Genomic DNA, 56658 nt, shown 5'->3' with positions numbered 1-56658 from the left:
GGCTGGCAACCCGCGCCTCGGTAGCGGTGGCGTGCACACTGATCATCGCCAAAGCCATCGCCTGGTGGCTCAGCGGTTCGGTGAGCATGCTCGCCGGCCTCACCGACTCGGCGCTGGATGGTGTTACTTCGATGCTCAATCTGCTGGCGGTGCATTACGCGCTGCGCCCGGCCGATGACGATCACCGCTATGGTCACGGCAAGGCAGAATCGCTGGCGGGCATGGCGCAGGCGCTGTTCATTGGCGGCAGTGCAGTGTTGATCGCGTTTCAGGCCTATGAACGCATCCAGCAGCCGGAACCGCTTGGCGCGCCATGGATCAGCATTGGCGTGATCATTTTCTCATTGCTGCTGACGGTGGCCTTGCTGATGCTGCAGCATCGAGTGATCAAGCAGACCGGTTCCAACGCCGTGCGTGCCGACTCACTGCATTACCGATCCGATCTGTTACTCAACGGCAGTATTCTGCTGGCGCTGGTGTTGGCCGGGTTCGGCTGGCATCAACTGGATGCCTGGTTCGGACTCGGCATTGCCGCCTACATTCTGTGGAGTGCGATCCAGATCGCCCGGGAGAGTTTTTCGGTGCTGATGGATGAGGAACTGCCAACGGATGTCAGTCAGCACATGCTCGAACTGGCCTGCAGTGTGCCGGGGGTGTTGGGCGCGCATGACCTGCGTACGCGGATCTCCGGTAACCACTGGTTTGTGCAGTTGCACCTGGAATTGCCGGGGGAATTGACCTTGTCAGTGGCGCACGGCATCAGCGACCAAGCCGCCGATGCCATTCACAAGGCCTACCCGCGAGCCGAAGTGCTGGTGCACGCCGACCCGATAAAAGCAGCTACAAGCCGCGAGCCGCAAGCTTCAAGCTTGTAGCTCGCCGCTGCTCTTACTGGACCTGATAACCGCGACTGCTCAGGCAATTGCCCTGCGCCTGGCGGTACGCCTGCACCACTTCAGGCGCAGGCTGGTAGGTTGCGGTGCGCGGGTCGAAACCGCTTTGCTGCACCGCGTACTGATAGCACTGGTAACCGTCCTGCTGTACTTGCTCCGGTGACTGGCCGTTGGCCGGATAGGCTTCGACGTCATAGCCCTGGGATTGCGGCTGCGGCTGCACCGGCGGTTCGACGACCACGTAATCCTGCGTCGCTTCCTGATAGGCGTAGTAGGCACCGGCGGCGAGGAACAACAGCGAACCCCCGATCCAGACTTCACGGGCGTAGTCCGGCAAATACTGGATGCGAATCCCGCGTGGTGGCTGCACGACGATGTAGCGCGGGCCTTGCGGGCGATACCAATAGCCGCCGGAATAGAAGTAATCCTGACCGCGATACGGCACGCGGTAGTCACGATCCGGGAAGCGATCGATCACATGCCCCGGCCGATATTGCGGGCCTGGGCCCCAACCGTTGCCGTGCCCGTCCGGGCGTCCCGGCCAGCGATTGTCGTTGGGCCGATTGTTGGTCTGCCATTGCTGGTTGTGATAACCGTTTTGCGGACGCTCGTCGCGGTAGTAGCCCTGACGGGGTTCCTGAGTCTGACGCACTGCATCGGGCCGTGGCTGGATCGGCAGGCTATTGGCCGGCAATTGTGGCGGCGGTGGCGGCTGGCGTACCGGGTTGGGGTTGTAAGCCGGACGACTCTGATCGTGGTTTTGCCACTGACCATTGTTGTTGTGCGGCTGACCGTTGTGTTCGAACTGGCGGCTGTTGTCGCCACGAATGATTTCGTTGTTCTGCGGACGCGGCTGATTGTTGCCGCCATGGCTCTGATTATTGCCCTGATGGTCCTGGCCGTGGCCACCGCCATCCGGTCCACGATTCTGCGGTTCATCGGCAAGTGTCTGCACACTGACACTGACACACAACAAACCAACACCGGCCAGACGCCAGATGTGCGAATTCATGCTCTTCCTCACTGCGGGGGCCTGTAAATGCAAGACAACTTGTAACTAAGACTGGGAAGATCCACCTCCAGTTCTGCAACAGGTTATCAGTCACGCAACTTATTTATTGAGCGTCCGGCATGAAATCGCAGGCAAGAAAAAAGGGAGACCCGTCGGCCTCCCTTCTAGAGAACTTCGTCCTGGCTCGACGCTTTTGACGTCGGCTCACCTCACGCCGTCTTCTGGACAGTGTGCAGCTCGGGGGCCGGCACAACCCCGGTGGGGGCGGCGACCGCGGCGGGCCTGATAGGGCGGGCCGCTGTGGACTGTGTTACCGAGCAGTGATTCTGGTGATAAGAATAAGCCTGAGCCCGCGACAGAGGATTGCGAAGATTGCTGAAATAAACACCACTTGCGCAATTTTTAACCCTGGATAGATAATCTGCCGCAATAGTTACAACCAAGGACAGATTGATGAGCAAACTCGACCGTTACGACCTGAGTATTTTGGCGGAATTGCAGCGCGACGCCCGCATCTCCAACCAGGAGCTGGCCGAGCGCATCGGTCTGTCGCCCTCCCCTTGCTCGCGCCGGGTCAAGCAACTGGAAGACGACGGGTACATCTCGCGCCAGGTGGCATTGCTCGATCGCAAGATGCTCGGGCTGAGCCTGACCGCGTATGTGCTGATCGGCATGGACCGGCACACGCCGGAGCGTTTCGAGAATTTTGAGGCGGCGATTCGTACGTTGCCGCAGGTGCTGGAGTGCAGTCTGGTGACGGGGGTGGATGCTGACTATCAGTTGAAAGTGGTGGTGCCGGACATGGATCACTATCAGAAGCTGTTGCTGGGGCATTTGACCCGGATTGAAGGCGTGACCAGTGTGCGCTCAAGCTTCGTACTGAATCAGGTGCTCAACAGCACTGAACTGCCCTTGACCCACCTGCGCAACTGATCAAAAGCCCCTCACCCCAGCCCTCTCCCGGAGGGAGAGGGGGCCGATCGAGAGATGCTCTCGAAGTACGCCGACCTGAAAATGCTGCTGTGAATCCATAATCGACTCGATTTTTCAGGTCGATGTATGACGCCAGACGCCTCGGTCAGTCCCCTCTCCCTCTGGGAGAGGGTTAGGGTGAGGGCCAGTCGTCAGATCAGACCCAGATCAATGCCACCCCACACACCTTGGCGTATACTCGCCGCGCCCTTTTAGCCGCGCCCGTGCCGGAGAGTCCCAATGGATCCAGCAGTATTCGAAGAGTGGATGATGACTGGCCTGGTCAGCATCCTGATCATTTTCATGGGTTTCATCGTCTGGGATCTGGCGAAGAAGTCCAAGGCCGGGCGCTTTGGCTCGTTCATTCTGTTCTTCGTGCTGGGCCTGGGCGTGGCCGCGTTCATCATCAAGAGTGTGGTGATCGGCCTGATCGAATCCGGCGCTTTATAAGCGCGCAGGCACTTCCTTCCACTGGCCCTGATCGAGCCCTTCAAGCGTCCAGTCGCCAATCCTGACCCGCACCAGGCGCAACGTCGGCAACCCGACCGCCGCGGTCATGCGCCGTACCTGACGGTTGCGCCCTTCTCGAATCACCAGTTCCAGCCATGAAGTCGGTATGGTCGCACGAAAGCGTACCGGCGGATTGCGCGGCCACAACTGGGGTTCATCCAGTTGCCGCGCTTCGGCGGGCAAAGTCATGCCGTCATTCAAATCGACGCCATCACGCAGACGTTGCAACTGCTCGGCCGTCGGCACGCCTTCGACCTGCACCCAATAGGTCTTCGCCAGTTTGTGTTTCGGATCGGCGATACGCGCCTGCAACTGGCCGTCGTTGGTCAGCAACAACAAACCTTCACTGTCGCGATCCAGGCGTCCGGCCGGATAGATGCCCGGCACATCGATGAAATCCTTGAGCGTCGCCCGCCCTTCTCCGTCGCTGAATTGCGTCAGCACATCGAACGGTTTGTTGAACAGGATCAGCTTCGGCTCGGCCGGTGGTGCCTTGGCAACACGGCGTGGGGAAGAAGACTGCGGCTTCACGCCTGGGCGGCGGGAAGGGGGACGCGGGGGACGGGACATGGCGAAAAGAACATCTAACGGTCGGGGCTGACAATGCTAGTGCCCCGACCGCCAAATGACCACGACTAAGCGTTAACGGAACGGCGGTTCGTCGAAACTGCGCAGTTTGCGCGAGTGCAGCGAGTTGAGTTCGGTGCGCAGCAGATCCACCGCTTCGATGCCGATCTTCAAGTGCTGGCTGACCGCCCGCTCATAGAAGGCATTGGCCGAACCCGGCAGTTTGATTTCGCTGTGCAGCGGTTTATCCGAAACGCAAAGCAACGTGCCGTACGGCACCCGCAGACGATAACCCTGTGCGGCAATCGTGCCGCTTTCCATGTCTACCGCGACAGCGCGGGACAGGTTGATCAACGGCCGCTCCTGCGCCCAACGCAATTCCCAGTTACGGTCGTCGTAGGTCAGTACGGTGCCGGTGCGCAGGCGTTTTTTCAGGTCATCGCCCTTCTCGCCGGTGACATTCGCCGCGGCTTGCTGCAACGCCATTTGCACTTCGGCCAGGGCCGGGATCGGAATGTTTGGCGGCACCACGCGATCGAGAATGCCGTCGCGACGCATGTAAGCGTGAGCCAGCACGTAGTCGCCGATGGTCTGCGACTGACGCAGGCCGCCGCAGTGGCCGATCATCAGCCAGCAATGCGGGCGCAGCACCGCCAAGTGGTCGGTGATGTTCTTGGCATTGGACGGGCCGACGCCGATGTTGACCAGCGTCACGCCGTGGCCATCGCTGGCGATCAGGTGATAGGCCGGCATCTGGTAGCGGTGCCAGACCACACCGGCAGCAATCGCCGAGGCTTCGCCATGATCCATGCCCTTCTCGATGATCACGTTGCCCGGCAAGACCATGCGCACGAAACGCGGGTCTTTGCGCAACTGCTCCAGGCCATGGACGATGAACTGGTCGACGTAGCGGTGATAGTTGGTCAGCAGAATCCACGGCTGCACATGGCGCCAGTCGCTGCCGGTGTAATGCACCAGACGGCGCAGCGAGAAATCCACGCGCGCCGCATCGAACAGCGCCAGCGGCAGCGGATCGGTGTTTTCCCAGTCGTAGAGGCCGTCGGCGATGCCATCGGTTGCGGCGGACAGATCGGTACTCGGGAACACCCGCGCCAGCACGGCAGCGGTGACACCGGAACCGGCCAGTTCATCGCCCTGCTCGACCACATACGGATACGGAATGTTTTGCTGGCTGACGCCGACTTCCACGGTCACGGTGAAGTCGTGCATCAACGGGGTCAGTTGTTCGAGCAGGTATTTGCGGAACGCCGCCGGGTGGGTGACGGTGACGCTGTACGTGCCCGGCAGTTGCACCTTGGCGTAAGCGCGGGTGGTCTGCGGGACTTCGCCCTGGCAGTGATAGGTCAGACGCAGTTCGGGATAACGAAACAGAGCACGCTGCGCAGCGTCGGGTTCGACGCGATCCTTGAGGTAACGCTTGAGCGCCGAGTTCAGCGCAGTGGTGGCCCGCTCATGCAGCTCGGCCAGACGGTCCACGGCTTGTTCGGCGGTTTGAACGACAATAAACGCTTCGGTCACGATCAGCTTCCTGTGTTCTGACTTGCAGAGCTTCATCTTGCCTGCATCGTGGCGTCACGGGAACAGTGGCGTTGTAGCTACAGCCAAATCTTTCAGACAACTCGAATCCCTGTGAGAGCTGGCTTGCCAGCGATGAGGCCGTCACATTCAACATCGATGTTGAATGACTGACCGCCATCGCTGGCAAGCCAGCTCCCACAGGGTTTTGTGGCGTTGGGGATTTTGTGTGATTAGAAGCCTTGTGGGGTCGAGCGGGCGACGAGGGCTTCGACGTCCAGCCCACGCGGCAATGCGCCGTAGACTCGGCCGCCACCGCTCAGACGGCTCGCAATGAACGCATCACTGACGGCTGAATTCCCCGCCTCCAACAGAAGCTTGGCCTGCAAACCGAGCGCAATGTCTTCGGTCAGTTGCCGCGCCCGATACTGAATATCACTGGTGTCCTTGAATTGCGCCTGCAACTGCTGAATATGCGCGGCCAGGCGTTGGTCGCCATGCCCGTCACCGAGTTCGCTGAACAACACGTCCAGCACGCCCGGCTCTTTCGACAACGCCCGCAGCACGTCGAGGCACTGCACATTCCCCGAACCTTCCCACGTCGAATTCACCGGTGCCTCGCGATACAAGCGCGGCAGAATGCTGTCCTCGACATATCCGGCGCCGCCCATGCATTCCGCCGCTTCGTTGATCATCCCCGGCGCACGCTTGCAGATCCAGTATTTGCCCACCGCCGTCACCAACCGCGCAAATTGCGCTTCGTGGCGATCATCCAGATGATCCAGCGCCTTGCCCATGCGCAAACTCAGCGCCAGCGCGGCTTCGCTTTCCAGGGCCAGATCGGCCAGTACGTTTTGCATCAGCGGCTGCTCGCTGAGCAGTTTGCCGCCGACCTTACGGTGTGCGCAGTGGTGGCTGGCCTGGGTCAGCGCCTGACGCATCAGCGCACTGGAGCCGACCATGCAATCAAAACGGGTCATCGCCACCATCTCGATAATGGTCGGCACGCCTCGCCCTTCTTCACCGACCATCCACGCCAGCGCACCACGGAACTCCACTTCGCTGGAGGCGTTGGATTGGTTGCCGAGTTTGTTTTTCAGGCGCTGGATGTAGAACTGATTGCGCGTGTCATCCGGGCGATGGCGTGGCAGCAGGAAGCAGCTCAAGCCCTTGTCGGTCTGCGCCAGCGTAAGGAAGGCATCGCACATCGGTGCCGAGCAGAACCACTTGTGCCCGACCAGTTCATACGCCTCGCCCGGGCCACTGGCGCCGACCGGGTAAGCCTTGGTGGTGTTGGCGCGCACGTCGGTGCCACCCTGTTTTTCGGTCATGGCCATACCGATGGTCACGCCGGCCTTGTGCGCCATGCCGACATTGCGCGGGTCGTATTCGCTGGCGAGGACTTTCGGTAGCCATTGCTCAGCGATATTCGCCTGCAAACGCAGAGCCGGCACACTGGCGAAGGTCATGGTCAACGGACAACCGCTGCCGGCTTCGGCCTGGCTGTGCAGATAGCTCATCGAGGCTCGCGCGACATGCGCGCCGTCCTGTGGATGAGTCCACGGCATCGACGTCAGACCATGCTCGATCGCCGTGCGCATCAACTGGTGATACGCCGGGTGAAACTCCACCAGATCAATGCGATGGCCGTAGCGATCGTGGCTGGCAAACACCGGTTTGTTTTGATTGGCGAGGAACCCGGCTTCCATCAACGGCCCACCAGCGAGTGCACCGTAGGCATCGATCCGCGACTCCGCCCACCCGGCACCAAAGCGCCGCGACCACTCCTGCAACGGCAGGTCGATGCGGTACAGGTTGGTGCCGTCCAGCGACGGTGGCTGGTTAGTGACTTCGTGGGTTTCGGCGAACTGATGCAGGTTCATGACGGTACTCCTTGGTCATCCAGAAGGTCAGTTAAGCACCGCCCCAGGATCGATCAAAGTGTCATATCCGCCGAACTGGCGGCGCTTTTACCCTATCAGCAGCACAGCACCCGCCGCTCCAGCGCGGACTGCAACTCTTCGAATTTCACCGGTTTGTTCAAGTAATCGACAGGCGCGCCAAGTGTGCAAAGTTCCCGCTCAGCGGTCAGCGCGAGCATAAACACCGGCAAATTCGCGCAGCCCGGCAATGCATGAATCTGGCAGCACAGCGCTGCGCCCTCCTGAGCAGGTAGCTGGCAATCGATGAGCACTGCATCGAAGGTTTCACGCTGCAAACAATCCAGTGCCGCCACGCCACTGTCGGCGGTGCGCACGCGAAAGCCGAGCTTGAGCAACATCCCGCGCATCACCAGTTGGTTGACGCTGTTGTCGTCCACCAGCAGCACTGTGCAGTCCTGCGCCGCACGTACGCAATCGTGCGAAGGCGCGGCGATCGGTGCAGATTCAACCGCCGGCAGTTCAAACTCGACGTCCAGTTGAAAACGGCTGCCACGCCCGGGTTCGGAGCGATGAGTAAGCTTGCCACCAAGCAGCTCGACCAACTGTCGGCAGATCGCCAGCCCCACGCCCAGGCCGCCGTATTCGCGGGTCATCGAACCGTCGAGCTGGAAGAAGCGCTGGTACATCGTCGCCTCGCCCAGATCGGTAAAACCGATGCCGGTGTCGATCACTGCAAATGACAACGCCAGACGATTGTCCGTCGATGGTTTGCCAGTCACGCGCAGCGCCAGCCCACCGACGCGAGTGAACTTGATCGCGTTGTCCAGCAGGCATTCCAGGCATTGCGCCAGTTTGGCGCTGTCGCCGTGCAGGCGATCCGGCAGGGTCGGCAGCACCTCGACCTTGAAGTCCAGCGACTTGCTCGCCGCGTTGCCGTCGAACTGCACTCGCAACGCCTCGACCACCGCACGCAGGCTGAAGCTGCCCGGCGAGGCCTTGAGCTTGCCGGCCTGCAATTCGGTGAGGGTGAGGATGCCGTTGACCATGCGCATCATGTCCCGCGCGGAACCGGCGGCGGTCTGCTGGTATTGCTCGAGTTCCGGATCCAGCTCGACGGTCTGCATCAGTTCCAGCGAACCGATCACACCGTTCATCGGCGTGCGCAGTTCGTGGGTCAGGGTCGCGAGGAATTCATCCTTGAGCTTGTTGCTGTGCGCCAGTTGCTGGTTGAGCACTTCGAGTTTCTGCCCGGCGTCGTACAAGGTCTGCGCCTGTTGCTCACGCATTGCATTGATGCGGTCGGCCAGTGCCAGCGACAGCAGCGCGACTTCGATGGCCGAGCCGATCTGGCTGGCGTACATGGTCAGGAACACGTTCGGCAGCAGGCCGAGCACCATCAGCGTGTTGACGATGCCGCCGAGCAGAAATGCCGACCAGGCAATGATGAAATAACGCGCCACCCGCAAGCCGCGCCACCAGGCCAGAATCCCGGCGGCGAAAATCACCACGGTGAAGGTCAGCGCCAGTATCGTCGCCAGGCGCAGCGACAACGCGTAACTGGTCATCAGCGACAAGCCAACCACCAGCGCGCCGAACGCGATCAGTGCAATCAGCAAGCGATCGAGCCAGCGGCTGTGGTGTTTGGTCTGCAGGAAGCTACGAGCGAACTGACTGCCGAACAAGCCCGCGCAACCGATGAAGAACGGCGTGGCCGCGTTGGCCCACCACGGATTGTCCGGCCAGAAATACTCCACCGCCGCGCCATTCACCGACAACTGATAAAGGCCGAACGAAGCGATATAGAAGATGTAATAGAGGTAACTGGTGTCACGCACGCTCAGGTAGATGAACAGGTTGTAGACCAGCATCCCGAGCAGCACGCCATAAATGATGCCGAGCACATACAGGCGCACCGGCTGATCTTCGAGGTACGCCGTGCTCGACCACAACGTTACCGGTGCCTGAATCGAGCCTTCGCTGGCCAGTCGCAGGTACACGGTTTGCTGTTGATCGGGTTTGAATGAAAGGTCGAACAAATAGTTGTTCTGGCGGATCTCGCGACTGGCGAACGGCAAGGCATCGCCGGTCTGCCGGACGAGACGGTAGTCGCCACTGGCGTCAGGCAGATAGAGGTCGAGATGATCGAGCGGTGGATACGCCAGCTCCAGCAGCCAGGTGCGCTGGGCGGCGGAATTGCTCGGACGGTAATGCAGGTCGATCTTCAGCCAGAACGCCGAGCGCGAGTAACCGGCATTGAGCGTGGCTTTATCGTGGGCTTTGAAATGACCGGCAGCGGCCTGCGCGCGAACATCGGCAATGCTCGCCTGACCGCTCGGGTCTTCGAACACTTGCAGCGACCGGCCCAGAGGGAGGCTCTGGGTAAATTCGTCGAATTCGACGGCGCTCGCCATGAGGGGCAAGCAGAACAACAACATCAGCAAATAGCGCATTGAAGCCCCAGCGTGGCTCGTCCGGTTGTGTCAGGAAGCCCCCCCATTCCCTTTGAGTAGACGTAAAACCGGTATTACCTGTTATTGGTTTGGATCCAGACTAGCATAGCCGTTGATGGCCATTGAGCACCATCGAAATTTTTCCTACAAAGGCTCTAGAACGGGCGTTTCAGAGCAAAGCAGCGGGCTAGAGCTGTTGAGTTGGTCAAGAAGATCAAAAGATCGCAGCCTGCGGCAGCTCCTACATGGAAACGCGATCCTTGCAGAAGCTGGCGCAGGCTGCGATCTTTTGATCTTGCGCTACCGCCCACACCCGAAAATCAGCTTTGGTGGTAAGCTCGCGCACCATGAATATCTACAGCTCCCGCCCCGTTGTCCTCTGTCTCTCCGGCCACGACCCCAGTGGTGGCGCCGGCCTGCAGGCAGATATCGAAGCCTTGCTCGCGCAGGGTTGCCATGCGGCTCCGGCCGTCACCGCCCTGACCGTGCAAGACACCGTCAACGTCACTGACTTCCGCGTCCTCGACCGTGAGTGGGTACTGGCCCAGGCCAATGCCGTGCTCAACGACTCCGAAGTCGCGGCGGTCAAACTGGGCATGCTCGGTTCGCTGGAAATGGTCGACACCGTTGTCGAACTGCTTTCGGCGCACCCGCACTTGCCGGTGGTCTGCGACCCGGTGCTGCGCGCCGGTGGCGGCGGACGCCTGGGCAAGGACGAGGTCGGCTATGCAATGCGCGAGCGCCTGCTGCCGCTGTCGATCATTGCCACCCCCAACCTTCCCGAAGCGCGCATCCTCGCCGAACTGCCGGAAGGCACCGCCGACGAGTGCGCTGAAAAACTCCTGCCGTTCGTCAAGAACCTGCTGATCACCGGCGGCCACGGCGACGAAACTGAAATCCATAATCGCGTGTACAGCCGCGATGGTCTGCGTGAAACCTTTATCTGCCAGCGTCTGCCGGGCAGCTATCACGGCTCCGGCTGCACATTGGCCAGCGCTTTGGCCGGTCGTCTGGCTCAGGGCGAACATCTGGCCAGCGCTGTACGCAGTGCACTGGATTACACTTGGCGAACCCTGCGCGATGCCGAACAACTGGGCAAAGGCCAGTTCGTCCCGCGTCGTCTGCCGCTGGATTTTTGCTCGTAACGTCGTGAGGTCTGCCTGATGAAACTACGTGGCCTGTATGCCATTACCGACAGCACACTGCTGGCGGGCAAGTTTCTGTCGTACGTGGAGGCGGCGCTGGAAGGCGGCGTCACCCTGCTGCAATACCGCGACAAGAGCAGTGACGAGGCCCGTCGTCTGCGCGAGGCCGAAGCGTTGCGCAATTTGTGCGAGCGCTACAAGACGCAGCTGATCATCAACGATGATGCCGAACTGGCCGCGCGCCTCAACGTCGGCGTGCACTTGGGCCAGACCGACGGCCCACTATCGCCGACCCGCGCGCTGCTCGGTTCCAAAGCCATCATCGGTTCGACCTGCCACGCGCAAATCGCGCTGGCCGAACAAGCGGCCAAAGAGGGCGCGAGCTATGTCGCCTTCGGTCGCTTCTTCAACTCCAACACCAAGCCTGGCGCGCCGACCTGCAGCCTCGACCTGCTCGACGAGGCCAAACGTACGCTGCACCTGCCGATCTGCGCGATTGGCGGCATCACCCTCGACAACGCCGCGCCGCTGGTGGCCCGTGGGGTCGACCTGCTCGCTGTGGTTCACGGCCTGTTCGGCGCCGAAAACACCGCTGAAGTGACCCGCCGCGCCCGCGCGTTCAACGAATTACTGAAAATCTGATTTGAGAGCCCGATCATGTCTCGTTCCGAAACGCTGTTTGCCAATGCCCAGAAACACATTCCCGGAGGCGTGAACTCGCCGGTTCGCGCGTTCAAGAGCGTGGGCGGCACGCCGCTGTTCTTCAAGCACGCCGAAGGCGCTTACGTCACTGACGAAGACGACAAGCGTTATGTCGATTACGTCGGCTCGTGGGGGCCGATGATCCTCGGTCACAGCCACCCGGACGTGCTCGACGCGGTGCGCAATCAGCTGCAACACGGCTTGTCGTACGGCGCGCCGACCGCGATGGAAACCGAGATGGCCGATCTGGTCTGCTCGCTGGTGCCGTCGATGGACATGGTGCGCATGGTCAGCTCCGGCACCGAAGCAACCATGAGTGCGATCCGTCTGGCCCGTGGTTACACCGGCCGCGACAGCATCATCAAGTTCGAAGGCTGCTACCACGGTCACTCCGACAGCCTGCTGGTCAAGGCCGGTTCCGGCGCATTGACCCAAGGCGTGCCAAGCTCGGCCGGTGTGCCGGCAGCATTCGCCAAACACACCCTGACCCTGCCGTTCAACGACATCGACGCTGTGGAAAAGATGCTCGCTGAAGTCGGCCAGGAAGTGGCCTGCATCATCGTTGAGCCGGTGGCCGGCAACATGAACTGCGTACCTCCGGCGCCAGGCTTCCTCGAAGGTTTGCGTTCGCTGTGCGACAAGCATGGTGTGGTGCTGATTTTCGACGAAGTGATGACCGGTTTCCGCGTCGCCCTCGGCGGTGCTCAGGCGTACTACGGGGTCAATCCTGACCTGACCACGTTCGGCAAGATCATCGGCGGCGGCATGCCGGTGGGCTGCTTCGGCGGCAAGCGTGAAATCATGCAGCGCATCGCGCCGCTGGGCCCGGTGTATCAGGCCGGCACGCTGTCGGGTAACCCGTTGGCCATGGCCGCCGGTTTGACCACCCTGCGTCTGATCAGCCGTCCGGGTTTCCACGCCGAGCTGACCGACTACACCACGCGTCTGCTCGACGGTCTGCAACAGCGCGCTGATGCGGCTGGCATTCCGTTCGTGACCACTCAGGCAGGCGGCATGTTCGGTCTGTACTTCAGCGGCGCCGATGACATCGTCACCTTTGAAGACGTGATGGCCAGCGACGCGGCCCTGTTCGGTCGTTTCTTCCACCTGATGCTGGAAGGTGGCGTGTACCTGGCACCAAGCGCCTTCGAAGCCGGTTTCACTTCGATTGCCCACGGTGAAGCCGAGTTGCAACTGACCCTGGACGCTGCCGAGCGCGCCTTCGCCGCATTGAAATAATCGTCGCACCGCTGACGTTGGCTATCGCCAGCGTCAGCTTTCACCTACACCCACGCCGTTTTTCCCACCCTGCTGCTAAAAATCTCCCCTAAAGCGGGCGATATATTCCCCGCGCAGCAGAAAAACGAGTAAAGACTTTGTAAGGTTGGCCCTGCTTATTTCATAATGCGCGCTTATTGGATCCCTCGATGGGTCCGCGTGCCCTTCAGAGGTAAGTCGATTCCCATGAACCGCACCGGCCGCACCCTTGCCTTGGGCTGCCTGTTGCTCCTTCAGCCCCTGCTCGCGCATGCACAAGCAGGCGGCAACTCGTTGTTGATCCCGGCGATGGGTCGTTGCACCCTCAATACTCAGCCGCAAGACGTCACGCAGGCACTGGCCGCCTGCCAGAAAGCGGCGGACGAAGGGGATGCACAAGCGCAATACGAGTTGGGTGAGTTCTACTACGACGGCAAGAACGCGCCGCGCGACCTCAATCAAGCCCTGAGCTATTTCGAAAAAGCCTCGCTGCAAGGCCACGCTCAGGCGCAATTCAAACTCGGCACCATGTTCTTCCACGGTGAAGGCGTGCAGGCCAACAATATCCAGGCGTATATCGTGCTGAAGATGGCTGCGGTCAACGGTGCCGAAGATGCACTGGACACGGCCGACGAAGTCGCCGAAAAAATGTCCCGCGAAGATCTCGAAACCGCGACCCAGGTGCTCGGGCAAATTTTCCGTAAATACCTCATGGAACTGCAGAGCGCCGATGGGCGTACGCCGTTCTCGCCTCTTCCCTGATCAGCGATCGTTCCCACGCTCTGCGTGGGAATGATCAGCATCCAGAATCTGCTGTTACTTCTCAGGCATCGGCATCGGAAACGGCATCACATTGCCGACCGCGCCGCGGGCTTCGCTGATTTTCGGCGTGCCCAGACGTTCCACCTCGTCGATGCGCACGATCGAATGCATCGGCACAAAGCTGCGCACCACGCCTTCGAACTGCGCCTTGAGCTTTTCTTCGCTCGGGTCGACGACCACTTGCGTGCGCTCGCCAAAGACGAACTCTTCCACTTCCAGAAAACCCCACAGATCACTTTGATAGATCTGCTTGGCGTACATTTCGAACACCTGGCCCTGGTTGAGGAAAATCACCTTATAGATTGGAGCTTCGCGTTTGGTCATGGCGGGGGGATAACATCGGGGATAAAAATGAGGGCGCAAACTATAGCATAGCCACCGGACGCGCAGCGGTAGGAACCTGAGGGCTTGTTCCCTATAATGCGCGGTTCTTTGAATCACGTGATGACCCTAATCCATGGCCAAGAAGCTTTACATCGAAACCCACGGTTGCCAGATGAACGAGTACGACAGCTCGCGCATGGTCGATCTGCTGGGTGAACATCAGGCCCTGGAAGTCACCGCGCGCGCGGAAGACGCCGACGTGATTCTGCTCAACACCTGCTCGATCCGCGAGCGCGCTCAGGACCGGGTGTACTCGCAACTGGGTCGCTGGCGCGAACTGAAACTGGCCAACCCGGACATGGTGATCGCCGTCGGCGGTTGCGTGGCCAGCCAGGAAGGCGCGGCGATCCGTGATCGCGCACCGTACGTCGACGTGGTCTTCGGTCCGCAGACCCTGCACCGTCTGCCGGAAATGATCGACGCCGCGCGCAGCAGCAAGCTGCCGCAAGTCGACGTGTCGTTCCCGGAAATCGAAAAATTCGACCATTTGCCCGAGCCACGCATCGACGGCCCGAGTGCTTATGTATCGGTGATGGAAGGTTGCAGCAAGTACTGCACGTTCTGCGTAGTGCCTTACACCCGAGGCGAAGAGGTCAGCCGGCCGTTTGACGACGTGATCGCCGAGATCATCCACCTCGCCGAAAACGGCGTGCGTGAAGTGACCCTGCTGGGGCAGAACGTCAACGGTTATCGCGGTACGACCCATGACGGTCGACTGGCCGATCTGGCGGAACTGATCCGCGTAGTCGCCGCCATCGACGGCATCGACCGCATCCGCTACACCACTTCGCACCCGCTGGAGTTCTCCGACAGCCTGATCCAGGCCCATGCCGAAGTGCCGGAGCTGGTGAAACACCTGCACTTGCCGGTGCAATCGGGTTCGGACCGGATTCTGGCGGCGATGAAGCGCAACCACACCGCGCTGGAATACAAGTCCAAGCTGCGCAAACTGCGCGCCGCTGTACCGGGCATCTGCATCAGCTCTGACTTCATCGTCGGCTTCCCCGGCGAGACCGAGAAAGACTTCGAACAGACCATGAAGCTGATTGCCGATGTCGGTTTCGACTTCTCCTATTCCTTCGTTTACAGCCAGCGCCCGGGCACGCCGGCGGCCGATCTGGCCGACGACACCCCGGAAGAGCTGAAGAAAGAACGCCTGAATGCCTTGCAACATCGCCTGAACCAGCAAGGTTTCGAGATCAGCCGACAAATGGTCGGTTCGATCCAGCGCATTCTGGTCACCGATTACTCGAAGAAAGACCCGGGCGAACTGCAAGGGCGCACCGAGAATAATCGTATCGTCAATTTCCGCTGCGATAATCCGACCCTGATTGGCCAGTTCGCCGACGTGCACATCGACGCGGCGCAACCGCACTCGCTGCGCGGCTCGCTGATCCAATAAATGCAAAAGATCGCAGCCTTCGGCAGCTCCTACATGGATTACATTCCCCTGTAGGAGCTGCCGAAGGCTGCGATCTTGACGGTCTCGACGCCAAGAATATTTAAGAGCTTTCGCACCCAAGCCTCTGGCGTTATCCTTGATTTCATCTCAATTGCCCCAGGGCGGCTAAATACGACCTTGAACGCTCCCATAGAACCACATCGTTTTATTCTCGAGCCCTTTGAGGCTCATCGCTTCGCCAATCTGTGCGGGCAATTCGACGAGCATTTGCGCTTGATCGAACAGCGCCTGAGCATCGAGATCCGCAACCGCGGAAACCAGTTCGAGCTGATCGGCGACTCCAAGCACACCACGTCTGCGGAAAATCTGATTCGCCGCCTGTACCGCGAAACCAAGGGTACGGAGTTGTCGCCAGATATGGTTCACCTGTTTCTGCAGGAATCAGCCGTCGTCGAGCTGGATAACCACGCTCCTGCGGAAGCCTCCGTCGCCCTGCGCACCAAAAAAGGCATGATTCGCCCTCGCGGCTTGAATCAGTTGCGCTACGTGAAGGAAATACTCGGTAACGACATCAATTTCGGCATAGGCCCGGCCGGTACCGGCAAGACCTATCTGGCCGTGGCCTGCGCGGTCGATGCACTGGAGCGCGAGCAGATCCGCCGCATCCTGCTGGTGCGCCCGGCGGTTGAGGCGGGTGAAAAGCTCGGTTTCCTGCCCGGCGATCTGTCGCAGAAGATCGACCCGTACCTGCGCCCGCTCTATGACGCACTCTACGAAATGCTCGGCTTCGAATACGTGGCCAAGCTGATCGAACGTCAAGTGATCGAAGTTGCGCCGCTGGCCTACATGCGCGGTCGTACGCTGAACAACAGCTTCATCATTCTCGACGAAAGCCAGAACACCACCGTCGAACAGATGAAAATGTTCCTGACCCGGATCGGCTTCGGTTCCACTGCAGTCATTACCGGCGACATCACCCAGGTCGACCTGCCGCGTGGCACCAAGTCGGGCCTGCACCATGTGATCGAAGTCCTTAAAGACGTGCCGGGCATCAGCTTCACGCACTTCCAGCCTAAAGACGTCGTGCGCCATCCTCTGGTACAGCGGATCGTCGAAGCCTACGAGCGCTTCGAAAACCGTGACGAAGCACCCAAGGAAACCTCGCGCGATGCTTGAGCTGGATCTGCAAATCGCGACCGAAGCGTCTGCGCCGAGTGAAGCCGACTTCCGCCTGTGGTGCGAACTGGCTCTGCGCCAGCGCACCGCTGACTCGGAAATGACCATTCGTCTGGTCGACGAGGAAGAAGGCCGTGAGCTCAATCACACCTGGCGCCAGAAGGATTACGCGACCAACGTCCTGTCGTTCCCGGCTGACGTGCCCGACGAGTTTCTCGATATCCCGCTGCTCGGCGATCTGGTGATCTGCGTGGCCGTGGTTGAGCGCGAAGCGGCCGAACAAGGCAAGGAACTAAAGGCCCACTGGGCACATCTGGTCATTCACGGCTGCTTGCATCTGCTTGGTTACGACCATATAGATGACGAAGAAGCCGAAGAAATGGAAGCACTGGAACGCGAGTTGCTTGGCGAATTGGGTTATCCCGATCCGTACGCGGACGACGAACCCGAAACATCCCCTATCGTTACAACAAAGGATTCAGAGTAATCGCTATGAGCGAAGATCGATCGAGCAACGGGCAGAAGTCATGGCTGGGTAAACTGACCCAGGCTTTTGCCCACGAGCCGAAGAACCGCCAGGAGCTGCTTGAGCTGCTGCGTGATGCACATCAGAACAAACTGCTGGACAGTGAAGCGCTGGCCATCGTCGAAGGCGCCATTCAGGTGGCTGACCTGCAAGTTCGCGACATCATGGTGCCGCGCTCGCAGATGATCAGCATCAAGGCGACCCAGACTCCCCGTGAATTCCTCCCGGCCGTGGTCGACTCGGCCCACTCGCGCTATCCGGTCATCGGCGAAAGTCATGACGACGTGATGGGTGTGCTGCTGGCCAAGGATCTGCTGCCGCTGATCCTCAAAGAGAACGGCGACAGCTTCAACATCAAGGATCTGCTGCGCCCGGCTACCTTCGTGCCGGAGTCCAAGCGTCTGAACGTGTTGCTGCGCGAGTTCCGCGCCAACCACAACCACATGGCCATCGTCATTGACGAATACGGCGGCGTGGCCGGTCTGGTGACCATCGAAGACGTGCTGGAACAGATCGTCGGCGATATCGAAGACGAGCACGACGTCGAAGAAGACAGCTACATCAAGCCGCTGCCCAGCGGTGACTTCCTGATCAAGGCCCTGACGCCGATCGAGAACTTCAACGAGTTCTTCGACAGCGAATTCTCCGACGACGAGTTCGACACGGTCGGCGGCCTGGTGATGAGCGCGTTCGGGCACTTGCCAAAACGCAACGAAATCACTGAAATCGGCGCCTATCGTTTCCGCATTCTGAACGCCGACAGCCGTCGGATTCATTTGCTGCGACTGACGCCAATTGCTCGTTAATTCTAAGGACTGAAATGCGCTGGACAACCCGCCCCGGCTGGCCCGGTAATCTGCTGGCCGTGGCGGCCGGTGCAATCACCACCTTCGCTCTCGCGCCGTTCAACATCTGGCCGCTGGCTCTGCTGGCGGTCGGCTTGTTCTATGCCGGTTTGCGCGAGCTGAGCCCGCGTCAGGCGCTGGGCCGTGGCTGGTGCTTCGGTTTCGGCCTGTTCGGTGCCGGCACCAGCTGGATCTATTACAGCATCCACCATTTCGGTGGTGCCTCGGTGCTGTTGGCCGGTTTCCTGATGTTGTTGTTTACCGCAGCGATCGCGTTTTTCTTCGCCCTGCCCGGGTGGGTCTGGGCGCGCTGGTTGCGCCGCAACGAGGCTCCGCTGGCCGACGCGCTGGCGTTTGCCGCGTTGTGGGTCGGTCAGGAAGCGTTTCGCGGCTGGTTCCTCACTGGCTTTCCGTGGTTGTACTCGGGCTACAGCCAGCTCGACGGCCCGTTGGCCGGACTCGCGCCAGTCGGTGGCATGTGGCTGGTGTCGTTCGTGCTGGCATTGACCGCAGCACTGATCTACAACGCGCCACGCCTGCTGCAAACCGGCCGCAAAGGTTTTGTCGCTGCCGGTCTGGTGCTGTTGGTGGGGCCATGGCTGGCTGGCATTGCGCTCAAGGGCCACGCCTGGACCAGCCCGTCCGGCGCACCACTGAGCGTTGCCGCGATTCAAGGCAACGTCGCGCAAAGCATGAAATGGGACCCGGCCGAACTCAATGCGCAACTGGCGCTGTACCGCGATCTGAGCTTCCGTTCGAAACCGGTGGACCTGCTGATCTGGCCGGAAACCGCCGTGCCAGTGCTCAAGGAGTCCGCCGAAGGCTACCTGAACATGATGGGCACCTTCGCCGCCGAGCGTAAATCGGCGTTGATCACGGGGGTGCCGATCCGCCAGACGGTGCACGGCGAAAGACGCTTCTTCAATGGCATCACCGTGGTCGGCGAAGGCGATGGCACCTACCTGAAGCAGAAACTGGTGCCGTTCGGTGAATACGTGCCGTTGCAGGATGTATTGCGCGGACTGATCGCCTTCTTCGACCTGCCAATGTCCGACTTCGCCCGTGGCCCGGCCGATCAGGCGTTGTTGCAGGCCAAGGGTTATCAGATCGCACCGTTCATCTGCTACGAAGTGGTGTATCCAGAGTTTGCCGCCAGCTTGTCAGCGCGCAGCGATTTGCTGCTGACGATCAGCAACGACACCTGGTTCGGCACCTCGATTGGCCCGCTGCAACATCTGCAGATGGCGCAGATGCGTGCGCTTGAGGCCGGACGCTGGATGATCCGCGCGACTAACAATGGTGTGACCGGACTGATCAACCCGTTCGGGCAGATCACCGAACAGATCCCGCAGTTTGAACAGGGCATTCTGTACGGTGAAGTGGTGCCGATGCACAACCTGACGCCGTACCTGCAATGGCGCTCGTGGCCATTGATCATCCTGTGCGTGCTGTTGTTTGGCTGGGCACTGATGGCTAGCCGGATGTCAAAAACCCTCTAAAGCAAAAGATCGCAGCCTGCGGCAGCTCCTACACAGAATTTGTATTTTCCCTGTAGGAGCTGCCGCAGGCTGCGATCTTTTGATCTTCAGCGGTAAAACAGCGAATACCCCACCTGCCCAACCGCCTCATTCAACAATTGCCCGCTCTGCCAGATCGACTTGAACTCCGGCAGCCAGCCACCAAACGGCCTTGCGTTATCGGTGCCCAGAAACCCGACCGGCGCTGGCACCACCTCAAAACCCGCCTGTTGAAAACTCCACACCGAGCGCGGCATGTGCCAGGCCTGTGTCACGACCACCACGCGCTTGATCCCCTGCGGCAACAAGATATCGGCGGTAAACTTGGCGTTTTCCCACGTGGTACGGCTCTCACCTTCCTGCCAACGCACAGTCACACCGAAATCGTCGCGCAGCGAATCCGCCATCAACTTCGCCTCGGTCGGCGGCGTACCGTAATGCAAGCCACCCGTGGTCAGAATCGGCAAACCGGATGCCTTCGCCAGCCGTGCCGCATACCGCTGACGCTCAAGCCCCACACCGGTCGGCTGATCCTCTCCCCAGGCCAGATCACCGCGCTCGCGACCGGAACCCAGCACTACGATCGCATCGGCCCGTTGCGCCAGCGTCGCCCATTCTTCACGGGCCAGCGGTGGTTCGCGCTCAAGTGCTTTGGCGCCCCACTGCACGACCACCGGCAGGCTCATCAGCCACAGGCCGCCAAAGCCAAGGGCAAAACACACGCCCGCCAGTCGCGGCCGCGAGCGGCGCAGCCACCACGCAGCCAGCAACAGCAGTAAAAGAATGCCGGGCGGCAATAAAAGTTGTTTGATGAAATAACGAAAAGGCATCGAGCATCTCCACAGATGCCCGAAGCCTAAGAGTGTTAATAAAGCGTTACAACCAATAGGTGGGATCCTGTTGAAAAAGATCCGGTTCTTGACCTGCCATGCGCTTACTTGGCCTGCACAGAGCGAACCTTGACGGTGTCTCTGCCGGGTGCCTTGTCCTTGAGCCAGATGACCTTGGCCGAATGTGTTGCATCGAGTTGCTTCACTGCCTGTGACAAGCAACCGTGCGTTTCACGTTCACTGCGATCCAGATAGGCCTTGACCAGTTTGAACTCGGCGGGGCTCAAGCCACGCAATTCCAGTTCCAGGGGGCGCTCGTCGCGCAGCCGGTCAGCGGTTTTTACAGCGTCCAGGGCCACACCCAGACGATCGATCAACCTTTCGTACAACTCGGGTTTCGTCACGTTTTTTTGCCGTTGCTCCACCATCCCTCACCTCATTGAAGATAAGACTCACTCCCCATTAAGAGCTTAGCTTCGCTGTACAAACCGGCTGCACGCCGCGACCAACGGCCCTCGCCACGGATTTGCCGGGGCAAACAGCTGTAATCAGGGTTTCCCTAGGCCGAGCGCGGTCATGTATGCTACGGCGCTTCCTGTAATTCCACTTCCAGCTCGTCCGGGCCAACCCCGGCACCTGCGTTGAAGAGGATTAGGCCACCCCTATCCAGTACAAAAGTAGCCATGCACGAACAATATCAGCCCCGTGAAATCGAAGCCGCCGCCCAATCATTCTGGGACGAGCAAAAGTCCTTTGAAGTCAGTGAACAGCCAGGCAAGGAAACCTACTACTGCCTGTCGATGTTCCCTTACCCCAGCGGCAAGCTACACATGGGGCACGTGCGCAACTACACCATCGGCGACGTGATCTCCCGCTACCAGCGCATGCTCGGCAAGAACGTTCTGCAACCGATGGGTTGGGACGCATTCGGCATGCCGGCGGAAAACGCCGCGATGAAGAACAACGTCGCGCCGGCCAAGTGGACCTACGAAAACATCGCCTACATGAAAACCCAGCTGCGTAGCCTGGGTCTGGCGGTCGACTGGTCGCGCGAAGTGACCACCTGCAAGCCGGATTACTACCGCTGGGAACAATGGCTGTTCACTCGCCTGTTCGAAAAAGGCGTGATCTACCGTAAAAACGGCACCGTGAACTGGGACCCGATCGACCAGACCGTTCTGGCTAACGAACAGGTGATCGACGGTCGCGGCTGGCGTTCCGGCGCGCTGATCGAAAAGCGCGAAATCCCGATGTACTACTTCAAGATCACCGCTTACGCGGATGAGCTGCTGGAGAGCCTCGACGAGCTGACTGGCTGGCCTGAACAGGTCAAGACCATGCAGCGTAACTGGATCGGCAAATCCCGTGGCATGGAAGTGCAGTTCCCGTACAACGTCGACTCGATCGGCGAAGCCGGGACCCTGAAAGTCTTCACCACCCGTCCGGACACCCTGATGGGCGCGACCTATGTCGCCGTGGCTGCCGAGCACCCACTGGCCACCCTGGCAGCGAAAAACAACACCGAGCTGCAAGCGTTCATCGCTGAATGCAAGGGCGGCAGCGTCGCTGAAGCCGATGTCGCCACACAAGAGAAGAAAGGCCTGCCGACCGGCCTGTTCGTCGAGCACCCGCTGACCGGTGAAAAACTGCCGGTATGGGTCGCCAACTACGTACTGATGCACTACGGCGATGGCGCTGTAATGGCAGTACCGGCGCACGACGAGCGCGATTTCGAATTCGCTCATAAGTACAACCTGCCGGTTAAATCGGTGGTGCGCACCAGCTCCGGCGACACCAACCCGGCCCCGTGGCAAGACGCCTACGGCGAACACGGCACGCTGATCAACTCCGGTGAATTCGACGGTCTCGACTTCGCCGGCGCGTTCGACGCCATGGAAGTGGCCCTGATCAAGAAAGAACTGGGCGCCTCGCGCACCCAGTTCCGCCTGCGCGACTGGGGCATCAGCCGTCAGCGCTACTGGGGCTGCCCGATCCCGATCATCCACTGCGATGCCTGCGGTGACGTGCCGGTACCGGAAGATCAACTGCCTGTCGTTCTGCCGGAAGACGTGGTGCCGGACGGCGCCGGTTCGCCGCTGGCACGCATGCCCGAGTTTTACGAGTGCGCTTGCCCGAAATGCGGCCAGCCTGCCAAGCGTGAAACTGACACCATGGACACCTTCGTCGAGTCGTCGTGGTACTACGCCCGCTACGCCTCGCCGCACTTTGAAGGTGGCCTGGTGGAAAAATCCGCCGCCGACCACTGGCTGCCGGTCGATCAGTACATCGGCGGTATCGAACACGCGATTCTGCACCTGCTCTACGCGCGCTTCTTCCACAAGCTGATGCGTGACGAAGGCCTGGTCAGCTCCAACGAGCCGTTCAAGAACCTGCTGACCCAAGGCATGGTGATCGCCGAAACCTACTACCGTCGCGAAGCCAATGGTGCCTACACCTGGTTCAACCCCGCAGACGTAGAACTTGAGCGTGACAGCAAAGCCAAGGTGATCAGCGCCAAGCTGAAATCCGACGGCCTGCCGGTGGAAATCGGTGGCACCGAGAAGATGGCCAAGTCGAAGAACAACGGCGTTGACCCACAATCGATGATCGATCAGTTCGGCGCCGATACCTGCCGCCTGTTCATGATGTTCGCTTCGCCGCCCGACATGAGCGCCGAATGGTCCGACTCCGGCGTCGAAGGTTCGCACCGCTTCCTCAAGCGCGTCTGGCGCCTGGCGCAAGCCCACGTTAGTCAGGGTCTGCCTGGCAAACTGGACATCGCCAGCCTGAACGACGAACAGAAAGCCGTGCGCCGCGCCATTCACGTGGCCATCAAGCAAGCCAGCCACGACGTCGGCCAGAACCACAAATTCAACACCGCCATCGCCCAGGTGATGACGCTGATGAACGTGCTGGAAAAAGCCGCGCAAGCGACCGAGCAGGATCGCGCACTGATTCACGAAGGTCTGGAAGCCGTGACGCTGTTGCTGGCGCCTATCACGCCGCACATCAGCCACGAACTGTGGAACAAGCTGGGCCACGCCGACGCCGTTATCGACGCTGGTTGGCCAGCAGTGGATGAAAGCGCTTTGGTGCAGGACAGCCTGACCCTGGTTATCCAGGTCAACGGCAAACTGCGCGGCCAGATCGAAATGCCGGCCAGTGCAACGCGTGAAGAAGTGGAAGCGGCAGCTCGCGCCAACGAAAACGTCCTGCGTTTCGTCGACGGCCTGACGATTCGCAAAGTGATCGTTGTACCGGGGAAACTGGTCAACATCGTCGCCAGCTAATTGGATCGGGCGTCAGGTTCGCCTGGCGCCAAGTAAAACCTTTCGGGTCGTACAGTCGGCCCACGTGGTTTCAAGGGGAGCAACACAATGATCAAACGCAATCTGCTGGTGATGGGCCTCGCCGTTCTGTTGAGCGCCTGCGGTTTCCAGCTGCGCGGCACCGGCACCAACGAACTGACGATCAAGGAACTTGATCTGAGCGCCCGCAACGCCTACGGCGAGACTGTGACGCAACTGCGTCAGGTACTGGAGTCGAGCGGCGTCAAGGTTTACAGCGGCGCGCCATACAAGCTGTTCCTGGCTGACGAGCAGGAAAGCCAGCGCATCCTCAGCTATGCCGGTGCCGGCCGCACAGGCGAATATCAGGTCAACACTGTCCTGAACTACGAGATCCGTGGTGACAAGAACCTGCAACTGCTGAATGACAAGCTTGAAGTGCAAAAGGTGTTTATCCACGACGGTAACAACCTCGTGGGCTCGGATCAGGAAGCCAACGACGCCCGTCGTGAAATGCGTCGCGAGCTGGTTCAACGCATGATGCTGCGTCTGCAACAGCTGACCCCAGGTCAACTGGAGCAACTGCAGCAAGCTGCCAATAACCGCGCCAAGGCAGAAGCCGACGCGCTCGAAGCGGCGCAAAAAGCTGAAGCGGAAACCCCGCGCCAGTCGCCGCTCGAAGTACCGCAGCAGTAAGACGTTCGGGGCGCTCAGGCGCCCCGCTCGACCTTTCTTATGAAGCTCGCACCCGCTCAACTCGCAAAACACCTGCAAGGCGCTCTCGGCCCTGTCTACATCATCAGCGGCGATGACCCGCTACTGTGCCAGGAAGCCGCCGACGCCATCCGCAGTGCTGCGCGCCAGCAAGGTTTTGACGAACGCCAGGTCTTTGCCGCTGACGCCAATTTCGATTGGGGCACGTTGCTGCAAGCCGGCGCCAGCATGTCGCTGTTCGCGGAAAAACGCCTGCTGGAGCTGCGCCTGCCTTCGGGCAAACCCGGTGACAAAGGGGCTGCGGCGCTTATCGAATACTGCTCGCGTCCCGCTGAAGACACGGTTCTTCTGGTCAGCCTGCCCAAGCTCGATGGCAGCGCGCAGAAGACCAAGTGGGGCAAGGCGCTGGTGGAAGGCCAGCAGACCCAGTTCATCCAGATCTGGCCGGTGGACGCCAATCAGTTGCCGAGCTGGATTCGTCAGCGCTTGTCTCAGGCCGGTTTGTCCGCCAGTCAGGACGCGGTCGAACTGATTGCCGCGCGCGTCGAGGGCAACCTGCTCGCCGCCGCGCAGGAAATCGAGAAGCTCAAATTGATGGCAGAAGGCGGGCAGATCACCGTCGAAACCGTGCAGGCCGCCGTGGCCGACAGTGCCCGCTTCGACGTGTTCGGCCTGACCGATGCCGTGCTCAACGGCGAACCGGCTCACGCCTTGCGCATGCTTGAAGGCTTGCGCGGTGAAGGTGTCGAACCACCGGTGATTCTCTGGGCGCTGGCGCGGGAGCTGCGGCTGTTGGCCAACATCTCGTTGCAATACAGTCAGGGCACGCCGCTGGACAAGTGCTTCAGCCAGGCGAAACCGCCGGTCTGGGACAAGCGCAAACCCCTGATGAGCAAAGCGTTGCAACGCTATTCGGCGCGACGCTGGGCGCAGTTGTTGCTTGAGGCGCAGCGTATTGATGCGCAGATCAAGGGCCAGGCGGCCGGCTCACCCTGGATGAGCCTGAGTCGCTTGGCGCTGTTGATGTCTGGCCAGCGTCTGTCATTGCCTGCCGAATAAGCTCAAAAGATCGCAGCCTCCGGCAGCTCCTACACTGATCCCTGTAGGAACTGCGGCACGCTGCGATCTTTTGATCTTGTTTTCCTACAAAAACACCTGCATTTGCCCTATAGACAGACACCCAACATAGGCAGATTATTTCCCCCGCAAAACCACCCGATCGAGAGAACCCTCATGAGCAAAAAGCCAGCGAAACATGGCCCCAACAAGGCCAAATCCATCGTCGCCCAGCCCCTGTTCCGCAGTCGCCAGGAACGACCAACCAAGGGTAAAGGCAGCTACCGCCGCGAAGCCTTCCAGTCTGACAGCTGGGAGGCTTCTTACTTTCTGGCTGCTTGAAGCGCAGTACCCCCCGCTCATGTTAAGGTCTGCACCTGATTCGTTTTCCTGGAACTGTGCATGCCCCTAAGTCTTTCCCGTCGTTGGCCTGTTCGCCAATTGATCGCTGCCTCCAGCTTCATTCTGCTTGTCGCCTGCGCGGAAAAACCGACCGCCGCCGATGCGCAACCCCTTCAAGCAGCGCCTGTCGCCACGGCCCCAGCGATTATCCCGCCGGTAGTGCCGTCCGCTGACTCTCTTGATCTTCAGCCTACCCAGACCTTTGCCGAATGGCAGGCAGGCTTCCGCAAGGATGCCTTGGCCGCCGGGATTCACCCCGACGTGTTCGATCGCGCCTTTGCCAATGTCAGTTTCGATGCCAGCGTGATTCGGGCCGACCGCAGCCAGCCGGAGTTTTCCCGCCCAGTGTGGGAATACCTTGACGGCGCAATCTCGCCACTGCGTGTGCGTAAAGGTCAGGCGCTGATCAGCCAGTACGCCGATATTTTGCAAGTCATCGAGCAGCGTTATGGTGTTGACCGTCGGGCACTGGTGTCGGTATGGGGCATGGAAAGCAACTTTGGCCAGTTCCAGGGCAGCAAGTCAGTGATCAACTCGCTGGCCACCCTCGCTTATGAAGGCCGCCGCCCGGGGTTTGCCCATGCACAACTGATCGCGGCGCTGCAGATCCTGCAACAGGGTGATATCACGCCGGAGAAAATGCTCGGCTCGTGGGCTGGCGCCATGGGGCAGACCCAGTTCATTCCGACCAACTACCACACCCATGCCGTGGATTTTGACGGCGATGGCCGCCGCGATATCTGGGGCAGCCCTGCTGATGCCCTGGCCTCGACTGCACATTACCTGCAAAGCTCCGGCTGGCAACGTGGTCAACCCTGGGGTTTTGAAGTAGAGCTGCCGAGCACGTTCAACTACACGCTGGCGGACGGTGCGATTCGCAAGAGCGTCGCTGAATGGCGTCAGTTGGGCGTAACCCTGCCAAACGGCGCTCAGGTGCCAGCCGGTTCGGAGCAATTGTCTGCTGCCCTGTTGCTGCCGGCGGGCTATCGTGGCCCCGCGTTCCTGATCTTCGACAACTTTCGGGCGATCCTCAGGTACAACAACTCCTCATCATATGCCTTGGCTATCGGTCTGTTGTCGGAGCGCTTCAACGGTGGTGGCCTGATCAACGGCAGCTGGCCGAAAGATGACCTGCCGCTGAGCCGTACCGAGCGTATCGAGTTGCAAACCCTGCTGAGTGCGCGCAATTACGATGCCGGCACGGCGGACGGGATTATCGGCGCGAATACGCGCAAGGCGATTCGCAGTGCCCAGCAGTCACTTGGCTGGCCGGCGGATGGTTATCCGACGCATAAGCTGCTGGAAAGCCTGCGCAATCAATAAAGTAAAAATCAAAAGATCGCAGCCTTCGGCAGCTCCTACAGGGCAAATATCAATCCCCTGTAGGAGCTGCCGAAGGCTGCGATCTTTTTGCTTCACCCACACACTATCGGGTGACGACATCCTGCTCCAGCATCAATTCCTGCTTCCCCGCATCCAGCCGCACCAGCGCGCCCATCGGTAACGTCAGGTTTGGATCGCAATGCCCGCTACGCCACCCCGACAACACCGGAATCCGCAACGGCTCGAAAGTCTGCTTGAGCAAGCGGTTCAGTGCCGCGACTTCCACCCCCGCCACGTCCCCGACCAGCACGCCCCGCAATCTGGCCAACTTGCCGGACAGACGCATCTGCGTCAGCAACCGGTCGATGCGATACAACGGCTCGTTGATGTCTTCAATCAGCAGAATCACACCTTCGACATCTATCTCGTAAGGCGTGCCCAACGTTGCGGCGATCATCGCCAGATTGCCGCCGAGCAAGCGCCCGTGCGCGATGCCGGGTTCGACCGTAGTCAACGGATACGCCACCGGATGTCTGAGCACACTCCCCGCCTTCATTTGCCCACGCAGCATGGCGAAGAACGAAGTGACGGTCGGCGGCTCCTTGTCGCCCAACAGGTCAGCATTGAGCAGCGGCCCGTGAAACGTCACGAATCCTGCGTATCGACTGATGGCCAGGTGCAGCGCGGTGATGTCGCTGTAGCCAACGAATGGCTTGGCATGGCGGCTCAGCAGGCCGTAATCGATCCGGTCAAGCAGCCGTGGTGTGCCGTAGCCGCCGCGCAGGCAAATAATGGCGTCGACCTCGGGATCAGCGAACGCCGCGTGCAGATCGCGCAGGCGCACGTCGTCGCTGCCGGCCAGATAGCCGTCCTTCTCGTAGACACCGGGAAACACCTTCAGCCCATAGCCACGGGCGCGCATCCATTGCACCGCCTTGTCAGTGTCCAGAGCACCGGGCCCGGCAGGTGCAATAACGCCGATCAACCCTTCTGAGGGCAACGCGGGCACGGCTCTGTGCGGGCAAAGTGTGTGGGTCGGTCGAACGGTCATCCTTGGATCTCCCTGTGAGTCATTGCACACACAGTAGTCAGGAACGGCGGTAAACAGAAGAGGCTAGGCTACGCCGCAGGTTGCAGGAAAAGTCAGCATTGAATGTAAGACAGGCAAAAAAATGCCCGCCGGGCGTTAAAGCCTCGGCGGGCATTTTTCATTCAGGGCAGGATCAGGAACCCAGCAGCTCAGCCTTGACCAGCTTCGCTTGCTCATCGGCGTGGTACGAAGAACGCACCAGCGGGCCCGAAGCAACGTTCTTGAAGCCCATCTTGTAACCTTCCTCGGCGAACCAGGCGAAGGTGTCCGGGTGCACGAAACGCTGCACCGGCAAATGGCTGCGCGACGGTTGCAGATACTGACCGAGGGTCAGCATGTCGATGTCGTGCTCGCGCATGCGCTTCATCACTTCGATGACTTCTTCATCGGTCTCACCCAGCCCCAGCATCAGGCCGGATTTGGTCGGAATGTGCGGCATCATCTGCTTGAAGCGTTGCAGCAGGGTCAGCGACCACTGGTAATCCGAACCCGGGCGCGCAGCCTTGTACAGGCGCGGTACGGTTTCCAGGTTGTGGTTGAACACGTCCGGTGGCTCGGCCGCGGTGATTTCCAGGGCGATGTCCATGCGGCCACGGTAATCCGGAACCAGGGTTTCCAGCTGCACGTTCGGCGACAGTTTGCGGATTTCGCGGATACAGTCCGCGAAGTGCTGAGCACCGCCGTCACGCAGGTCGTCGCGGTCAACCGAGGTGATCACCACGTACTTGAGCTTGAGGTCGGCAATGGCGATGGCCAGGCTTTCCGGCTCGTTGACGTCCAGTGGCTTCGGACGGCCGTGGCCGACGTCGCAGAACGGGCAGCGACGGGTGCAAATGTCACCCATGATCATGAAGGTCGCGGTGCCGCCGGAGAAGCACTCACCGAGGTTCGGGCAGGATGCTTCTTCGCAAACGCTGTGCAGCTTGTGCTTGCGCAGCAGGCTCTTGATACGGTCGACTTCCGGCGAAACCGGGATGCGCACGCGAATCCAGTCAGGTTTCTTCGGCAGTTCGGTGGTCGGAATGATCTTTACCGGGATGCGTGCAACCTTCTCGGCGCCGCGCAGCTTGACGCCCGCTTCTACCTTGGGACGCGGGGCCGGGCGCTCGGTCACGTCGAGCGTCGGGATCATGGTTTGCACTGCATCAGTAGTCATATCAGTCGATTCCGCCCGTCAGGGTCGTCTGCTCAGCATAGTCGAGGTGTTTGACGAGCTGCGCGCGCAGCCGGGCACTTACCTCGGCAAATTCAATCGATCCTGCGTGGTCGCTCAGCTGGGTCATCGCCAGCCCGGCATAGCCGCAGGGATTAATCCGTCGAAACGGTTCCAGGTCCATATCCACGTTCAGAGCCAGGCCATGAAAGGAGCAACCGTGGCGAATCCGCAAACCCAGAGAAGCGATTTTCGCTCCGTCGACGTACACGCCGGGAGCATCTGGCTTGGCTGCGGCGGTCACACCGTAGCTGGCCAGCAGTTCGATCAGGCACTGTTCCATGCGCGTGACCAGATCTCGTACGCCGAAACCCAGCTTGCGCACGTCCAGCAACAGGTAGGCAACCAACTGGCCGGGACCATGATAAGTCACCTGCCCGCCGCGATCGACCTGCACCACCGGGATATCTCCCGGCAGCAGCAAGTGTTCGGCCTTGCCGGCCTGGCCCTGGGTGAACACCGGCGGGTGCTCGACCAGCCAGATTTCGTCGGCGGCATCGCTGCCGCGTTCGTTGGTGAAGCGTTGCATGGCATGCCAGACCGGCTCGTAAGCCATCTGGCCGAGTTCGCGAAAGCCCAGCGTGCCCGGCATCACAACACCATGTGCACGAAACCGGAAGCCCGCAGTTCGCTGTTGATGTTGTACAGCTGATCCTGATCGGTCGCGACGATGTGCAACTGGATGGTGGTGTATTTGCCATTGCTGCTTTGACGCTCGTCGATGCGCTCATCATTGATGGTCGCGTGTTTCTTGACGATGTCGATGATCTTGTCTTTGTTGCCGACGCCCGTGTCACTGATCACCTTAATCGGATAATCAGTCTGGGGAAATTCGATCTTTGGCGCCTTTACTTCGGTATCGGTCATGGCGTAACGGCCTCTAGAGCGCAAGCCGTGATAACGCGCATGGCCCCGCACCGGATCGGGGCGGGGCCATGCAGGTCAACACTAATCAGTTGAACAAGCCGTAGAAGAATAGACGGATGCTATCCCACATGCGGCGGAAGATACCACCCTCCTCGACGCCATCCAGAGCGATCAGGTCAGCACTGTGCACGACCTTGTCTTCCAGTTTGACTTCGACTTTACCGATCACGTCGCCCTTGGCAATTGGCGCGGTCAGTTGCGGGTTCATGGTCATGCTCGCAGCGAGCTTTTTCAGCTGGCCTTTTGGCAAGGTCATGGTCAGGTCTTCAGCCAGGCCGGCCTTGACTTGACTGGTGGTGCCTTTCCACACCGGAGCCTGAGCCAGTTCGGTGCCCTTCTGATAGAAGGTCTGGGTTTCGAAGAAGCGGAAACCGTAAGTCAGCAGCTTCTGGGTTTCAGCGGCGCGGGCCACTTCGCTGTTGGTGCCGAACACCACGGCGATCAGACGTTGGCCGTCACGTACAGCCGAAGACACCATGCAGTAGCCGGCTTCGTCGGTGTGACCGGTTTTCAGACCGTCAACGGTCTTGTCGCGCCACAGCAGCAGATTGCGGTTAGGCTGCTTGATGCCGTTCCAGAAGAACTCTTTCTGCGAGTAGATCGCGTAATGAGCCGGGTCTTCGTGGATGATCGCGCGGGCCAGGATCGCCATGTCGTGAGCCGACGAGTAGTGCTCCGGGTTCGGCAGGCCGGTCGGGTTCATGAAGTGGGTATTGGTCATACCCAGTTCAGTGACCGTCTTGTTCATCAGGTCGGCGAACGCGTCTTCGCTGCCGGCGATGTGCTCGGACAGCGCCACGCTGGCGTCGTTACCGGACTGGATGATGATGCCGTGCAGCAGATCGCTGACAGTCACCTGCGAGCCGACCTTGATGAACATGCGCGAACCGCCGGTGCGCCAGGCGTTTTCGCTGACGGTCACTGGATCGTTTTCACCGATCTGGCCACGACGGATTTCCAGCGTAGCGATGTACGCGGTCATCAGTTTGGTCAGGCTGGCCGGTGGCAGACGCTGGTCACCGTTGTTCTCGACCAGCACGTTGCCGCTGGCGGCATCCATGAGGACGTAGGCTTTGGCGGCCAGTTGCGGTGGCGACGGCATCATCTCGGCCGCGAAGGCGGCTGGCGAGAGGAGCAGCGGGACTAGCAGACACAGGCGTTTGGCAAAGGTGGTGATGTTCATCCGTCTCTCGAAATCGCTAATGGAAACTGTCCTTGCGGACAAAATTTAATCAGATGACTTTCTAACGAGCCATCGCGTGTTCAGTTGCTCACTCCAGTCACCCTTGCCGGGCTTTTGTTCTTCGACGAGCCAACAACCTGGTTCACCCCCCGATACCGCAAGTGAACCGTCAATCAAGTTCTACGTATTACTCGGTGACCACACTGGGCGAACCCAGGTTGGCCAGGCGCACGCTGTTCTGCACCTGGGCGATTTCACCCGGCGAGCCAATCGGCCCCAGGCGTACCCGGTGCAGGGTCTGCTGATTGCGCACGATCGAGCTGATGAACACCGGAGCGCTCACCATCCCGCTGAGCTTCGACCTCAGCAGTTCTGCAGCGTCCGGGTTGGCGAACGCGCCCACCTGCAGATACTGGCCAGACGCTGGTGCAGAAGCGTTTTTTTTTGCACTCATCGGCACTGGGACGGTGTCAGCGGCATGTTGCTGCGGCGGTGGCGTCCATTGCTCGACGGTGCCGGCCGAGGCCGTGATCACCGGGGCGCTATTCTGCGCGACTTGCGGCTCGTTGAGCATCAAAGGCGCCGGACGGCCCTTGGCGGCCCACCATTGCTGAGGATCGATGCCTTCGACCTTGACCCGCGCGGTGCCGATCTCGGCGTAACCGAGCTTCTTCGCCGCGGCGTAGGACAGGTCGATGATGCGGTCGGAATAGAACGGACCACGGTCATTGACCCGCAGGATCACGCTCTTGTTATTGTCCAGGTTGGTCACCCGAACGTAACTTGGCAGTGGCAATGTCTTGTGCGCGGCACTCATGCCGTACAGGTCATAGACCTCGCCGTTGGCGGTGTTCTGACCGTGAAACTTGGTGCCGTACCAGGACGCCGTACCCGAAGCCACGTAGGTCTTCGATTCCTGCAACGGGAAGTAGGTCTTGCCCAGCACGGTGTACGGGTTGGCCTTGTATGGACCGGTGTGCAGGGTCGGCGTGGCATCCGGAATGCGCGATACGTCGACGTCCCACCATGGCGCGCCATCTTTGTGCGCACGGTTGATATCCAGGCCCGGCTGCGCACGCACAGCGGTCGAGGAGGTTTTCTGAGTCGGGGAACGGCTGGTCGAGCAACTGGCGACCAGCACCGCCAACGCAGCGAATGCCACCAGCTTCAGGGGTTTATTGTTAGGCAATGCCCGCATTACTTGACGCCCCGTGCTTGTACCAGCTGTTCAGACAGTTGATGTACGGCCATGGCGTACATCACGCTGCGGTTATAACGCGTGATCGCGTAGAAATTCTTCAGGCCCATCCAGTATTCAGGGCCGTTGTCGCCTTCGAGGCGAAATGCAGTAACCGGCATATCATCGCGCAGCGCATCATGACTTGACCAGCCCAGCGCCCGCAACTCTCCAACGGTTTTCGTCGGCTCGATGCCGCTGGTCAGGCCTTCATCGACCTGTTCGCCGCGGACATCGGCACGGCTGACCACCGGCTCACCGGCGACCCAACCGTGACGCTTGAAATAGCTGGCGACGCTGCCGATCGCATCATCCGGGTTGTTCCAGATGTTGATGTGGCCGTCACCGTCGAAATCCACCGCATAAGCACGGAAGCTGCTCGGCATGAACTGCGGCAGGCCCATGGCCCCGGCGTACGAGCCTTTCAGAGTCAAAGGATCGACCTGCTCCTCGCGCGCCAGCAGCAGAAACTCACGCAGTTCCTTGCGGAAAAATTCGGCACGGGGAGGATAGTCGAAACCGAGCGTGGACAAGGCATCGATCACCCGGTAATTACCGGTATTACGTCCGAAAAAGGTTTCAACGCCGATGATCGACACGATGACTTGTGCCGGCACGCCGTATTCCTGCTCGGCCCGGGCCAGGGTGGCCTCGTGCTGACGCCAGAAGTCCACACCCCGGGCGATACGCGCGTCAGTGATGAACATCGGACGATATTCTTTCCATTGTTTGACCCGCTCGGCAGGTCTGGAAATGGCGTCGAGAATCGCCTGTTTGCGTTGCGCCTCGCGGAACACTGCCATCAGTTGCTCACCGGCGAAACCATAGTCGCGGGTCATTTCACCGACGAACTCGGCCACCTGCGGCGAGCCTTCGTATTCGCCGGCCAGCGCTTCCTGCACGCTACCCAGCAGGCCCATCAGACCTACCAATGGCGCGCATCGAGTCGCCCAGCCACGCATAACTTGCATTGAACTCTTCACCTTATTCAAACCTGTGCGATCCACTTGCGATGGGTATGGATCGACATCAAAACCCCAAACGCTGACAGCAGCGTCACCAGCGAAGTTCCTCCGTAGCTAATGAATGGCAACGGCACCCCTACAACCGGCAACAGGCCACTGACCATACCGATGTTGACGAAAACGTAAACAAAAAACGTCATGGTCAACGCCCCGGCGAGCAATTTGCCGAACAGCGTCTGGGCCTGAGCGGTAATCACCAGCCCGCGGCCAATCAACAACAGATAGATCAGCAGCAGCGCGCAAATGCCCACCAGGCCGAACTCTTCGCCGAGTACGGCAATGATGAAGTCAGTGTGGCTTTCCGGCAGGAAGTCCAGGTGCGACTGGGTGCCGAGCAACCAGCCTTTGCCGAATACGCCGCCGGAACCGATCGCGGCTTTCGACTGAATGATGTTCCAGCCAGTGCCCAGCGGATCGCTTTCCGGGTCGAGGAAAGTCAGGATTCGCTGCTTCTGGTAGTCGTGCATGATGAAAAACCACATCGCCACCGACACCGGAATCGCCGCCGCCAATACACTGAGAATCCAGCGCCAGCGCAACCCGCCCATGAACAGCACGAACGCGCCGCCGGCGAGAATCAGCAGCGAAGTACCGAGGTCCGGCTGACGCACGATCAATACAAAGGGCACGCCGATCAGCATCAAACTGATGCCGACATGCTTGAGCTGCGGCGGCAGCGTGCGCTTGGACAGATACCAGGCGATGGTCGCCGGCATCAGGATCTTCATGAACTCCGAGGGCTGGAAGCGGATCACCCCGGGAATGTTGATCCAGCGTGTCGCGCCCATGGCGTTGTGGCCCATGATGTCCACCACCAACAGCAGCACCACGCCGATCACATAGCCGAGCGGCACCCAGCGCGCCATGAAACGCGGTTCGAATTGGGCGATGATGATCATCGACACCAGACCGATGCCGAACGACGTGGCCTGTTTGGCCAGCAGATCCCAGCTCTTGCCGCTCGCCGAATACAGCACGAACAGGCTGCCGGCAGCGAGAATCAGCAGCAGAATGAGCAGCGGACCATCGATATGCAGTCTTTGCAGCAGTGTCGCGCGGCGACGCATCACATCCTCACTGGAGAGCATGCGATCAAAGTTATTCATCACGGGCCGTAGCCTCCGCACTGATTGGGCTGGCGTATTCGGCCTTCAAACGTCCGTCCTGATCGAGCAGCCAGGCGTCCATGACCTGACGCACCACGGGCGCGGCAACGCCTGAACCGGACTCACCGTTCTCGACCATCACCGACACGACGATGCGTGGATCATCGGCCGGGGCAAAACCGACGAACAAGGCGTGGTCGCGGTGGCGTTCCTGAACCTTGGAGCGGTCGTATTTCTCACCCTGTTTGATCGCCACGACTTGCGCGGTACCCGACTTGCCGGCGATGCGGTATTGCGCGCCAATAGCGGCTTTGCGCGCGGTACCGCGAGCACCGTGCATCACCTGCTGCATGCCGTGGTTGACCTTGGTCCAGTCCGACGGATCACGCAGGATGATGTCCGGCATCGGATTCTCGTCCACCGGTTTCACCCCTTCGAGGGATTTGGCCAGGTGCGGACGGTTCCACACGCCTTTGTTGGCCACCAGCGCGGTGGCCTGGGCCAGTTGCAGCGGGGTCGATTGCATATAGCCCTGGCCGATCCCGAGGATCAGGGTCTCGCCGGGGAACCACGCCTGCTTGCGCGTCGCTCGCTTCCACTCGCGGGACGGCATCAGGCCGGGGGATTCTTCGAACATGTCCAGCGAGACCTTTTGGCCGATGCCGAACTTGTTCATGTAGGACGACAACCGGTCGATACCAAGCTTGTGCGCCAGGTCATAGAAGTAGGTGTCGTTGGACCGCATGATCGCCGTGTCGAGGTCGACGAAGCCGTCACCGGTACGGTTCCAGTTACGGTATTTGTGGTCGTAGTTGGGCAGCATGTAATAGCCCGGGTCGAACACCCGGCTCGAAGCTGTCACCACACCGGAATCGAGACCGGCAATCGCCACCGCCGGTTTGATCGTCGAACCCGGCGGGTACAGACCGCGCAACACACGGTTGAACAGCGGCCGGTCAATCGAATCACGCAACTCGGCGTAGGCCTTGAAGCTGATCCCGGTGACGAACAGGTTCGGGTCGAAGCTCGGCTGACTGACCATGGCCAGCACTTCACCGGTCTTCGGATCCAGCGCCACCACCGCACCGCGACGCCCGCCCAATGCGGCTTCGGCAGCTTCCTGCAACTTGATGTCCAGGCTCAGAACAATGTCCTTGCCGGGGATCGGATCGGTGCGTTTGAGCACACGCAGCACGCGGCCACGGGCGTTGGTCTCGACTTCTTCGTAACCGACCTGACCGTGCAATTCCGGCTCGTAGAAACGCTCGATGCCGGTTTTGCCGATGTGGTGGGTGCCGCTGTAGTTGACCGGATCGAGGGTTTTCAGCTCTTTCTCGTTGATCCGCCCCATGTAACCGACCGAGTGCGCAAAGTGCGCGCCCTGCGGATAGTGACGAACCAACTGCGCAACTACTTCCACACCCGGCAGGCGGAACTGGTTCACCGCGATGCGGGCAATCTGCTCTTCACTCAGCTCGAACAGGATCGGCACCGGCTCGAACGGCCGGCGCCCCTGACGCATGCGCTTTTCGAAAATCACCCGGTCCTCGGGCGTCAGCTCCAGCACTTCCACGATGACGTCGAGCACTTGCTGCCAGTCGCCGGAACGCTCGCGGGTCATGCTCAGGCTGAAGCTCGGGCGGTTGTCCGCCACTACCACGCCATTACGGTCGAAGATCAACCCACGGGTCGGCGGAATCGGCTGCACGTGGACACGGTTGTTTTCCGAGAGCGTCGAGTGGTACTCGTACTGGATCACCTGCAAGTAATACAGCCGCGCGATCAACACGCCGATCAGCAGCATGATCGCAATGGCCCCGAACACGACGCGGCTACGCACCAGGCGTGCGTCCTTTTCGTGGTCCTTGATGCGGATCGGCTGAGACATGAGGGCTGGCTTACTTGTGGTAAGGGTGACCGGACAGCACGGTCCAGGCACGGTACAACTGTTCGCCGATCAGGATCCGCACCAGCGGGTGCGGCAACGTCAGCGGCGACAACGACCAGCGCTGATCGGCACGGGCGCAGACTTCCGGCGCCAGCCCTTCCGGGCCACCGACCATGAAGTTGACCGTGCGCGAATCCAGCCGCCAGCGGTCAAGCTCGACCGCCAGTTGCTCGGTGCTCCAGGGTTTGCCGTGGACTTCCAGCGTGACGATCCGCTCGTTCGGCCCGACCTTGGCCAGCATGGCTTCGCCTTCCTGGCGGATGAATCGGGCCACGTCGGCATTCTTGCCACGGGTATTGAGCGGTATTTCCACCAGTTCCAGCGCCAGCTCGGACGGAAGACGCTTGGCATACTCATGCCAGCCTTCTTCCACCCACTTGGGCATGCGTGAACCGACGGCGATCAGGCGCAGTCGCACAGCAATCCCTTACAGCTGGTCTTTGTTGAGCTTGGTGAAATGCTCGTGGGTGTTTTCCGGGCTGTGGTGCTTGGCGTCGGCCGCACGGCTTTGCTCGGCACCGGCCCACAGGCGCTCCAGGTCGTAGAACTGACGTGCCGAGGCAGTCATCATGTGCACGATCACCAGGTCCAGGTCCAACAGCACCCAGTCGCTGTCGCCCTTGCCTTCTTCGCCCAGCGGCTTGGCGCCCTTCTTTTTGACTTCTTCACGAACCTTGTCGAGCATCGCGTTGATCTGGCGGTTGGACGTACCGGTGGCGATGATCATGTAGTCAGTGATGCTCTGCTTGTCGCGAACATCGATGACCTGAATATCCTGCGCCTTGACGTCTTCCAGGGCCTCCTTGGCGAGGTCGACCAGTTGCGCGCCAGTGAGCGGCTCGTTGGTGTTGACCGGCTCAGGCAGCGGAGCGCTCTTGAATGTGCCTTTGCGCTTTACTTTGGTTTGGTCTTTGTCAGTCATATAAAACTCGTTTTGCTCATATATTCGGCGGCTTGGCGACACGTGGATTCGTATCAGTGAAGCACGCCTTGTTCAGTTCGACGCACGGTACAGACCGTGCGCATCGATGTAGGCCAGGACCGCGTCGGGCACCAGGAAACGTACCGACTTACCGCTGGCCAGCAGTTGACGGATCTGGGTGGCAGAAACCGCGAGCGGTGTCTGCCAGACGAATGCAATCTGTCCGCTCGGCCCTTTCAGGGCCAGCGGGTCGCTCACCGAACGCGCTGCCAGCAGGTTGCGCAAGGCATCCGGCGGTTCGCTGTCGGCGTCCGGGCGCTGTAGCACCAGGATGTGGCAATGCTGGAGCAACTCTTCCCAGCGGTGCCAAGTGGGCAGGCCGCAAAATGCGTCCCAGCCCAAAAGCAGAAAAACCTGGGTCTCGGCGGGCATTTCAGCGCGCATCGACTCCAGGGTATCAATGGTCCATGACGGCTTGTCCCGCTGCAATTCGCGGGCGTCCACCATCAGCGGCGGCAATCCGGCCACCGCACACTCGACCATCGCCAAGCGATCCCGCGCCGACACCTGCGGCGTACCGCGATGCGGTGGCCGAGCGTTCGGCATCAAGCGCAACTCGTCGAGCGCCAGCGCTTCGACGACTTCCAGCCCACCGCGCAAATGGCCGATGTGCACCGGGTCGAACGTGCCGCCCAGCACGCCAATGCGTCGGGGGCGGGACTCGCTGCCGGCTTGCGGCGCTGTCAGGTCGAGGTCGGTCAAGTCAGACCGGCGCCTGGCCGCGCAACTGGCCGTCACCGACCACGATGTATTTCTCGCAGGTCAGTCCTTCAAGGCCCACCGGGCCGCGGGCGTGCAGCTTATCAGTAGAAATGCCGATCTCGGCACCCAATCCGTATTCAAATCCATCTGCAAAACAGGTCGGCGTGTTGATCATCACCGAGGCCGAGTCGACTTCCGCCACAAAGCGGCGGGTATCGGCGAGGTTTTCGCTGACAATCGAGTCGGTGTGATGGGAGCCATAATGGTTGATGTGTTCAATGGCCTGATCCAGGCCGTCGACCACGCGAATCGACAGGATCGGCGCCAGGTACTCGGTGCTCCAGTCGTCTTCACTGGCGGCAACGGCCTCAATGATCGCCCGTGTGCGCTCGCAACCGCGCAGTTCGACGCCTTTTTCGCGGAACTGGCCCGCCATCGACGGCAGGAAATCCTTGGCGACAGTCTGGTCGACCAGCAGCGTCTCCATCGCACCGCAGATACCGTAGCGATAGGTTTTGGCATTGAAGGCGATGCGCTGAGCTTTCGCCAGATCGGCGTGGGCACTGACGTAAACGTGGCAGATACCGTCCAGATGCTTGATCACCGGAACCCGGGCATCGCGGCTGATGCGCTCGATCAACCCACGGCCACCGCGCGGCACGATCACATCGACGTACTCGGGCATGGTGATCATCGCGCCAACGGCGGCACGGTCAGTGGTTTCGACCACTTGCACCACGGCAGCCGGCAATTGGGCCTCAGCCAGACCGCGCTGAATGCACGCAGCAATCGCCCGGTTGGAATGAATCGCCTCGGAGCCGCCGCGCAGAATGGTCGCGTTGCCGGACTTCAGGCACAGGCTGGCAGCATCGATGGTCACGTTGGGACGGGATTCGTAGATGATCCCGATCACCCCCAGCGGCACGCGCATCTTGCCGACCTGAATGCCCGACGGACGGAAGCTCATGTCGCGGATCGCACCGACCGGATCCGGCAACGCGGCGACCTGACGCAAACCGACGATCATGCCGTCGATACGTGCCGGGGTCAGTTCCAGACGTTCCAGCAACGCCGGCTCCAGGCCATTGGCGCGACCGGCGGCCAGATCCTGTTCATTGGCTGCGGCGAGCTCGGCGCGGGCGGCGTCCAGGGCATTGGCAGCAGCCTGCAAGGCGCGGTTTTTCTGCGCGGTGCTGGCACGGCCGATGACCCGGGAGGCTTCGCGGGCGGCGCGACCCAATCGGGTCATGTAGTCAAGAACGGACTCAGTCATGGTCTGCTGGGGTCTTGGCAAAGAGGAAAGCGGCAGATTATAGCTGTCGCGTCCCGGGACTAACAGCGGTGACGGGCGGATGGTCGAAATGAACGCGGATTCGCCGGCGTTCAGGCCCAATTAAGCCGCGCGTTGTTATCATCACGACCTCCTGAGCCTGGATAAACATTGCCTGCCATGTCCAACCTGACCGTTCGCAACCGCGCCGAACGCCTGCCGCTGGGGCTGCCGGACGCCTTTTTCGACCGAGATGCGCAAGTGCTGGCGCAGGATCTGCTCGGCAAAGTCATTCGTCACCGGGTCGGCGACCTGTGGCTGAGCGCGCGAATCATCGAAACCGAAGCCTATTACTGCGCAGAAAAAGGCAGCCACGCCTCGCTGGGCTACACAGAAAAGCGTAAGGCTTTGTTTCTGGATGGCGGCCACATCTATATGTATTACGCCCGGGGCGGTGATTCGCTGAATTTCAGCGCCCAGGGTCCGGGCAATGCGGTATTGATCAAGTCCGCCTATCCGTGGGTCGATGAAATCAGCGGGCCGGCAAGTCTGGCGCAGATGCTGCTGAACAATCCCGACGCACAGGGACGTGCGCGGCCTTCGCAAAAGCTCTGCGCCGGGCAAACCCTGCTGTGCAAAGCGCTGGGATTGAAAGTGCCAGTGTGGGACGCCAAGCGTTTCGATCATGAAGTGCTTCTGGTAGAAGACACCGGGCCGGCACCTTCGCACATCATTCAAACCACACGCCTGGGCATTCCCCATGGCCGTGACGAGCACCTGATGTACCGCTTTGTCGACGCCAACTATGCGCAATGGTGCACGCGGAACCCGCTGCGACGCGGTCAGGTCGAAGGTCGGGATTATTTCTTGCGGTAAACACACGCCATTGCGGGCTGCCGACGGCTGCGCCTGCGGGGTTAATCAATGATTGGAGTTTTTCTGTATGGGCCCATGGCTCGATAGCATTACCGGGTGGCTGGCGGCCAATCCACAGTGGCTGGCTGTGGCGGTGTTCATTGTTGCCTTTGTGGAATGCCTGGCGATTGCAGGTTTGATCGTGCCGGGCACCGTGCTGCTGTTTGCCGTCGCCGTGCTGGCCGGCAGCGGCGCCCTGTCGCTGAGTGAAACCCTATTGCTGGGGTTCCTTGGCGGGATTCTCGGCGATGCCGTTTCATATTTCCTCGGCCGCCATTTCCATCAGAACATTCGGCGCCTGCCGGGGCTGCGGCATCATCCGGAATGGATGGCCGGCGCCGAGTCGTATTTCCAGCGCTACGGCATCGCCAGTCTGCTGGTTGGCCGCTTCATCGGCCCGTTGCGGCCGATGCTGCCGATGGTCGCCGGTATGTGCGACATGCCCTTTCCGCGTTTTGCCGCGGTCAGTCTGCTGGCCGCCGCCGGCTGGAGTCTGGCCTACCTGTTGCCGGGCTGGGCCACCGGCGCCGCCTTCCGCCTGCCATTGCCTGAAGGGTTCTGGCTGGAAGCCGGCATCGTTGCTGGCAGCATCGCCGCCATGATTGGTCTCAGCGTGAACAGCAGTCTGCGTCGCCACCGCCGGGCGACCATCTGGATCAGCAGCATGAGCCTGTTGATCCTGATTGGCCTGTTTATCGGCTATCCGTACCTGACAGCACTCGATCAAGGCGTGATGACGCTGGTGCAGGAACATCGCCAGCCGATGCTGGATGAAATTGCGGTCACGCTGACCCTGATCGGCGAGTTCCGCAACATGCTGCTGTTCAGCGTCCTGCTGACCGGTCTGTTGCTGCTGTGCCGGCAATGGCGTCAGGCGATCTTCGTTGGCGGCACGCTATTGGTGACCGCACTGGCCAACACCGGGACCAAATACTTTTTTGCCCGGGTGCGCCCGGAAGTGCTGACCGATCCACTGACCACCTACAGCATGCCCAGTGGCCATGCTTCAGGTTCGTTCGCACTGTTTCTGACGCTGGCGGTACTCGCCGGCCGTGGCCAGCCGCCACGCATGCGCCTGACCTGGCTGCTGATCGCCTGTATTCCGGCCCTTTCCATCGCCCTGTCGCGAGTTTATCTGGGGGCTCATTGGCCAACCGACGTCTTGGCCGGCGCCATGCTTGCCGCCGGTGTCTGCGCCGCTGCCCTGTGGCTGAGTCAGCGCAAAACCCCACTCAACTCCATGCCATTCAAAATCTGGTGGCTGATCCTGCCGGCGATGTTGGCGCTGTTCGGTTTCTTCGTCCTGCGACACTTGCCTCATACCCTGTTGCGTTACGCCTACTGAATCAGGCGATGCACAAGCCTTATTCCCTTCGCACTGCTCTTTTAGGAATTCTCCGACAAGAGCAGCGCTTTTCTCTTATTAAATTTTGCTCAACCGAGATAAAACTTCTTACTTGAAAACTTGCAACTTCCCACAATAAAAAACCAAAAGAATTGAAGTTACACATTAGATAAAAACCCGCTTAACTACGCCTTCCATAACTCGAAAAACCCGTTAGATTAAATCCACAACCTTTGAAACCCGCCGATACTTGCTCGCCATCCCAAGTGAGCCTGTTTGCACTTGCCTGCCTGCCAAACAACTCAACTTAGCGAGCGAGGGTTTCAATTCATCAACTGATTTCGAGTATTCCATGAGTCCGAAGATACCCCGCAAACCCGCCCCAGCCTCAACGCAACAACCTGAACCGGGCCCATTTGCGCCGCTGCGAACCGATCCTCCTTTTGCGGCAAGTGGACCATCCACCTTCCGCTTACCGGGTTTGCCGAGCAGCCATGATTCCGGCCAATTCGCGGGAGGCCAGCCGAGCATGGACACCACCCCGCCAGCGGTGGTCATCCAGGCCATGCCGACAGCACGCGCGCCCCATCATGCACGGGAGAACGGGCCGGACATCTACTGGCTGCGCGAGGATTTCCTGCGCGGGATGAACACGGCGGATGACGACGGTTTTCGCTGGATCGTCGGACGACAGTTTGTCGACGTCGAATATCAAGGAGGCGTGCGCACCACCCATGTCGGCCAGGATACCGCCGGGCAGTATCGCTGCAAATTGATCACCGAGCGCTCCGCATCCGGGCCGGCGCTTTACAGGAACGAGGGCCGACAAACCTGGCGCCTGACGGAACATCCGGCGCCCGCCATGCCCTCGACGAAACGACCTGCACTGCCCGCTGGCGATCAACCCGGTATCACGCCCGTCGCAAAACAGCCTCGGCCTGCCCACCTCGCGGCGCACCTGTACAGAGCGTCACTGCGCTCGCCGGACGCCCAAGGCTATTACGAACTGACTCCCACCTTCGGCGCGGACAGCATGGCCCCGCAGTTTGCCTTCAAGGATCACTCCGGTCGCTGGATCCCGGTCGATCCACCTGCCGGCGGTTTCGGCGCCCGGCCCACGCACCTGCAACACTGGACCGATCACCAGATCTGGCTGGCATACGGCATTCATGGCAAGGATCTCTTGCGTTTTCGTGCTGACGCCCAGGCCAGTGGCAAACGTCCGCAATGGGTTATCTCCCAGGCGACGCAGGACCCGTTCGTCGACTTGCTGCACGACGCCCTGCGCTGGCTGAATCCAGCCATGAACCTTGCGCAACGCAAGGCATTCCTGCAGTCCTACAACTTGCTGCCCAGCCAATTGACCCGCCTGCAACAGGATCTGAAGACCGAACTGAAAATGCCGCAATGGGCGCAGGCGCACAAACGCCTGGTCGACGACATCAACCATCCGCAACGTCTCGACCAACTGAGCCGCGACGCTGTCCAGGAACTCAACCTCAAGCGCGATGTGCGGCATGACTGGTACAGCCTCGAAAGCAGCATGACCGAGACAGTACGCGAAGCGCTCTTGAGCAAACTCGGCTATTTGCGCAACCAGCACAATTGCCTGTATCGCACGGATGTGCCGGCGCTGTTCCGTGGCGATGATCGCACACCGTTCGAACTCGCCAGTGACGGCTTCATGCTGCCGCGGTATCACCACGAGCGCGGAGCCACCACGCACAAACCGATGAGCGCCACCTTCAGTCTCAAGGAAGGAAAGATGTACGCGAGCGAGCCCGATCCTGAGTACTTGCGTTTCAGCCGGCAACTCAACAAGCACCCGGGGCGCGAAAGGTACGAGTCGTCCTCGGACAGCGATGCCAGCGGCAGTGATAGCGATAGCAGCAGCTCTTCCGGCTGGTCCAACCCTGACAGCCCGATTCCATGGGATCACGATCGCAAGTACCGGAGCATCCGTGAAAAGCAGAATGCAATGTTTCTGTACGTGCTGGACACCCGCAATCTGGAAGTGGTCCCCCATGAAGACAACATGAGTTTCAATTCAGCGGCCCGCAACACCTCCTCCACCTGGTTTCCCTCCGATGATTTCGAAGGACTGATCTCGGTCAGCCGCAGCGGACTGGACGCCGATCGCATCTGGTTGCTGCACTCGGACCTGTCCAAAGCCGTCAGGATCGATGACCTCAACGACCAGGCAGGCGCAAGCGCGGAGCGCATCGAAGGCGCCACCCATGCCGGACACCACAACACCTCTGAATACGACCGTTTGATCGACAACGTCGAGGCCGCTGGCAAGCCCGTAATCAGGCTGTCCGGCAACGGCAACGAATTCGCCTACGACATCACTTGGCCCGCACCGGCAACGTCGACAACGCAACATCAGTGACACGCCGGTAGGGACACCGGTCATGCGCTTTCATTAAAGGATTAATGACATGTCAAAACTTATCGCTCCGCCCGCACACATGGCCGACCAGAGCCTGATTCAGGTCACCGCCGTCAGTGCCTCGGCCAACCCCCATGCACCGCAGGCGGGCACGCTCAACAGCGCAATGCCAGCAGAGGATGCTGACGCCGCCTATCGACGCACGCTGAAATCCCTCGACAAACATTTCGGCCCCTTGCGCATCGGCGAGATCCTGACCAGTCGCGTGGAACTCCAGGCCTTGGGCGCGACCGTGCACGGCCAGCCCATCAGCCCGGCGAATGCCGGCATGCAGCGTGTCGATCAACACTTTCTCGATGGGCTCAATTTCGACGCAGACCGGGTGCAGGCACGTTTGCTGTCCGTGGACACCCCGGACAGCAATGTGGCAGCGATGCTGTTTTATGAAATTGCCTGCAAGCGCTCGGTCGATGCCGGGGCGCTGTTCGTCGCCGATACCACCATCGACCCCGGCAGCGCAGTGGATCGCCTGAATCAGTTGGGCAAGGCTGCGCAAAAACTGGATATCCATCGTGCCGACGCACTGGAAAATGCCCCGGGCTGGATCAGCAAAAACAAAAGCTACTTGATGAGCGGTGCCGGGGTCGGCATGCAAGCGTTCGGCATCTACAGCGGCTACAAGGCGATGATCGACGCGATCAAGCACGGTGACACCCTGGAAGCGTTTTTCCAGGGCGGCTCGATCGCCGCCGAATTCGGCTCGTTGATCATCGAACGCGGGCTGACCAAGACCGGTGAGGCCATGCTCAGAAATGGCGGCAACGCGCTGAAGTATTTCCCGCTGACGTCGGTGGGCAAATACATGAGCCGCGGTGCCGGGATGTTCGCCAGCGCCATCACCCTGCCCTTCGATATCGCCGATGCCATCAAGTCGTTCAACGCTGCCGCGGCGGCGCAGGGCAAAGCCGCCCAGGATCACTACGTCAGCGGTGGTCTGAGCGTTGCGGGAGCCGGCATCAGTCTGGTGCTGGGCGTCGCCGCCCTGGCCGGTTTCGGTAGCGTCGCCGGGCCGGTCGGGCTGGTCGCCGCCGGATTGCTCATCGCCGCCTCGATGATCTACCAGGCCGCCCGCGTGGTGGACGACATCGACGATTACATCGAACTGACCTTTGAAGAACGCCTGCGCTCCGGCTGGTTCGCCTTCACCAATAAGGAACTGGACAGTGACGTGCTCGATCGTTTCAAGCTCGCCAAGGGCTATCGCGACCACCAGCGCCAACTGGAGTTGTCGGCCCGGGACATGCTGGAGAACGCCTACAAGCACTCCATCGAACACGTGATCAACGGTGCCTTTCAGGTTGAATTGAAACCCGTTGAAATCTGGCGCTATCAATGGAATGAAAGCGCCGGCCAACAACCCTTCAAGCTCGACAACCAGGCCGTGGTTGTCGGCGGTGACGATGTGATCGATGCCGGCAAAGGCCTGCCCGCCAACCTCAAAGGCAAAGTGTCGGGCAGTGCCGGTGACGACAAAGGCATTTTCTGGCGCCTGGGTGATGGCAATGACCGGGTTATCGGGGTCGCGAACAAGCCCAATCTGTTTACCTATCGGGCGGATCACAAGGCTCTGACCGGGGGCGACCGCAACGATGCGTTCTATCAGGACATCACCGAGCAGGAATTGAACCTCATCAGTAAACCGGCGCACCTCAACGTGCTGGATGGCGGCGCAGGTTCCGACACCCTGGCCTTCGAAGGCAGCCGCCCGCTCAGCGACACCCGCCACATCGGTCACGACATCAACCTGCACAGCGGCAGGGTGGCGCTGCGCGGTCTGGATCCTGAGGTGAATGCCGTTGAAGTCGCGCAACTCACGTCGATCGAAAACGTCTCGACCCTGCGCAGGGGCACCAGCCGGGTCAGCGGCAACGACGAGGCCAATCAGATTTCCGCCAATGGCTACGACCGCATCAGCGCCGGTGCCGGCGACGACACGATTGCCCTCTACGGACGGGACTGCCGGGTAGAGGGCGGCAGTGGCGCAGATCGTTTTTACATCGCCAGCAGCAACGCCCGCACGACGATTGTCGAGGACGGTGAGGCGTCGAGCCTGATCGAGTTCGGCTGGCCGGCGGAAATCATCCAGCGCTGGCAGATCGTCGGCACTTCACTGGTGATCAGCTCATTGCGCGGCGAGGATGGCCACGACCCGGAACATGTACTGACCCTCGAAAACGTCTACCAATGGGTCGATGGCAAACGCCAGTTGAACAATGACCGATTCCGCTTCAAGACCCAGGATGGTTACGAGTTGCTGGTTCAACTACCCAGGCAGCCAGGTGAGGCGTCGCAGCAGGATATAACCCCAGTCGTGGTCGTCATTGGCCAACCCGCTGCCGCGCCACAGATCGTTAACGGCGGCATCGTCGAGATCGCCGAACAGGGCTTGAAGCAGCACTTCTTGGCTCGCACCGAGCGTCAGGTGGAATTTGTTGCCCAGCGCAACACCGCCGAAACCGCCCGCACGGTTTATCTGGAATTCGACAGCGCTGAAATCATCGATGTGCAAGTCAGTTATCAAGTGCAGGTGCGCAAAGGCGTTTCTGGCACGAGCCACTTGTACTACACGGACTTCACCCTGTCGGTCAGGCTGCCGTCAAAAGTCGTGATGTTCAAAGGCGTGATCCAGACCATCGCGGCGGCCACCGGTTACAGCGGCAGAAACAGCCTGAAAGTCACCACGCCACGCCTGCAGCAGAACGTGGTCCTGATTCTGCAGGACCAGGTTTCCTACCGGCTTCAGGTTCCCGTACTGAATTACGAGGACGATGCAAAAAATCCCGGCACCCGCGTACGCAGCACCCGCAGTTGCCTCAAGCAACGCAAGGGCAACTATCGATTTGTCAGACCATTGGCCAGCGTGAAACCGCTGATAACGGCAGAACCCAGCCGCATCACGATCGAAACGGGTTCGCACACCGGCATCTATGTGCTCGATGGTCAGAGTTCGACGTACGATGTTCATCTTGCCAGCAACACCATCATTCGCCTTTCGACGCCAGGCGCAGCGGCCAAAACCGCCGATGCTTCAACCTGGACGCTGTACACCCACACGCTGAAAGAAACAGTCACCCGCGACGACATCCAACTGGACGGCAACCGTCTGCGCATCGCCAGCGTCACCGTCGAACTGCCCGATATCGAAGATGACGCCCCGGTGGAATCCATCAACGTGGCCACGTCGGCCGGCAACATTTATGAAGTGTCGCTGTTGTTTGAAGTGCTGCAGCTTTACGTCATCGATGCACGTGGCTACGCCGATGTCGAAGCCCTGCTGGCCGAGATCAATGCCCATCAACAACGAAACGAACTGGCGGCCAGGGTTCATGTAACCCACATCGGCATCAACACCGGAACGATCGGCACGGTGGTTTACAACTCGGTCAGGAAACACTGGAGTCTGGCCAGCGCTCCACTGGTGCCAATCAACCTGCAAGACCTGGTCTTTCCAATCGACAAGACCTGACCCTCAACCACGTGCCCGTCTGGATCTGACGTCCACACGGGCACCCGCTCACTTCAGCCTACGGACAGGCTGACTGGCAAAAACGGAGTTTATTCATGCGCCAAAAACCGGGGCCTCGGCCTAAATCACCCACCGTCGACACCCCCGCCACCTCCACACCGCTACCCGCCGATCATTCAGCGAGCAGAGCGATATTTCCAGACCCCGAAAACATTCCGGGGCATCTACCGATCGATGTGCCCTCCTCACCCAAGCGACCGCGCCTGGAGGAACCCGGTAGCTCCCGAGCAAAAACCTCCCCTATCGAAGTGAGCGTCACACCGAGATTACCCACAGACACAGCGGATCTTTCGATGACGTCGCTGGAAGATTTCGCCCATCCGTATTTCGGCGATCTGCCAGTGCCGAATGAATCGGGCATCCGGCGTTATCTCGCCAAGGACTGGGTGGACGTGCAACTGCCCGGCACCGAAGGCCGACACCACGTTTGTGTTCAATACGATGCCGAGCTCAGGGCCTATCGCGTGATGTCCCTCTGGCGCCTGGCACCTGGCCCACCCATTTACCGGACCACGCAAGGCAATCTGTGGAGCCTGGATCGGCACCTCACCTTCCTGAACGTTGATGACTACACGTTTTCCGCGACACCGGATGCTGACGGTTACTACACCTTTCGCGCTCTCGGAACGACCGGCGATGACGCCATCCTCGGCTATGCCATCAAGGATCCGGAACACCACTGGATTGCCATTGATCCCGCGCAGGCAAAGCGCGACAGGATGGCTGATGCACCACTTGCACACTGGTCGGATCAGGACATCCAGCGCATGTACATTCTGGATGACAGCCGGGTTGCCGCCTTCCGCACGGAAGCACAAGCGGCCGGCAAGCCACCGGACTGGGCACTTCGCGCGCAGAACACCGAAGACCATTTATTTGTCGCTGATTCACTGAAGTGGCTGCATCCACACATGCCGTTCGCCCAGCGTCTGCAATTACAGCGCAGCTACAACCTGACCCAGGACCAACTGTGTCGGCTGCGCACAGAGTCGGGTGATGGTCAGATACCGCAATGGGCTGAACAGCACAAACGCCTGACGCTCGATGCGACCAATGAGCAGCGCTTCAAACTGATCGGCGAAGAGCTGGAAGACTACGTTCAGCAATTGCGCAGCCAAGGGCTGGCCCTCGACCATCACTGGCCCGCCACCCGCTACAGCGACGCCTTTCTAGCCGATTACGCGGCCCACCTCGGCTATCGGCGAACCCGCCACGACATGTTGTATCGCACCGACATTCCGGCGATGTTCCGCGGTGAAACCCGGTTGCCCTTCGAGTTGGCCAGGGATGGTCGAATGATGTACCGCAAAGGCAATCCCACTGGCACTACAAACAAGCGCGCGTTGAGTGCCACGTTCGGGCTGCATGATGCCACCGCCTACGCGGCAACCAAGGGCGGTTTCTATCACGAGTTGCATTACAACTCGCAGGCCAATCGCTTTCCCGGCGTGAACCCTCAAAGCTCCAAAGGTCGCACCGGCGAATCCTCCGATTCAGGCAGCAGTTCGGTATCGGAGGGTAAACGAACCGGCGACGAGGCTGACTCTGACAGCTCCTTCGTCTTCGATGACTCGAAAGGTTATGAATCCACGCGCCGCCAGCAAACCACGTCATTCGTCTACGCCATTGATACCCGGGGTCTGGAAGTGGTGCCGGGTGCGGAGAACAAGGCATTCAACCCCGCCAACGGCAAGTTCCTCTTCGACGACACGGAGGGGCATATCTCTACGCCCACGCGCGGCATCAGTGCCGAGCGGCTCTGGCTGGTGCGTTCAGACCTGACGAAAGCCGCCCGAGTCAACGATGTGCTGGCGCAGGCGGGTGACCGCGTCGCTGCCATCGAACAGGCGACCTGGGCGGGAACCGACAGTCGCGCTGCCTTTGGCGTCAGCGCCTATGACAGCCTGATCGATGAAATCGCCGGTTCTGGCGGCGTGATTCTTGATCTGCCCAAAGGCGACAAGACGTTCGCCGACGACATTGTCTGGCCGGTACCCGAACATTACCGAACCTGAAAAAAGGCGCCATTCACCCAAACTTGAATGGCGCCTTTTCATTGACTAGCGGCTGGGCGCTATTTGATAACCTTGATCACAAATATTGCAGGTTTGTGATTGAAGGCGTTATGCCCCGTTTTGTTAGGATCGACGTCGAGGAATGTGCTCATTCCGCTGCTTATGTGACGATACAAGGGCTTGTCATCAGGTTCGCGGATCAACTCGAGATAGGCAGGACCGGCTTCGATATGACTGAAGGAGGCCTTTGAAGCACCCGACGTGCTGATTGAAAAGTACTGCTCTGGCGCACTGGTACTGGCCAACAGATTATGAGTCTTGTCCTCCATGAATAACCGCGCACCATCGAATGTTCCCGCGAGTACAAGGCTGATGGCATATTCGTCACCCTTGGGGACAAACTTCAACAGCAGTGGTGTGTCGTCTTCATGGTCAGCCAACGTTATGAAACTGCAGACACGCGCATCTGCCAGCCCCACTTCGGCATCCAGTTTCTCGCTCCTGGTTATCCGCAGGTTACGCAGAGCCTGTTGCAGACGTTGTTGATTAAGTACCACTGGCCGGCCATCCAGATAAAGATGCGCAGTGAATGTTTGATTGTTTATTTTTGCTATAGCCATGGGATTAACCACCTGTAAACAAACCGCCGTCGATTAACCGAAACGGCAGGCAATACTGAAAAGGGAAATATTCAAACAGTGGCGGTCACCACGGTAGTGGCAGTGGCCGACATCCGTGGAACTTCGCCGACAGGGGCCTTTTCAGATTTTCGTTTACGCCGGGCTATCACCATCCGGTCGGCATAAGTGGATGCCGCGTCAATCACGTGGCTAACGTTATGATCCGTCTCGGCATGTTTCAAAATATACTTGCCGGCAATATCATCCCAAAACGCCCATTCATCTTCATAGACAGTCATGCTTTCATCCTTATTTTTATTCAAGTTAACCGCTTCCTGCGGGCAACTTGAAATTAAGACAAAGACAAAAGCAAAACAATGCTGGCAGGTGCCATGAGTTAATTCAAAGTGCAACTAGGCGAACAATTCACCTTGGAGTTCGTCGAGCAATGCCTGGATCGCATCGAGCCGCTGCTGGGGATCATCGAGCTGTAACAGATCGATCTTGTCCTCTTCGGCGAACGGCAGCAGATAGGCCAGTTGATTGGCCAGCGATTGCTGGCCCAGCGCATCGGTGCCCATGTCCAGCGCCTCCACCATCGGGTGCTCGGCCAGTGCCTTGAGCAGCGCCACCAGGTCGGCGTCTTCGTCCTGTAACGGTTGCTCGGGTTCGTCATCCAGCCAGTCGACATCGGCGAGGATCAACTGATCGCGCTGTACCTCGGTACGCAACACTGTGAACCGCCGTCCGCCCTGAACACGAATACCCAGCAAACCGTTGTCCTGCTGCTGAAAGTCGGTGATATGCGCTTCGCAGCCAACCAGAGCAAAACCCTCTGGGGCTACGCCGACTTCGTGACCGTCGAGAATGCATACCACGCCGAAACCGCCGCCCTGTTTCATGCAGCGGCCGATCATGTCCAGATAGCGCGCCTCAAAGATCTGCAAGTCGAGGTTGCAGCCGGGAAACAGCACTGTGTTCAGCGGGAAAAGCGGCAGATTCATAGACATTTCCTTACACCACCATCGACACCGCCAACGGCAGGAACACCGCCGTGGCCACACCCATCAGACTCATTGCCAGCGCCGCAAAGGCACCGCACTCATCGCCTTCCTGCAACGCCACCGAGGTGCCGACCGCATGCGCGGTCATGCCCAGCGCCATGCCGCGCGCTTCGGGGCTGTGTACACCAAGTCGAGTCAGCAGCGCCGGGCCGAAAATGGCACCGATGACCCCGGTGATCAGCACGAACACCGCTGCCAGCGCCGCCACACCGCCAATCTGCTCCGCCACCAGCATGGCAATCGGCGAGGTTACTGACTTCGGCGCCATGGTCATCAGGATCATGTGCTCGGCACCGAACCACCAGCCCAGCAACACACCCATGCCTGTGGCGACCACGCCGCCTATCACCAGCGTAGTAAAAATCGGCCAGAACAATTGGCGAATGCGCCGCAGGTTGAGATACAGCGGCACCGCCAGTGCCACGGTCGCCGGGCCGAGCAGAATGCTGAGGATCTCGGTGCTCTTGCGATATTCGGCGTAGGTCAGGCCGCAGCCGACCAGCACACCGATCACCAACAGCATGGAGACCAGCACCGGTTGCAGAAAGATCCAGCGAGTTTTCTCGAACGCCGCCAGCACCAGTTGATAGGCGCCGAGGGTGATGCCGATGCCGAACAGCGGATGATGAATGACCGAAGCCCAGGCGCCCTGCCAGTCGAAAAGCATCAGGACTCCTCCGACGTGGCTGCGTGCCGTTTGACCAGGCGCTGCATCAGCACCCCGGCGAACGCCATCGACAGCACCAGCGACAGCACCAGCGCACCGACAATTGCCCAGAAATCCGCAGCAATCGCCGTGGCGTAGACCATCACGCCCACGGCTGGCGGCACCAGCAGCAAGGGCAGATAACGCAGCAGGTTGCCCGCCGCGAGGTTCAGCGGCTCGCCGACTTCACCGCGAATGATCAGGAAGACCAGCAACAGCAGCAGACCGATGATCGGCCCCGGCAGCACCGGCAACAGCAAATGATTGAGCGCCGTGCCAAGCAGTTGAAACAGCACCAGCAGGGTCAGGCCACGTAGCAACATCCGACATCTCCGTCTTACTTTTCGCCCAGCAGAGGCTCGGCATTATAAGCACGCCTGCGCTATGGATCGGCATTCGCCAAAAGCATGGTCGGTTGACCGGAGCAAATCGCCATGATGATCTACAGTGGTTCGCAGGGCGGTCAAATCCCCCACCTGAAAAACTATAAAACCGATGAACCCAAGGAGAGTCTCAATGCCCTATGTTCCCGTTGCAGAGCTCAAAGATTATGTCGGCAAGGAACTCGGACGTTCCGAATGGCTCACCATCGATCAGGAACGCATCAACCTGTTCGCCGAAGCCACCGGTGATTATCAGTTCATTCACGTCGACCCGGTCAAAGCCGCGCAAACGCCATTTGGCAGCACCATTGCCCACGGTTTCCTGTCGTTGTCGCTGATCCCGAAATTGATGGAAGACATCCTGATCCTGCCGCAAGGCGTGAAGATGGTGGTCAACTATGGGCTGGACAGTGTGCGTTTCATCCAGCCAGTGAAGGTCAATTCCAAGGTCCGCCTGAAGGTCGATCTGGGCGAAGTGACCGAGAAAAAACCCGGCCAGTGGCTGCTCAAAGCCACCGCGACACTGGAGATAGAAGGCTCGGACAAACCGGCCTACATCGCCGAGCCGCTGTCGCTCTGCTTTGTCTGATGGTTCTGGATGCGAAGCAGCGCACGCTGTTTCGCGTCAACACTGTTTTTACCGGCTGCATTAGGTCACATAGCTGCGGCATACTCGGTCGCCTAATTGCCCGGATCCCGCTATGCGCTCACTTGCTCGTCTTGCACCCCTTGCCTTGACCCTGATGCTCACCGCGTGCGGCGACGGCGAATCGCTGCTGCCCCCGGATGCGCGCCTGCCCGACGGTGGACGCTATCGTGGTGAACTGGTCGATGGCTTGCTGCAAGGTCAGGGCCGCGTCGACTACCCCAACGGCAGCTGGTATGCCGGGCAGTTCGACAAGGGGCAGTGGCATGGTCAGGGCGAATGGCATGGCAGCAACGGCGAAGTCTATCGCGGCCAGTTCCAGCAAGGTCTGTTCGACGGTCAAGGCAGCCTGACCACCAACGCCAACAGCTACACCGGTGGCTTCAAACAGGGACGCCGCGATGGCGAAGGCACCCTGAAAGAAAATGCCATGACCTACCGTGGCGAATTCAAGGTAGACCAATATTCCGGGCTCGGCCGTCTGGAAATGGACGACGGCAGCTCCTATCAAGGCCAGTTCGCTCACGGTAAACCCAACGGTGAAGGCCAGCGCGGCGATGCCAGCGGCAACTCGTTCAGCGGACATTTCGTCAACGGTCAGCTGGAAGGCAACGGTACGTTCAACAGCGCTGACGGTGACATCTACGTCGGCGGCTTCAAGAACAATCAACTGCACGGCAAAGGTCGCTACGAAAACGCCGACGGCGATGTCTGGCTCGGCCAGTTCAAGGAAGGCGCGCTGACCGGCAAGGGCGAACTGATCGGCGCTGACGGCAGCCATTACATCGGCACGTTCAGCGACTGGCGCTTCAGCGGTCAGGGCCGTTTGAACCTGCCTGATGGCAGCTTCTACATCGGCGGCTTCGACAACGATAGCTACGCCGGACGCGGCACCCTGGTGCTCACCGATGGCAGCGTGATGAGCGGCACCTGGATCAACGGCCAGCGCGTGCGCGACGCTGACGGCAAGTTGCTGCCCGATACGCTCGAACTCGGTTTGCTCGCTCAGGGCCGCTTGCTCGATGACGCGCTGGCCGCTATTCCCGCGTCGACCCCGGCAGTCGAGTTGTACACCCTGACCCTCGGCGGCGACGGCAAGCAAAGCGTGTTCCTGCGCGAATCCGACTACGTCGCCAACATGCTCAACACGCGCTTCGGTGCTTATGGCCAGATCCGTCTGGTCAACCATCGCGACCACCTCGGCGACCGGCCGATGGCCACCCGCGAGAACCTGCGTCGCGCCGCGCAAACCCTTGCCGAACGCAGTGGCCCGGAAGACTTGCTGTTCATCTACCTGACCAGCCACGGCACCGCCGAACACGAACTGGTCCTCGACCAGCCGCGCATGGAACTGGCCGACCTGCCCGCCGATGAACTCGCCGCCGTGCTGGCGCCGCTGAAAAATCGCGACAAGATCATCGTGATTTCGTCGTGCTACTCCGGCGGTTTCATTCCGGCGCTGAAAGACGAACGCACGCTGATCATGACCGCCTCGCGCGCTGACCGGGTGTCCTTCGGCTGCTCGGAAGAAGCCAACTTCACCTACTTCGGCGATGCGCTGTTCGCCCAGGCCCTGAACCAGACCGATGATCTGGAGCAAGCCTTCAAACTGGCCAAGGCCACCGTCGCCGAGCGTGAACTGGCGGATAATTTCGAAGCCTCGGAGCCGCAGATCTGGGCGCCGAAAACCGTGCTGTCGCACTGGCAACTGCTGCGCAAACAGCAAGCCAGGAAAGCGTTGCAAAGTGCTGCGTTGAACGACGGAGCGACAAAGAGCAACTAAGCTGAACAGTATCAAGGGAGAGACACTATGTACTTGACGCCTCAGCACGTATTGCTTGCCGGAGCCACCGGTTTGACCGGTGAACATCTACTCGACCGTTTGCTCAACGAGCCAACGATTTCACGCGTGCTCGCCCCTTCACGTCGGCCATTGGCCGAGCATCCGCATCTGGAAAACCCGGTGGGCGATCCGCAGGCGTTTCTCCCGCAGCTCAGTGGCCGCGTCGATATCGCTTATTGCTGCCTCGGCACCACAATCAAGCAGGCCGGCTCGGAAGCGGCGTTTCGCGCGGTGGATCTGGACATGGTGGTGGCGTTCGCCAAACGCGCACGGGAGATGGGCGCGCGGCACCTGATCGTCATCAGTGCGATCGGCGCCGATCCGAAATCCTCGGTTTTCTACAACCGGGTCAAAGGCGAAATGGAGCAGGCCTTGCGTGCGCAGAACTGGCCGCAACTGACTATTTGCCGGCCTTCATTATTGCTGGGTGAAAGGACTGAACCGCGTCTGGCCGAGCAATTGGCCGGGCCGTTGTCGAAGCTGATTCCGGGTAAATACCGGGGCATCGAAGCGTGCCAATTGGCGCGGGCCATGTGGCGCCTGGCGCTGGAAGAGCAGGACGGGGTACGGGTGATCGAGTCGGATGAGCTGCGCAAGCTAGGCAAATAATCTGTAGCGTCTGGAAGAAAGCCTGCTCGCGAATGGAGTGCGCAGCACTCCCCTACAATCCACCAGTCGCCTGAAAGCTCACGCCTATCACCGTCAGTAATGACAACGGCAACAAAAGCGTATCAAGCAACGCACTCGCCGGCAGATCCACCCCCGGATAACTCGGCGCCTCAGCCCCGAACCGGTCCATCGCGCAACACCCGCCATTCAACGCATACAAATCCAGCCGCGTCCCGGAGTACACCACCGGCGCGCCCGGTTTGGCAGCGTCGAGGGTGCGCGCAGTGGCGCAACCAGCCAGTTGCAGCGCCAGCAAAATCGCCAGCAGCTTATTCATCGCTGCTCAGATGATGCTCGCCCCAACGCGGCAGCATGTCCTGGGGAATACCAAGCAGATTGAGGATCCGCGCCACGACGAAATCGATCAAATCATCGATGGTCTGCGGCTGGTGATAGAAACCCGGCGAGGCCGGCAGAATCGTCACGCCCATGTTCGACAGTTTGAGCATGTGCTCCAGATGAATGCTCGAATACGGCGCTTCGCGCGGCACCAGGATCAATTGGCGACGCTCTTTCAAAGTGACATCAGCCGCGCGTTCGATCAGATTATTGCAGGCGCCCGTGGCAATTGCCGACAGCG

Annotated in this window: 53 protein-coding genes (2 of these 53 only partly in view); 25 read left to right on the top strand and 28 right to left on the bottom strand. The window is 60.1% G+C overall.

Annotated features, from left to right (window positions below; translation table 11 throughout):
* Window positions 1–875, top strand: partial view of a cation diffusion facilitator family transporter gene (locus QZR14_RS08110; protein ID WP_250607810.1) — the 3' portion only. It extends 34 nt beyond the left edge of the window; 875 of the gene's 909 nt are visible here — the last part of the coding sequence; its start codon lies beyond the left edge, outside the window; it ends in the stop codon at window positions 873–875.
* Window positions 876–888: 13 nt separating this feature from the next.
* Here the strand turns inward: QZR14_RS08110 and QZR14_RS08105 are convergent, their stop codons facing one another.
* Window positions 889–1905, bottom strand: a complete 1017-nt coding sequence (locus QZR14_RS08105) for a DUF6515 family protein (protein ID WP_311996288.1) — start codon at window positions 1903–1905, stop codon at window positions 889–891.
* Window positions 1906–2358: 453 nt separating this feature from the next.
* Here QZR14_RS08105 and QZR14_RS08100 point away from each other — a divergent pair, with 453 nt between their 5' ends.
* Both QZR14_RS08100 and QZR14_RS08095 read left to right on the top strand, forming a co-directional pair.
* Entirely contained in the window at window positions 2359–2838 is a 480-nt protein-coding gene (locus QZR14_RS08100) for an Lrp/AsnC family transcriptional regulator (RefSeq protein WP_008081091.1), read from the top strand.
* Between the two features lie 279 nt (window positions 2839–3117).
* Window positions 3118–3327, top strand: a complete 210-nt coding sequence (locus QZR14_RS08095; RefSeq protein WP_003228500.1) for a DUF2788 domain-containing protein — start codon at window positions 3118–3120, stop codon at window positions 3325–3327.
* Here QZR14_RS08095 and QZR14_RS08090 read toward each other — a convergent pair.
* From QZR14_RS08090 to QZR14_RS08075, 4 genes are all read right to left on the bottom strand, one after another.
* Window positions 3322–3957 carry a pseudouridine synthase gene (locus QZR14_RS08090; protein WP_311996287.1) on the bottom strand — a complete coding sequence of 212 codons (636 nt, stop codon included), beginning with the start codon at window positions 3955–3957 and terminating at the stop codon, window positions 3322–3324. The two genes, QZR14_RS08095 and QZR14_RS08090, sit on opposite strands and share 6 nt — an antisense overlap.
* A gap of 72 nt (window positions 3958–4029) precedes the next feature.
* On the bottom strand, window positions 4030–5529 hold the full coding sequence (gene amn / locus QZR14_RS08085; RefSeq protein ID WP_250607803.1) for an AMP nucleosidase: 1500 nt from the start codon (window positions 5527–5529) through the stop codon (window positions 4030–4032).
* A 194-nt stretch (window positions 5530–5723) separates the two neighbouring features.
* Window positions 5724–7373, bottom strand: coding sequence for an acyl-CoA dehydrogenase family protein (locus QZR14_RS08080; protein ID WP_311996286.1), 1650 nt, complete (start codon window positions 7371–7373; stop codon window positions 5724–5726).
* Window positions 7374–7468: 95 nt separating this feature from the next.
* On the bottom strand, window positions 7469–9823 hold the full coding sequence (locus QZR14_RS08075) for a 7TM diverse intracellular signaling domain-containing protein (RefSeq protein WP_311996285.1): 2355 nt from the start codon (window positions 9821–9823) through the stop codon (window positions 7469–7471).
* Between the two features lie 347 nt (window positions 9824–10170).
* On the opposite strand from QZR14_RS08075, the gene QZR14_RS08070 reads away from it, so the two are divergent.
* From QZR14_RS08070 to QZR14_RS08055, 4 genes are all read left to right on the top strand, one after another.
* Window positions 10171–10968 carry a hydroxymethylpyrimidine/phosphomethylpyrimidine kinase gene (locus QZR14_RS08070; RefSeq protein WP_007909650.1) on the top strand — a complete coding sequence of 266 codons (798 nt, stop codon included), beginning with the start codon at window positions 10171–10173 and terminating at the stop codon, window positions 10966–10968.
* 18 nt (window positions 10969–10986) lie between these two features.
* The gene (gene thiE / locus QZR14_RS08065) at window positions 10987–11610 is read left to right on the top strand and encodes a thiamine phosphate synthase (protein WP_250607797.1); all 624 of its coding nucleotides are present in this window, start codon (window positions 10987–10989) and stop codon (window positions 11608–11610) included.
* A 15-nt stretch (window positions 11611–11625) separates the two neighbouring features.
* A complete protein-coding gene (gene hemL, locus QZR14_RS08060) occupies window positions 11626–12909 on the top strand; it encodes a glutamate-1-semialdehyde 2,1-aminomutase (RefSeq protein WP_250607795.1) in 1284 nt (427 codons plus the stop codon).
* Between the two features lie 225 nt (window positions 12910–13134).
* On the top strand, window positions 13135–13689 hold the full coding sequence (locus QZR14_RS08055; RefSeq protein WP_250607793.1) for a tetratricopeptide repeat protein: 555 nt from the start codon (window positions 13135–13137) through the stop codon (window positions 13687–13689).
* A 54-nt stretch (window positions 13690–13743) separates the two neighbouring features.
* Here QZR14_RS08055 and QZR14_RS08050 read toward each other — a convergent pair whose 3' ends face one another.
* On the bottom strand, window positions 13744–14073 hold the full coding sequence (locus QZR14_RS08050) for a DUF1820 family protein (protein WP_003185742.1): 330 nt from the start codon (window positions 14071–14073) through the stop codon (window positions 13744–13746).
* Between the two features lie 133 nt (window positions 14074–14206).
* Between QZR14_RS08050 and miaB the strand changes: the two genes are divergently transcribed.
* The 5 genes from miaB to lnt all read left to right on the top strand — a co-directional run bounded on the left by miaB (window position 14207) and on the right by lnt (window position 19581).
* Window positions 14207–15535, top strand: coding sequence for a tRNA (N6-isopentenyl adenosine(37)-C2)-methylthiotransferase MiaB (gene miaB, locus QZR14_RS08045; protein WP_311996284.1), 1329 nt, complete (start codon window positions 14207–14209; stop codon window positions 15533–15535).
* Between the two features lie 177 nt (window positions 15536–15712).
* Complete coding sequence (locus QZR14_RS08040; RefSeq protein ID WP_250607791.1) at window positions 15713–16711, top strand: PhoH family protein; 999 nt, start codon at window positions 15713–15715, stop codon at window positions 16709–16711.
* Window positions 16704–17198, top strand: coding sequence for an rRNA maturation RNase YbeY (gene ybeY / locus QZR14_RS08035; protein ID WP_250607789.1), 495 nt, complete (start codon window positions 16704–16706; stop codon window positions 17196–17198). The genes QZR14_RS08040 and ybeY overlap by 8 nt, the downstream gene beginning before the upstream one ends.
* A 5-nt stretch (window positions 17199–17203) precedes the next feature.
* A complete protein-coding gene (locus tag QZR14_RS08030; protein ID WP_007909641.1) occupies window positions 17204–18043 on the top strand; it encodes an HlyC/CorC family transporter in 840 nt (279 codons plus the stop codon).
* Between the two features lie 14 nt (window positions 18044–18057).
* Window positions 18058–19581 (top strand): apolipoprotein N-acyltransferase, encoded by a 1524-nt coding sequence (lnt, locus tag QZR14_RS08025; protein WP_311996283.1) that lies wholly within the window; start codon window positions 18058–18060, stop codon window positions 19579–19581.
* 86 nt (window positions 19582–19667) lie between these two features.
* On the opposite strand, the gene QZR14_RS08020 is transcribed toward lnt, so the two are convergent.
* Both QZR14_RS08020 and QZR14_RS08015 read right to left on the bottom strand, forming a co-directional pair.
* The gene (locus QZR14_RS08020; protein WP_123593166.1) at window positions 19668–20429 is read right to left on the bottom strand and encodes a YdcF family protein; all 762 of its coding nucleotides are present in this window, start codon (window positions 20427–20429) and stop codon (window positions 19668–19670) included.
* Window positions 20430–20533: 104 nt separating this feature from the next.
* Window positions 20534–20857 (bottom strand): hypothetical protein, encoded by a 324-nt coding sequence (locus tag QZR14_RS08015; RefSeq protein WP_250607781.1) that lies wholly within the window; start codon window positions 20855–20857, stop codon window positions 20534–20536.
* A gap of 255 nt (window positions 20858–21112) precedes the next feature.
* On the opposite strand from QZR14_RS08015, the gene leuS reads away from it, so the two are divergent.
* The 5 genes from leuS to QZR14_RS07990 all read left to right on the top strand — a co-directional run bounded on the left by leuS (window position 21113) and on the right by QZR14_RS07990 (window position 27211).
* The gene (gene leuS / locus QZR14_RS08010; protein ID WP_250607778.1) at window positions 21113–23719 is read left to right on the top strand and encodes a leucine--tRNA ligase; all 2607 of its coding nucleotides are present in this window, start codon (window positions 21113–21115) and stop codon (window positions 23717–23719) included.
* 87 nt (window positions 23720–23806) lie between these two features.
* Entirely contained in the window at window positions 23807–24412 is a 606-nt protein-coding gene (locus QZR14_RS08005; protein WP_250607776.1) for an LPS-assembly lipoprotein LptE, read from the top strand.
* Window positions 24413–24451: 39 nt separating this feature from the next.
* Entirely contained in the window at window positions 24452–25489 is a 1038-nt protein-coding gene (gene holA, locus QZR14_RS08000; protein WP_311996282.1) for a DNA polymerase III subunit delta, read from the top strand.
* Window positions 25490–25663: 174 nt separating this feature from the next.
* Window positions 25664–25828: an alternative ribosome rescue factor ArfA gene (gene arfA / locus QZR14_RS07995; RefSeq protein WP_053124158.1), complete on the top strand. Its 165-nt coding sequence runs from the start codon at window positions 25664–25666 to the stop codon at window positions 25826–25828.
* Between the two features lie 60 nt (window positions 25829–25888).
* Complete coding sequence (locus QZR14_RS07990) at window positions 25889–27211, top strand: lytic murein transglycosylase (protein ID WP_311996281.1); 1323 nt, start codon at window positions 25889–25891, stop codon at window positions 27209–27211.
* 103 nt (window positions 27212–27314) lie between these two features.
* Here QZR14_RS07990 and QZR14_RS07985 read toward each other — a convergent pair whose 3' ends face one another.
* The 13 genes from QZR14_RS07985 to QZR14_RS07925 form a co-directional block, all read right to left on the bottom strand.
* Window positions 27315–28262: a S66 peptidase family protein gene (locus tag QZR14_RS07985; protein WP_311996280.1), complete on the bottom strand. Its 948-nt coding sequence runs from the start codon at window positions 28260–28262 to the stop codon at window positions 27315–27317.
* Window positions 28263–28434: 172 nt separating this feature from the next.
* A complete protein-coding gene (lipA, locus tag QZR14_RS07980; protein WP_160768663.1) occupies window positions 28435–29433 on the bottom strand; it encodes a lipoyl synthase in 999 nt (332 codons plus the stop codon).
* Window positions 29434–29458: 25 nt separating this feature from the next.
* Entirely contained in the window at window positions 29459–30106 is a 648-nt protein-coding gene (lipB, locus tag QZR14_RS07975; protein ID WP_250607771.1) for a lipoyl(octanoyl) transferase LipB, read from the bottom strand.
* Window positions 30106–30381, bottom strand: coding sequence for a DUF493 domain-containing protein (locus QZR14_RS07970; protein WP_027612895.1), 276 nt, complete (start codon window positions 30379–30381; stop codon window positions 30106–30108). The genes lipB and QZR14_RS07970 overlap by 1 nt, the downstream gene beginning before the upstream one ends.
* Before the next feature lie 85 nt (window positions 30382–30466).
* Entirely contained in the window at window positions 30467–31624 is a 1158-nt protein-coding gene (locus tag QZR14_RS07965) for a D-alanyl-D-alanine carboxypeptidase family protein (RefSeq protein WP_250607770.1), read from the bottom strand.
* Between the two features lie 187 nt (window positions 31625–31811).
* Window positions 31812–32822, bottom strand: coding sequence for a septal ring lytic transglycosylase RlpA family protein (locus tag QZR14_RS07960; protein WP_250607768.1), 1011 nt, complete (start codon window positions 32820–32822; stop codon window positions 31812–31814).
* Window positions 32822–33832: a lytic murein transglycosylase B gene (gene mltB / locus QZR14_RS07955; RefSeq protein WP_250607766.1), complete on the bottom strand. Its 1011-nt coding sequence runs from the start codon at window positions 33830–33832 to the stop codon at window positions 32822–32824. Before mltB ends, QZR14_RS07960 begins: the two co-directional genes overlap by 1 nt.
* A 17-nt stretch (window positions 33833–33849) precedes the next feature.
* Window positions 33850–34953, bottom strand: coding sequence for a rod shape-determining protein RodA (gene rodA / locus QZR14_RS07950; protein WP_095048844.1), 1104 nt, complete (start codon window positions 34951–34953; stop codon window positions 33850–33852).
* Between the two features lie 31 nt (window positions 34954–34984).
* Window positions 34985–36880: a penicillin-binding protein 2 gene (gene mrdA / locus QZR14_RS07945; RefSeq protein WP_311996279.1), complete on the bottom strand. Its 1896-nt coding sequence runs from the start codon at window positions 36878–36880 to the stop codon at window positions 34985–34987.
* Between the two features lie 10 nt (window positions 36881–36890).
* Window positions 36891–37358, bottom strand: a complete 468-nt coding sequence (gene rlmH / locus QZR14_RS07940; RefSeq protein ID WP_003185785.1) for a 23S rRNA (pseudouridine(1915)-N(3))-methyltransferase RlmH — start codon at window positions 37356–37358, stop codon at window positions 36891–36893.
* Between the two features lie 9 nt (window positions 37359–37367).
* Window positions 37368–37862: a ribosome silencing factor gene (gene rsfS, locus QZR14_RS07935; protein WP_250607760.1), complete on the bottom strand. Its 495-nt coding sequence runs from the start codon at window positions 37860–37862 to the stop codon at window positions 37368–37370.
* Between the two features lie 72 nt (window positions 37863–37934).
* Window positions 37935–38609 carry a nicotinate-nucleotide adenylyltransferase gene (gene nadD / locus QZR14_RS07930; protein WP_442967390.1) on the bottom strand — a complete coding sequence of 225 codons (675 nt, stop codon included), beginning with the start codon at window positions 38607–38609 and terminating at the stop codon, window positions 37935–37937.
* A 16-nt stretch (window positions 38610–38625) separates the two neighbouring features.
* Entirely contained in the window at window positions 38626–39897 is a 1272-nt protein-coding gene (locus QZR14_RS07925; protein WP_311996277.1) for a glutamate-5-semialdehyde dehydrogenase, read from the bottom strand.
* Between the two features lie 177 nt (window positions 39898–40074).
* Here QZR14_RS07925 and QZR14_RS07920 point away from each other — a divergent pair, with 177 nt between their 5' ends.
* From QZR14_RS07920 to QZR14_RS07900, 5 genes are all read left to right on the top strand, one after another.
* Window positions 40075–40770 (top strand): DNA-3-methyladenine glycosylase, encoded by a 696-nt coding sequence (locus tag QZR14_RS07920; protein ID WP_311996276.1) that lies wholly within the window; start codon window positions 40075–40077, stop codon window positions 40768–40770.
* A 67-nt stretch (window positions 40771–40837) separates the two neighbouring features.
* Complete coding sequence (locus QZR14_RS07915; protein ID WP_311996275.1) at window positions 40838–42154, top strand: bifunctional DedA family/phosphatase PAP2 family protein; 1317 nt, start codon at window positions 40838–40840, stop codon at window positions 42152–42154.
* A gap of 529 nt (window positions 42155–42683) precedes the next feature.
* Window positions 42684–44546 (top strand): hypothetical protein, encoded by a 1863-nt coding sequence (locus QZR14_RS07910; RefSeq protein ID WP_311996274.1) that lies wholly within the window; start codon window positions 42684–42686, stop codon window positions 44544–44546.
* Window positions 44547–44595: 49 nt separating this feature from the next.
* The gene (locus tag QZR14_RS07905) at window positions 44596–48072 is read left to right on the top strand and encodes a calcium-binding protein (protein ID WP_311996273.1); all 3477 of its coding nucleotides are present in this window, start codon (window positions 44596–44598) and stop codon (window positions 48070–48072) included.
* Between the two features lie 353 nt (window positions 48073–48425).
* Window positions 48426–50147 (top strand): hypothetical protein, encoded by a 1722-nt coding sequence (locus QZR14_RS07900; RefSeq protein WP_311996272.1) that lies wholly within the window; start codon window positions 48426–48428, stop codon window positions 50145–50147.
* A gap of 59 nt (window positions 50148–50206) precedes the next feature.
* Here QZR14_RS07900 and QZR14_RS07895 read toward each other — a convergent pair whose 3' ends face one another.
* The 5 genes from QZR14_RS07895 to QZR14_RS07875 form a co-directional block, all read right to left on the bottom strand.
* Window positions 50207–50767, bottom strand: coding sequence for a hypothetical protein (locus tag QZR14_RS07895; RefSeq protein ID WP_250607747.1), 561 nt, complete (start codon window positions 50765–50767; stop codon window positions 50207–50209).
* Window positions 50768–50838: 71 nt separating this feature from the next.
* Window positions 50839–51066: a hypothetical protein gene (locus QZR14_RS07890; RefSeq protein ID WP_311996271.1), complete on the bottom strand. Its 228-nt coding sequence runs from the start codon at window positions 51064–51066 to the stop codon at window positions 50839–50841.
* Between the two features lie 114 nt (window positions 51067–51180).
* Window positions 51181–51771: an LON peptidase substrate-binding domain-containing protein gene (locus tag QZR14_RS07885; RefSeq protein ID WP_311996270.1), complete on the bottom strand. Its 591-nt coding sequence runs from the start codon at window positions 51769–51771 to the stop codon at window positions 51181–51183.
* Between the two features lie 10 nt (window positions 51772–51781).
* The gene (locus QZR14_RS07880; RefSeq protein ID WP_311996269.1) at window positions 51782–52498 is read right to left on the bottom strand and encodes an LrgB family protein; all 717 of its coding nucleotides are present in this window, start codon (window positions 52496–52498) and stop codon (window positions 51782–51784) included.
* The gene (locus QZR14_RS07875) at window positions 52498–52860 is read right to left on the bottom strand and encodes a CidA/LrgA family protein (protein WP_311996268.1); all 363 of its coding nucleotides are present in this window, start codon (window positions 52858–52860) and stop codon (window positions 52498–52500) included. Before QZR14_RS07875 ends, QZR14_RS07880 begins: the two co-directional genes overlap by 1 nt.
* Before the next feature lie 193 nt (window positions 52861–53053).
* Between QZR14_RS07875 and QZR14_RS07870 the strand changes: the two genes are divergently transcribed.
* From QZR14_RS07870 to QZR14_RS07860, 3 genes are all read left to right on the top strand, one after another.
* Window positions 53054–53509: a MaoC family dehydratase gene (locus QZR14_RS07870; protein WP_007909575.1), complete on the top strand. Its 456-nt coding sequence runs from the start codon at window positions 53054–53056 to the stop codon at window positions 53507–53509.
* 112 nt (window positions 53510–53621) lie between these two features.
* Window positions 53622–55349: a C13 family peptidase gene (locus QZR14_RS07865; protein WP_311996267.1), complete on the top strand. Its 1728-nt coding sequence runs from the start codon at window positions 53622–53624 to the stop codon at window positions 55347–55349.
* A gap of 27 nt (window positions 55350–55376) precedes the next feature.
* Window positions 55377–56018, top strand: a complete 642-nt coding sequence (locus tag QZR14_RS07860) for an oxidoreductase (RefSeq protein WP_311996266.1) — start codon at window positions 55377–55379, stop codon at window positions 56016–56018.
* Between the two features lie 52 nt (window positions 56019–56070).
* On the opposite strand, the gene QZR14_RS07855 is transcribed toward QZR14_RS07860, so the two are convergent.
* Window positions 56071–56355, bottom strand: a complete 285-nt coding sequence (locus QZR14_RS07855) for a YceK/YidQ family lipoprotein (protein ID WP_311996265.1) — start codon at window positions 56353–56355, stop codon at window positions 56071–56073.
* Window positions 56348–56658, bottom strand: partial view of a flavin prenyltransferase UbiX gene (ubiX, locus tag QZR14_RS07850; RefSeq protein ID WP_128613637.1) — the final stretch only. Its footprint extends 337 nt past the window's final position; 311 of the gene's 648 nt are visible here — the last part of the coding sequence; the start codon falls outside the window, past its right edge; it ends in the stop codon at window positions 56348–56350. Before ubiX ends, QZR14_RS07855 begins: the two co-directional genes overlap by 8 nt.

It is taken from the genome of Pseudomonas sp. rhizo66 (assembly GCF_031931925.1).
Lineage (GTDB): Bacteria > Pseudomonadota > Gammaproteobacteria > Pseudomonadales > Pseudomonadaceae > Aquipseudomonas.
Note: the sequence above shows the minus strand (reverse complement) of the source record. Positions and strands in the feature narration are given on the sequence as shown.

What these genes read in the sequence shown, in the direction of transcription:
- QZR14_RS08105 (WP_311996288.1), bottom strand. Translation starts at nt 1,905, where the DNA reads ATGAATTCGCACATCTGGCGTCTGGCCGGTGTTGGTTTGTTGTGTGTC.
- QZR14_RS08100 (WP_008081091.1), top strand. Translation starts at nt 2,359, where the DNA reads ATGAGCAAACTCGACCGTTACGACCTGAGTATTTTGGCGGAATTGCAG.
- QZR14_RS08095 (WP_003228500.1), top strand. Translation starts at nt 3,118, where the DNA reads ATGGATCCAGCAGTATTCGAAGAGTGGATGATGACTGGCCTGGTCAGC.
- QZR14_RS08090 (WP_311996287.1), bottom strand. Translation starts at nt 3,957, where the DNA reads ATGTCCCGTCCCCCGCGTCCCCCTTCCCGCCGCCCAGGCGTGAAGCCG.
- amn (WP_250607803.1), bottom strand. Translation starts at nt 5,529, where the DNA reads ATGAAGCTCTGCAAGTCAGAACACAGGAAGCTGATCGTGACCGAAGCG.
- QZR14_RS08080 (WP_311996286.1), bottom strand. Translation starts at nt 7,373, where the DNA reads ATGAACCTGCATCAGTTCGCCGAAACCCACGAAGTCACTAACCAGCCA.
- QZR14_RS08075 (WP_311996285.1), bottom strand. Translation starts at nt 9,823, where the DNA reads ATGCGCTATTTGCTGATGTTGTTGTTCTGCTTGCCCCTCATGGCGAGC.
- QZR14_RS08070 (WP_007909650.1), top strand. Translation starts at nt 10,171, where the DNA reads ATGAATATCTACAGCTCCCGCCCCGTTGTCCTCTGTCTCTCCGGCCAC.
- thiE (WP_250607797.1), top strand. Translation starts at nt 10,987, where the DNA reads ATGAAACTACGTGGCCTGTATGCCATTACCGACAGCACACTGCTGGCG.
- hemL (WP_250607795.1), top strand. Translation starts at nt 11,626, where the DNA reads ATGTCTCGTTCCGAAACGCTGTTTGCCAATGCCCAGAAACACATTCCC.
- QZR14_RS08055 (WP_250607793.1), top strand. Translation starts at nt 13,135, where the DNA reads ATGAACCGCACCGGCCGCACCCTTGCCTTGGGCTGCCTGTTGCTCCTT.
- QZR14_RS08050 (WP_003185742.1), bottom strand. Translation starts at nt 14,073, where the DNA reads ATGACCAAACGCGAAGCTCCAATCTATAAGGTGATTTTCCTCAACCAG.
- miaB (WP_311996284.1), top strand. Translation starts at nt 14,207, where the DNA reads ATGGCCAAGAAGCTTTACATCGAAACCCACGGTTGCCAGATGAACGAG.
- ybeY (WP_250607789.1), top strand. Translation starts at nt 16,704, where the DNA reads ATGCTTGAGCTGGATCTGCAAATCGCGACCGAAGCGTCTGCGCCGAGT.
- QZR14_RS08030 (WP_007909641.1), top strand. Translation starts at nt 17,204, where the DNA reads ATGAGCGAAGATCGATCGAGCAACGGGCAGAAGTCATGGCTGGGTAAA.
- lnt (WP_311996283.1), top strand. Translation starts at nt 18,058, where the DNA reads ATGCGCTGGACAACCCGCCCCGGCTGGCCCGGTAATCTGCTGGCCGTG.
- QZR14_RS08020 (WP_123593166.1), bottom strand. Translation starts at nt 20,429, where the DNA reads ATGCCTTTTCGTTATTTCATCAAACAACTTTTATTGCCGCCCGGCATT.
- QZR14_RS08015 (WP_250607781.1), bottom strand. Translation starts at nt 20,857, where the DNA reads ATGGTGGAGCAACGGCAAAAAAACGTGACGAAACCCGAGTTGTACGAA.
- leuS (WP_250607778.1), top strand. Translation starts at nt 21,113, where the DNA reads ATGCACGAACAATATCAGCCCCGTGAAATCGAAGCCGCCGCCCAATCA.
- QZR14_RS08005 (WP_250607776.1), top strand. Translation starts at nt 23,807, where the DNA reads ATGATCAAACGCAATCTGCTGGTGATGGGCCTCGCCGTTCTGTTGAGC.
- holA (WP_311996282.1), top strand. Translation starts at nt 24,452, where the DNA reads ATGAAGCTCGCACCCGCTCAACTCGCAAAACACCTGCAAGGCGCTCTC.
- arfA (WP_053124158.1), top strand. Translation starts at nt 25,664, where the DNA reads ATGAGCAAAAAGCCAGCGAAACATGGCCCCAACAAGGCCAAATCCATC.
- QZR14_RS07990 (WP_311996281.1), top strand. Translation starts at nt 25,889, where the DNA reads ATGCCCCTAAGTCTTTCCCGTCGTTGGCCTGTTCGCCAATTGATCGCT.
- QZR14_RS07985 (WP_311996280.1), bottom strand. Translation starts at nt 28,262, where the DNA reads ATGACCGTTCGACCGACCCACACACTTTGCCCGCACAGAGCCGTGCCC.
- lipA (WP_160768663.1), bottom strand. Translation starts at nt 29,433, where the DNA reads ATGATCCCGACGCTCGACGTGACCGAGCGCCCGGCCCCGCGTCCCAAG.
- lipB (WP_250607771.1), bottom strand. Translation starts at nt 30,106, where the DNA reads ATGCCGGGCACGCTGGGCTTTCGCGAACTCGGCCAGATGGCTTACGAG.
- QZR14_RS07970 (WP_027612895.1), bottom strand. Translation starts at nt 30,381, where the DNA reads ATGACCGATACCGAAGTAAAGGCGCCAAAGATCGAATTTCCCCAGACT.
- QZR14_RS07965 (WP_250607770.1), bottom strand. Translation starts at nt 31,624, where the DNA reads ATGAACATCACCACCTTTGCCAAACGCCTGTGTCTGCTAGTCCCGCTG.
- QZR14_RS07960 (WP_250607768.1), bottom strand. Translation starts at nt 32,822, where the DNA reads ATGCGGGCATTGCCTAACAATAAACCCCTGAAGCTGGTGGCATTCGCT.
- mltB (WP_250607766.1), bottom strand. Translation starts at nt 33,832, where the DNA reads ATGCAAGTTATGCGTGGCTGGGCGACTCGATGCGCGCCATTGGTAGGT.
- rodA (WP_095048844.1), bottom strand. Translation starts at nt 34,953, where the DNA reads ATGCGTCGCCGCGCGACACTGCTGCAAAGACTGCATATCGATGGTCCG.
- mrdA (WP_311996279.1), bottom strand. Translation starts at nt 36,880, where the DNA reads ATGTCTCAGCCGATCCGCATCAAGGACCACGAAAAGGACGCACGCCTG.
- rsfS (WP_250607760.1), bottom strand. Translation starts at nt 37,862, where the DNA reads ATGACTGACAAAGACCAAACCAAAGTAAAGCGCAAAGGCACATTCAAG.
- QZR14_RS07925 (WP_311996277.1), bottom strand. Translation starts at nt 39,897, where the DNA reads ATGACTGAGTCCGTTCTTGACTACATGACCCGATTGGGTCGCGCCGCC.
- QZR14_RS07920 (WP_311996276.1), top strand. Translation starts at nt 40,075, where the DNA reads ATGTCCAACCTGACCGTTCGCAACCGCGCCGAACGCCTGCCGCTGGGG.
- QZR14_RS07915 (WP_311996275.1), top strand. Translation starts at nt 40,838, where the DNA reads ATGGGCCCATGGCTCGATAGCATTACCGGGTGGCTGGCGGCCAATCCA.
- QZR14_RS07910 (WP_311996274.1), top strand. Translation starts at nt 42,684, where the DNA reads ATGGACACCACCCCGCCAGCGGTGGTCATCCAGGCCATGCCGACAGCA.
- QZR14_RS07905 (WP_311996273.1), top strand. Translation starts at nt 44,596, where the DNA reads ATGTCAAAACTTATCGCTCCGCCCGCACACATGGCCGACCAGAGCCTG.
- QZR14_RS07900 (WP_311996272.1), top strand. Translation starts at nt 48,426, where the DNA reads ATGACGTCGCTGGAAGATTTCGCCCATCCGTATTTCGGCGATCTGCCA.
- QZR14_RS07895 (WP_250607747.1), bottom strand. Translation starts at nt 50,767, where the DNA reads ATGGCTATAGCAAAAATAAACAATCAAACATTCACTGCGCATCTTTAT.
- QZR14_RS07890 (WP_311996271.1), bottom strand. Translation starts at nt 51,066, where the DNA reads ATGACTGTCTATGAAGATGAATGGGCGTTTTGGGATGATATTGCCGGC.
- QZR14_RS07885 (WP_311996270.1), bottom strand. Translation starts at nt 51,771, where the DNA reads ATGAATCTGCCGCTTTTCCCGCTGAACACAGTGCTGTTTCCCGGCTGC.
- QZR14_RS07880 (WP_311996269.1), bottom strand. Translation starts at nt 52,498, where the DNA reads ATGCTTTTCGACTGGCAGGGCGCCTGGGCTTCGGTCATTCATCATCCG.
- QZR14_RS07875 (WP_311996268.1), bottom strand. Translation starts at nt 52,860, where the DNA reads ATGTTGCTACGTGGCCTGACCCTGCTGGTGCTGTTTCAACTGCTTGGC.
- QZR14_RS07870 (WP_007909575.1), top strand. Translation starts at nt 53,054, where the DNA reads ATGCCCTATGTTCCCGTTGCAGAGCTCAAAGATTATGTCGGCAAGGAA.
- QZR14_RS07865 (WP_311996267.1), top strand. Translation starts at nt 53,622, where the DNA reads ATGCGCTCACTTGCTCGTCTTGCACCCCTTGCCTTGACCCTGATGCTC.
- QZR14_RS07860 (WP_311996266.1), top strand. Translation starts at nt 55,377, where the DNA reads ATGTACTTGACGCCTCAGCACGTATTGCTTGCCGGAGCCACCGGTTTG.
- QZR14_RS07855 (WP_311996265.1), bottom strand. Translation starts at nt 56,355, where the DNA reads ATGAATAAGCTGCTGGCGATTTTGCTGGCGCTGCAACTGGCTGGTTGC.